General features: G+C 60.0%; 47 protein-coding genes (1 of these 47 only partly in view). 30 read left to right on the top strand and 17 right to left on the bottom strand.

The genetic code is table 11. The features are described from left to right. Positions 1-78 precede the first annotated feature (78 nt). The 11 genes from ndk (at position 79) to NK667_RS01195 (ending at position 11,401) form a co-directional block, all read left to right on the top strand. Positions 79-504, top strand: a complete 426-nt coding sequence (gene ndk / locus NK667_RS01145) for a nucleoside-diphosphate kinase (RefSeq protein ID WP_007916882.1) — start codon at positions 79-81, stop codon at positions 502-504. 28 nt (positions 505-532) lie between these two features. Beyond that, positions 533-1,675, top strand: coding sequence for a dual-specificity RNA methyltransferase RlmN (gene rlmN, locus NK667_RS01150; protein ID WP_054045377.1), 1,143 nt, complete (start codon positions 533-535; stop codon positions 1,673-1,675). A gap of 17 nt (positions 1,676-1,692) precedes the next feature. After that, positions 1,693-2,451: a type IV pilus biogenesis/stability protein PilW gene (pilW, locus tag NK667_RS01155; protein WP_054045376.1), complete on the top strand. Its 759-nt coding sequence runs from the start codon at positions 1,693-1,695 to the stop codon at positions 2,449-2,451. Continuing rightward, complete coding sequence (locus NK667_RS01160; protein ID WP_054613618.1) at positions 2,451-3,473, top strand: RodZ domain-containing protein; 1,023 nt, start codon at positions 2,451-2,453, stop codon at positions 3,471-3,473. The genes pilW and NK667_RS01160 overlap by 1 nt, the downstream gene beginning before the upstream one ends. A gap of 3 nt (positions 3,474-3,476) precedes the next feature. Beyond that, complete coding sequence (gene ispG, locus NK667_RS01165; protein ID WP_054045372.1) at positions 3,477-4,586, top strand: flavodoxin-dependent (E)-4-hydroxy-3-methylbut-2-enyl-diphosphate synthase; 1,110 nt, start codon at positions 3,477-3,479, stop codon at positions 4,584-4,586. Positions 4,587-4,609: 23 nt separating this feature from the next. Next, entirely contained in the window at positions 4,610-5,899 is a 1,290-nt protein-coding gene (gene hisS / locus NK667_RS01170; RefSeq protein ID WP_054045370.1) for a histidine--tRNA ligase, read from the top strand. A 40-nt stretch (positions 5,900-5,939) separates the two neighbouring features. Beyond that, positions 5,940-6,581: a tetratricopeptide repeat protein gene (locus tag NK667_RS01175; protein WP_054613619.1), complete on the top strand. Its 642-nt coding sequence runs from the start codon at positions 5,940-5,942 to the stop codon at positions 6,579-6,581. After that, positions 6,574-7,725, top strand: coding sequence for an outer membrane protein assembly factor BamB (gene bamB, locus NK667_RS01180; protein ID WP_054045367.1), 1,152 nt, complete (start codon positions 6,574-6,576; stop codon positions 7,723-7,725). The genes NK667_RS01175 and bamB overlap by 8 nt, the downstream gene beginning before the upstream one ends. 140 nt (positions 7,726-7,865) lie before the next feature. Continuing rightward, positions 7,866-9,335: a ribosome biogenesis GTPase Der gene (gene der, locus NK667_RS01185; protein WP_054045364.1), complete on the top strand. Its 1,470-nt coding sequence runs from the start codon at positions 7,866-7,868 to the stop codon at positions 9,333-9,335. Positions 9,336-9,473: 138 nt separating this feature from the next. Continuing rightward, entirely contained in the window at positions 9,474-10,622 is a 1,149-nt protein-coding gene (locus tag NK667_RS01190; RefSeq protein ID WP_054613620.1) for a pyridoxal phosphate-dependent aminotransferase, read from the top strand. Beyond that, positions 10,610-11,401 (top strand): amidohydrolase, encoded by a 792-nt coding sequence (locus NK667_RS01195; RefSeq protein WP_054613621.1) that lies wholly within the window; start codon positions 10,610-10,612, stop codon positions 11,399-11,401. Before NK667_RS01190 ends, NK667_RS01195 begins: the two co-directional genes overlap by 13 nt. 180 nt (positions 11,402-11,581) lie before the next feature. Here the strand turns inward: NK667_RS01195 and leuA are convergent, their stop codons facing one another. Further along, positions 11,582-13,264, bottom strand: coding sequence for a 2-isopropylmalate synthase (gene leuA, locus NK667_RS01200; protein ID WP_054045357.1), 1,683 nt, complete (start codon positions 13,262-13,264; stop codon positions 11,582-11,584). Positions 13,265-13,430: 166 nt separating this feature from the next. Between leuA and NK667_RS01205 the strand changes: the two genes are divergently transcribed. Further along, the gene (locus NK667_RS01205) at positions 13,431-13,610 is read left to right on the top strand and encodes a hypothetical protein (RefSeq protein ID WP_054045355.1); all 180 of its coding nucleotides are present in this window, start codon (positions 13,431-13,433) and stop codon (positions 13,608-13,610) included. A gap of 131 nt (positions 13,611-13,741) precedes the next feature. Here the strand turns inward: NK667_RS01205 and NK667_RS01210 are convergent, their stop codons facing one another. The 3 genes from NK667_RS01210 to NK667_RS01220 all read right to left on the bottom strand — a co-directional run bounded on the left by NK667_RS01210 (position 13,742) and on the right by NK667_RS01220 (position 16,986). Beyond that, positions 13,742-14,563: a peptidoglycan DD-metalloendopeptidase family protein gene (locus NK667_RS01210; RefSeq protein WP_054613622.1), complete on the bottom strand. Its 822-nt coding sequence runs from the start codon at positions 14,561-14,563 to the stop codon at positions 13,742-13,744. A 3-nt stretch (positions 14,564-14,566) separates the two neighbouring features. Further along, complete coding sequence (xseA, locus tag NK667_RS01215) at positions 14,567-15,946, bottom strand: exodeoxyribonuclease VII large subunit (protein WP_054613623.1); 1,380 nt, start codon at positions 15,944-15,946, stop codon at positions 14,567-14,569. An 89-nt stretch (positions 15,947-16,035) separates the two neighbouring features. Next, on the bottom strand, positions 16,036-16,986 hold the full coding sequence (locus tag NK667_RS01220) for a LysR family transcriptional regulator (RefSeq protein ID WP_054613624.1): 951 nt from the start codon (positions 16,984-16,986) through the stop codon (positions 16,036-16,038). A gap of 101 nt (positions 16,987-17,087) precedes the next feature. On the opposite strand from NK667_RS01220, the gene NK667_RS01225 reads away from it, so the two are divergent. The 4 genes from NK667_RS01225 to guaA all read left to right on the top strand — a co-directional run bounded on the left by NK667_RS01225 (position 17,088) and on the right by guaA (position 21,931). Further along, a complete protein-coding gene (locus tag NK667_RS01225; RefSeq protein WP_054613625.1) occupies positions 17,088-17,855 on the top strand; it encodes a sulfite exporter TauE/SafE family protein in 768 nt (255 codons plus the stop codon). Between the two features lie 186 nt (positions 17,856-18,041). Beyond that, the gene (locus tag NK667_RS01230) at positions 18,042-18,590 is read left to right on the top strand and encodes a hypothetical protein (RefSeq protein ID WP_054613626.1); all 549 of its coding nucleotides are present in this window, start codon (positions 18,042-18,044) and stop codon (positions 18,588-18,590) included. 210 nt (positions 18,591-18,800) lie between these two features. Then, the gene (gene guaB / locus NK667_RS01235) at positions 18,801-20,270 is read left to right on the top strand and encodes an IMP dehydrogenase (RefSeq protein ID WP_054045343.1); all 1,470 of its coding nucleotides are present in this window, start codon (positions 18,801-18,803) and stop codon (positions 20,268-20,270) included. 83 nt (positions 20,271-20,353) lie between these two features. After that, complete coding sequence (gene guaA, locus NK667_RS01240; protein WP_054045341.1) at positions 20,354-21,931, top strand: glutamine-hydrolyzing GMP synthase; 1,578 nt, start codon at positions 20,354-20,356, stop codon at positions 21,929-21,931. 72 nt (positions 21,932-22,003) lie between these two features. Here guaA and treR read toward each other — a convergent pair whose 3' ends face one another. After that, the gene (treR, locus tag NK667_RS01245; protein ID WP_054045339.1) at positions 22,004-22,708 is read right to left on the bottom strand and encodes a trehalose operon repressor; all 705 of its coding nucleotides are present in this window, start codon (positions 22,706-22,708) and stop codon (positions 22,004-22,006) included. Between the two features lie 237 nt (positions 22,709-22,945). On the opposite strand from treR, the gene treP reads away from it, so the two are divergent. The 7 genes from treP to tadA all read left to right on the top strand — a co-directional run bounded on the left by treP (position 22,946) and on the right by tadA (position 32,482). Continuing rightward, complete coding sequence (gene treP / locus NK667_RS01250; protein WP_054045338.1) at positions 22,946-24,388, top strand: PTS system trehalose-specific EIIBC component; 1,443 nt, start codon at positions 22,946-22,948, stop codon at positions 24,386-24,388. A gap of 118 nt (positions 24,389-24,506) precedes the next feature. Continuing rightward, positions 24,507-26,156 (top strand): alpha,alpha-phosphotrehalase, encoded by a 1,650-nt coding sequence (treC, locus tag NK667_RS01255; RefSeq protein WP_054613627.1) that lies wholly within the window; start codon positions 24,507-24,509, stop codon positions 26,154-26,156. 94 nt (positions 26,157-26,250) lie between these two features. Further along, positions 26,251-27,474 carry a maltoporin gene (locus NK667_RS01260; RefSeq protein WP_054613628.1) on the top strand — a complete coding sequence of 408 codons (1,224 nt, stop codon included), beginning with the start codon at positions 26,251-26,253 and terminating at the stop codon, positions 27,472-27,474. A 62-nt stretch (positions 27,475-27,536) separates the two neighbouring features. Then, positions 27,537-30,065 (top strand): phosphoenolpyruvate--protein phosphotransferase, encoded by a 2,529-nt coding sequence (ptsP, locus tag NK667_RS01265; protein WP_054613629.1) that lies wholly within the window; start codon positions 27,537-27,539, stop codon positions 30,063-30,065. A 2-nt stretch (positions 30,066-30,067) separates the two neighbouring features. Continuing rightward, positions 30,068-30,358 (top strand): PTS sugar transporter subunit IIB, encoded by a 291-nt coding sequence (locus NK667_RS01270; RefSeq protein ID WP_054613630.1) that lies wholly within the window; start codon positions 30,068-30,070, stop codon positions 30,356-30,358. 250 nt (positions 30,359-30,608) lie between these two features. Then, positions 30,609-31,985, top strand: coding sequence for a multicopper oxidase family protein (locus NK667_RS01275; protein ID WP_054613631.1), 1,377 nt, complete (start codon positions 30,609-30,611; stop codon positions 31,983-31,985). After that, complete coding sequence (gene tadA / locus NK667_RS01280) at positions 31,985-32,482, top strand: tRNA adenosine(34) deaminase TadA (RefSeq protein ID WP_054613632.1); 498 nt, start codon at positions 31,985-31,987, stop codon at positions 32,480-32,482. The genes NK667_RS01275 and tadA overlap by 1 nt, the downstream gene beginning before the upstream one ends. Before the next feature lie 270 nt (positions 32,483-32,752). On the opposite strand, the gene cmoB is transcribed toward tadA, so the two are convergent. From cmoB to NK667_RS01315, 7 genes are all read right to left on the bottom strand, one after another. Then, positions 32,753-33,709, bottom strand: a complete 957-nt coding sequence (cmoB, locus tag NK667_RS01285; RefSeq protein ID WP_054613633.1) for a tRNA 5-methoxyuridine(34)/uridine 5-oxyacetic acid(34) synthase CmoB — start codon at positions 33,707-33,709, stop codon at positions 32,753-32,755. After that, positions 33,706-34,485, bottom strand: a complete 780-nt coding sequence (cmoA, locus tag NK667_RS01290; RefSeq protein WP_177331407.1) for a carboxy-S-adenosyl-L-methionine synthase CmoA — start codon at positions 34,483-34,485, stop codon at positions 33,706-33,708. The genes cmoB and cmoA overlap by 4 nt, the downstream gene beginning before the upstream one ends. 177 nt (positions 34,486-34,662) lie before the next feature. Then, entirely contained in the window at positions 34,663-35,298 is a 636-nt protein-coding gene (locus NK667_RS01295) for a lysoplasmalogenase (RefSeq protein WP_054613635.1), read from the bottom strand. 2 nt (positions 35,299-35,300) lie between these two features. After that, on the bottom strand, positions 35,301-35,693 hold the full coding sequence (locus NK667_RS01300; RefSeq protein WP_054613636.1) for a protease inhibitor I42 family protein: 393 nt from the start codon (positions 35,691-35,693) through the stop codon (positions 35,301-35,303). A 221-nt stretch (positions 35,694-35,914) separates the two neighbouring features. Then, positions 35,915-38,332, bottom strand: coding sequence for an endopeptidase La (gene lon / locus NK667_RS01305; RefSeq protein ID WP_054045317.1), 2,418 nt, complete (start codon positions 38,330-38,332; stop codon positions 35,915-35,917). Positions 38,333-38,624: 292 nt separating this feature from the next. Next, positions 38,625-41,036, bottom strand: coding sequence for a glucose/quinate/shikimate family membrane-bound PQQ-dependent dehydrogenase (locus tag NK667_RS01310; RefSeq protein ID WP_054613637.1), 2,412 nt, complete (start codon positions 41,034-41,036; stop codon positions 38,625-38,627). A 232-nt stretch (positions 41,037-41,268) separates the two neighbouring features. Beyond that, positions 41,269-42,651: a carbohydrate porin gene (locus NK667_RS01315; RefSeq protein WP_054613638.1), complete on the bottom strand. Its 1,383-nt coding sequence runs from the start codon at positions 42,649-42,651 to the stop codon at positions 41,269-41,271. Between the two features lie 388 nt (positions 42,652-43,039). Between NK667_RS01315 and NK667_RS01320 the strand changes: the two genes are divergently transcribed. Both NK667_RS01320 and NK667_RS01325 read left to right on the top strand, forming a co-directional pair. Next, complete coding sequence (locus NK667_RS01320; RefSeq protein WP_007944895.1) at positions 43,040-43,270, top strand: VF530 family protein; 231 nt, start codon at positions 43,040-43,042, stop codon at positions 43,268-43,270. A gap of 2 nt (positions 43,271-43,272) precedes the next feature. Continuing rightward, entirely contained in the window at positions 43,273-43,917 is a 645-nt protein-coding gene (locus NK667_RS01325; protein WP_054613639.1) for a Pr6Pr family membrane protein, read from the top strand. A gap of 121 nt (positions 43,918-44,038) precedes the next feature. On the opposite strand, the gene NK667_RS01330 is transcribed toward NK667_RS01325, so the two are convergent. The 3 genes from NK667_RS01330 to NK667_RS01340 all read right to left on the bottom strand — a co-directional run bounded on the left by NK667_RS01330 (position 44,039) and on the right by NK667_RS01340 (position 45,921). Further along, positions 44,039-44,824: a siderophore-interacting protein gene (locus tag NK667_RS01330; RefSeq protein WP_054613640.1), complete on the bottom strand. Its 786-nt coding sequence runs from the start codon at positions 44,822-44,824 to the stop codon at positions 44,039-44,041. After that, a complete protein-coding gene (locus NK667_RS01335; RefSeq protein WP_054045307.1) occupies positions 44,821-45,393 on the bottom strand; it encodes a PadR family transcriptional regulator in 573 nt (190 codons plus the stop codon). Before NK667_RS01335 ends, NK667_RS01330 begins: the two co-directional genes overlap by 4 nt. A 288-nt stretch (positions 45,394-45,681) precedes the next feature. Continuing rightward, positions 45,682-45,921 carry a hypothetical protein gene (locus NK667_RS01340; protein WP_152980833.1) on the bottom strand — a complete coding sequence of 80 codons (240 nt, stop codon included), beginning with the start codon at positions 45,919-45,921 and terminating at the stop codon, positions 45,682-45,684. Between NK667_RS01340 and NK667_RS01345 the strand changes: the two genes are divergently transcribed. The 5 genes from NK667_RS01345 (at position 45,905) to NK667_RS01365 (ending at position 51,537) form a co-directional block, all read left to right on the top strand. Further along, positions 45,905-46,390: a CS1 type fimbrial major subunit gene (locus NK667_RS01345; protein ID WP_054045305.1), complete on the top strand. Its 486-nt coding sequence runs from the start codon at positions 45,905-45,907 to the stop codon at positions 46,388-46,390. The genes NK667_RS01340 and NK667_RS01345 overlap by 17 nt on opposite strands. Positions 46,391-46,474: 84 nt before the next feature. After that, positions 46,475-48,997 carry a CS1-pili formation C-terminal domain-containing protein gene (locus NK667_RS01350; RefSeq protein WP_054613641.1) on the top strand — a complete coding sequence of 841 codons (2,523 nt, stop codon included), beginning with the start codon at positions 46,475-46,477 and terminating at the stop codon, positions 48,995-48,997. A 5-nt stretch (positions 48,998-49,002) separates the two neighbouring features. Beyond that, entirely contained in the window at positions 49,003-50,220 is a 1,218-nt protein-coding gene (locus NK667_RS01355; RefSeq protein WP_054613642.1) for a hypothetical protein, read from the top strand. Positions 50,221-50,258: 38 nt separating this feature from the next. Next, the gene (locus NK667_RS01360) at positions 50,259-51,002 is read left to right on the top strand and encodes a pilus assembly protein (RefSeq protein WP_054045301.1); all 744 of its coding nucleotides are present in this window, start codon (positions 50,259-50,261) and stop codon (positions 51,000-51,002) included. A 34-nt stretch (positions 51,003-51,036) separates the two neighbouring features. Then, positions 51,037-51,537 (top strand): CS1 type fimbrial major subunit, encoded by a 501-nt coding sequence (locus NK667_RS01365; protein ID WP_054045298.1) that lies wholly within the window; start codon positions 51,037-51,039, stop codon positions 51,535-51,537. 120 nt (positions 51,538-51,657) lie between these two features. On the opposite strand, the gene NK667_RS01370 is transcribed toward NK667_RS01365, so the two are convergent. Then, complete coding sequence (locus NK667_RS01370) at positions 51,658-56,325, bottom strand: NEL-type E3 ubiquitin ligase domain-containing protein (RefSeq protein ID WP_054613643.1); 4,668 nt, start codon at positions 56,323-56,325, stop codon at positions 51,658-51,660. Positions 56,326-56,521: 196 nt separating this feature from the next. Further along, positions 56,522-57,671: the 3' portion of a transglycosylase domain-containing protein gene (locus tag NK667_RS01375; protein WP_054613644.1), read on the bottom strand. It continues 1,961 nt past the right edge of the window; the window shows 1,150 of its 3,111 coding nt (coding positions 1,962-3,111); its start codon lies off the right edge, out of view — the gene reads right to left on this strand; the stop codon is at positions 56,522-56,524.

A 57,671-nucleotide genomic window follows, 5' to 3' on the forward strand; every position in this document is an offset into this window, starting at 1 on the left:
CAGTTAGGCAATACCAAAGAACCCGCGTATAATTCGCGGGTTTAATTTTTCACAAATTACCGTTTCTGGAGTTACACCATGGCTGTTCAACGTACTTTCTCCATCATCAAGCCTGACGCTGTTGCAAAAAACGTTATCGGCGAGATCACCACTCGTTTCGAAAAAGCTGGCCTGCGCGTTGTAGCTTCGAAACTGAAGCAACTGTCCAAAGCCGAAGCTGAAGGCTTCTACGCTGAGCACAGCGCTCGCGGTTTCTTCGGTGACCTGGTTGCTTTCATGATCTCCGGCCCGGTTGTTGTTCAGGTTCTGGAAGGCGAAAACGCTATCGCTCTGAACCGTGAGCTGATGGGCGCTACCAACCCTAAAGAAGCTGCTGCCGGCACCATCCGCGCTGACTTCGCTGATTCCATCGACGCCAACGCTGTACACGGCTCGGACTCCGAAGCCGCTGCTGCTCGCGAAATCTCGTACTTCTTCGCAGCTACTGAAGTAACCACTCGCTAAGCATTGGCTTATGAGTGAAGGTGAATCCATGACTACATCGACTGTAAAAACTAACCTGCTGGGTCTGACTCAGCTGGAAATGGAAAAATTCTTCGACTCAATCGGGGAGAAGCGTTTCCGTGCCGGTCAGGTAATGAAATGGATTCACCACCTTGGCGTCGATGATTTCGACGCCATGACGAACGTCAGCAAAGCCTTGCGCGACAAGCTCAAGGTGATTGCTGAAGTTCGCGGTCCAGAAGTGGTCAGCGAGGACATTTCCACCGACGGCACCCGTAAGTGGGTGGTGCGCGTGGCGTCCGGCAGCTGCGTCGAGACCGTCTACATTCCCCAGGGCAAACGCGGCACTCTGTGCGTTTCGTCCCAGGCAGGCTGTGCCCTGGATTGCAGTTTCTGCTCCACCGGCAAGCAAGGTTTCAACAGCAACCTCACCGCCGCCGAAGTCATCGGCCAGGTGTGGATTGCCAATAAATCGTTCGGCAGCATCCCGGCAACCGCCGACCGTGCCATCACCAACGTGGTGATGATGGGCATGGGTGAGCCGCTGCTGAACTTCGACAACGTCGTGGCCGCCATGCATCTGATGATGGATGATCTGGGCTACGGGATCTCCAAGCGCCGCGTGACCCTGTCCACTTCGGGCGTGGTGCCGATGATCGATGAGCTGTCCAAGCACATCGACGTGTCCCTGGCGTTGTCGCTGCACGCACCAAATGACGCATTGCGTAACCAATTGGTGCCGATCAACAAAAAATATCCGCTTAAGATGCTGCTCGAGTCGTGCCAGCGCTACATGTCGTCCTTGGGCGAAAAGCGCGTGCTGACCATCGAGTACACCTTGCTCAAGGACATCAACGACAAGGTTGAACACGCGGTCGAGATGATCGAGTTGCTCAAGAACATCCCGTGCAAGATCAACCTGATCCCGTTCAACCCGTTCCCGCATTCCGGGTACGAGCGTCCGAGCAACAACGCAATTCGTCGTTTCCAGGATCAGCTTCACCATGCCGGCTTCAATGTCACTGTACGCACCACCCGTGGTGAAGACATCGATGCCGCGTGTGGCCAATTGGTAGGGCAGGTGCTGGATCGCACCCGTCGCAGCGAACGTTATATCGCCGTGCGCGAGTTGAGCGCCGAGAACGATATGGCGCAGAACGCCGCGAAATAAATTAAGAGAGGATCTCTATGTCCCTGCGCTTTGCGCTGCTTGTGCTGTTGGCCAGCCTTTGTGCTGGTTGTGTCCTGTCGGGCGATTTCAACCCGATGAAGACCAGCAAGGGCCGCGATGAAGCGCGTGTTGCCTACGTGCAATTGGGGCTGGGGTACTTGCAGCAAGGGATGACCGAGCGGGCAAAAGTGCCGTTGAAAAAGGCGCTGGACCTGGATGATTCCGACCCTGATGCCAACGCGGCGCTGGGGCTGGTATTCCAGGCCGAGATGGAGCCGGAGCTGGCCGACCAGCATTTTCGCAAGGCGCTGTCCTCCCGTCCCGGCGATGCTCGCATCCTGAACAACTACGGCAGTTTTCTGTACGAAGAGAAACGTTACAAGGAAGCCTACGAGCGCTTTGAGCAGGCCGCCGCCGATACCCTGTATCCTGAGCGTTCGCGGGTGTTCGAGAACCTCGGCATGACCGCCTCGAAGCTTGGCCAGCGTGATCTGGCCCAGCAGCAACTGGAAAAATCCCTGCGTTTGAACCGCCAACAACCGCGTGCATTGCTGGAAATGGCTGAGTTGTCTTACGAAGACAGGCATTATGTGCCCGCGCGTGACTATTACGACCGTTTTAGCCTGCTCACCGAACAAAATGCACGTAGTCTATTGCTCGGCGTTCGGCTGGCGAAAGTGTTTGAAGATCGCGACAAGGCCGCCAGTTTTGGCCTGCAATTAAAACGACTCTATCCCGGTACGCCGGAATATCAGCAATACCTGTCGGAGCAATGATGAAAGCGGCGCATCCCGAAGTTGTAGCAGCGAATCGCGTTAACCCCGGTGACACTTTGCGCCAGGCCCGCGAAAGCAATGGCTGGTCGCTGGCCGAAGTGGCCCTCAAGCTCAACCTCACCGTCAATTCTTTGGGCAATCTGGAAGCCGGCGCGTTCGACAAGCTGCCAGGGCACACCTTCGCTCGCGGTTATATTCGCGCGTACGCCAAATTGCTCGGCATGGACCAGACCGTTCTGGTCCAGCAATTCGACCAGTCCACCGGCACCGACTCCCAAGGCAGCAACGTGCATAGCCTGGGTCGTATCGAAGAGCCGGTTCGGGTTTCCCACACTATTTTGCGCATTGTCAGCCTGTTGTTGCTGATCGCGGTGATTGGCGGCGGTTTTGTCTGGTGGCAGGATCAAACCTCACAGCGCACCAAGGACCTGACGACGCTGGCCCCTGAACACGTTGAAGTCGAAGGCGCCGACGGCACCACCCAGATCCATCCGCTGGACGAGCCGGAAGACCAGGCTGTCGCGGAAGGTCAGACTGAAGGTGGTACTGCTCTCGCACTGCCGCAATCCGAGACATCGACTGAAGCACCGGCCGAAGCCCAGGCGACCGCACCCGCTCCGGCGGCCCCGGTAGCTCCGGTAGCAACGCCAGCAGTACCTGTTCATAACGCTGCGCCTGTGGTCGCAGCGCCAGCCGCACCTGCACCGGCCGTTCCGGCGCCGACTACGACGGCTCCGGTTGCCCCGGCCGTTACTGCTCCAGCCGCCGCTCCAGTGGCCGGCCAAGGCTCGGTGCAACTGTTGTTTACTGCTGATTGCTGGACGCAAGTGACCGATGCCAGCGGCAAAGTGCTGTTGAGCGGTCTCAAGCGCAAAGGCGAAAACGTTTCCGTGAGCGGCAAGCCACCGTTTGCCGTGCGTCTGGGCTTCGCCCGTGGCGCACAGGTCAGCTACAACGGTCAGGTGGTTGATGTCGCTCCGTTCACCAGTGGCGAGACTGCTCGCCTGAAGTTGGGTCAATAAGTCATGCACGGCGAATCTCCAATCAAACGTCGCGAATCCCGCAAGATCTGGGTCGGTAACGTGCCTGTTGGCGGCGATGCGCCTATCGCTGTGCAGAGCATGACCAACAGCGACACCAATGACGTGGCCGCCACCGTGGCCCAGATCAACCGCCTGGAAGCCGCTGGCGTCGATATCGTGCGCATTTCGGTGCCGGACATGGACGCCGCCGAGGCTTTCGGCAAGATCAAACAATTGGTCAAGGTGCCATTGGTTGCCGACATCCACTTCGACTACAAGATCGCGTTGCGTGTAGCCGAGCTGGGCGTTGACTGCCTGCGCATCAACCCGGGCAACATCGGTCGTGAAGATCGCGTGCGTGCAGTAGTGGATGCCGCCCGTGACCGCGGGATCCCGATCCGTATCGGCGTGAACGCCGGCTCCCTGGAAAAAGACCTGCAAAAGAAATACGGCGAGCCAACCCCGGCCGCGCTGGTCGAGTCGGCTTTGCGTCACGTCGAGCACCTTGAACGCCTGAATTTCAAGGACTTCAAGGTCAGCGTGAAAGCTTCAGACGTGTTCATGGCCGTCGCCGCCTACCGCTTGCTGGCCAAGGAAATCGTCCAGCCGCTGCACCTGGGCATCACCGAAGCCGGTGGTTTGCGTTCAGGCACGGTGAAATCCGCCGTGGGCCTCGGTATGCTGCTCGCCGAAGGGATTGGCGATACTATTCGCATCTCGTTGGCGGCTGACCCGGTCGAGGAAGTGAAAGTCGGCTACGACATTCTCAAATCCCTGCACTTGCGTTCCCGTGGCATCAACTTCATCGCCTGCCCGAGCTGCTCGCGGCAGAACTTCGATGTGGTCAAGACCATGAACGAGCTGGAAGGGCGCCTCGAAGATCTGCTGGTGCCGCTGGATGTCGCGGTCATCGGTTGCGTGGTCAACGGGCCGGGCGAAGCCAAGGAAGCCCATATCGGCTTGACCGGCGGCACGCCAAACCTGATTTACATCGACGGCAAGCCGTCGCAGAAACTGACGAATGAAAATCTGGTGGATGAGCTTGAACGCTTGATCCGCCAGAAAGCGGCCGAAAAGGTCGAAGCTGACGCAGCGGTTATCGCGCGCGGCTGATCGAACGAATTTAAGGATTGATAGTGAGCAAGTCTCTGCAAGCCATACGTGGCATGAACGACATCCTGCCCGAGCAGACGCCCCTGTGGCGTCATTTCGAGGGAACCGTCTCGCGTTTGCTGGATAACTACGGTTACAAGCAGATCCGCATGCCGATCGTCGAGTTCACCGAGCTGTTCAAGCGCTCCATCGGTGAAGTGACCGACATCGTCGAAAAAGAGATGTACACCTTCGACGACCGCAACGGCGACTCCCTGACCCTGCGCCCTGAAGGCACGGCGGCCTGCGTGCGTGCGGTGCTCGAGCACGGCATCACCGGCGGCGGCCAGGTGCAGAAACTCTGGTACATCGGCCCGATGTTCCGTCACGAGCGTCCACAGAAAGGTCGTTATCGCCAGTTCCACCAGATCGGCGTGGAAGTGTTCAACCTCGACGGTCCGGACATCGACGCCGAGCTGATCGTGCTGACCTGGCGCCTGTGGGGCGAGCTGGGCATCCGTGATGCGGTCAAGCTTGAGCTCAACAGCCTGGGCACCAGCGAATCTCGCGGTCGTTATCGCGAAGCCCTGGTCGAGTTCCTCTCGGCACACCTGGACAAGCTCGACGAAGACAGCCAGCGCCGTCTGAAGACTAACCCTCTGCGGGTTCTGGATACCAAGAACGCCGAGACTCAAGCGGTCTTGGTCGACGCGCCGAAAATGGCCGATTACCTCGACGAAGAATCCCGCGTGCACTTCGAGGGCCTCAAGGCTCGCCTCGACGCTGCCGGCATTCCTTATGTGATCAACCCGAAGCTGGTTCGCGGGCTGGATTACTACAGCAAAACCGTTTTCGAATGGGTCACCGACAAGTTGGGCGCCCAAGGCACCGTGTGTGCCGGTGGTCGTTACGACGGTCTGGTTGAGCAGATGGGCGGCAAGCCGACCTCGGGCGTTGGTTTCGCCATGGGTATCGAGCGTCTGGTGCTGCTGCTGGAAACCCTGGAGCAGATCCCGCAAGAGATCTCCCGTCAGGTCGACGTCTACCTCTGCGCCTTCGGTGAAGCTGCCGAGCTGGCCGGTCTGACCCTGAGTGAACGTGTGCGTGACCAGTTGCCCAACCTGCGCCTGCAAGTCAATGCCGGCGCCGGCAGTTTCAAAAGTCAGTTCAAGAAAGCCGACAAGAGCGGTGCGTTGTATGCGCTGATCCTCGGTGACGACGAGATGGCCCAGCAAGTGGTAGGTTTCAAACCCCTGCGTGGCCAGGGCGAACAACAAAGCATTGCCTGGGATGCGCTCGCTGCACACCTGGCCACCTGCGTCGTGCAGGGTTGAAGCTGTCAAACAGCCGATTTAGCGATTAAGGAGTATTGGGGTGTCGAGTACCGAAGACGAACAACTGGCGGATTTGAAGGACTGGTGGACACGTAACGGCAAGCCCCTGGTCACTGGCGGCCTGTTGGCGCTGGTCATCGTGTTCGGCTGGCAGGCCTTTCACAAGTATCAGAGCAATCAGTCGCAAGGCGCCTCGATTCTCTATCAGCAACTGCTGGAAACCACGCTGACGCCTGACGGCAAGCCTGACGCAGCCCGGGTTTCGGACCTGGCCGGCAAGCTCAACAGCGAGTTCGGCGGTTCTGCTTACGCGCAATACGGCAGCCTGTTCGTGGCGAAAGTCGCGGTCGACAGCGGCAAGCTGGACGACGCAGCCAGCGAGCTGAAAGCTATCGCCGACAAACCGGCCAACCCGGCGCTGGGCGAAATCGCCCGTCAGCGTCTGGCGCAGGTCCTGGCGGCGCAGAACAAGGTCGAAGAAGCCCTGAAACTGCTTGAAGGCGATGCCGACAAGTCGTTCCTGGCCACTCGCGAAGAACTCAAGGGCGACCTGCTGGTGCAGTTGGGTCGTACTGACGAAGCGAACACGGCGTATCAAAAAGCCAAGGCAGCACTGTCGGATGAAGCGGCAGTCGGCGGCCTCCAAATCAAGCTGGACGACCTGGCCAAAGGGGATGCGTGACGTGATCCGTTGGAAACATGCAGCATTGCTGGCTCTGGCCATTTTGGCCGCGGGTTGCAGCAGCAACAGCAAAAAAGAATTGCCGCCGGCCGAGCTGGTCGACTTCAAAGAAGAAGTGGTCCTGCAGAAGCAATGGAGTCGTTCGATCGGTGACGGTCAGGGCGAAACCTACAACATGCTGGTACCGGCGATCGATGGCAGCACCATCTTTGCGGCCGACGTCACTGGCGTGATCGTGGCGATGGACCGCAACAATGGCGACGTCAAATGGAAGAAAGATCTTGAACTGCCTGTCTCCGGCGCCGTTGGCGTAGGTTACGGTCTGGTCACGATCGGTACGCTGAAGGGCGAAATCGTTGCCCTGGACGCCACCAACGGTGAAGAGAAATGGCGCGCTCGCGTGTCCAGCGAAGTCCTCGCACCGCCAGCCAACAACGGCGACGTTGTGGTGGTTCAGACTCAGGACGATCGTCTGATCGGCCTGGACGCTGCGACCGGTACCCAGCGCTGGTTGTATGACAGCACTCCGGCCGTCCTGACCCTGCGTGGCACCAGTGCGCCAGTCGTCACCAACCGCCTCGCGGTGGCTGGCCTGTCGACCGGTAAAGTGGTCGCTCTCGATATTTCCAACGGCGTGCCGGTGTGGGAACAACGGGTTGCGATTCCACAGGGTCGTTCGGAACTGGAGCGCGTGGTCGACATCGACGGCGGTCTGCTGCTGTCCGGCGAAACCCTGTACGTCGCCAGCTACCAGGGTCGCGTTGCGGCACTGGACCTGCAAAGCGGTCGTCAGCTCTGGCAGCGTGATGCTTCCAGCTATGCCGGTGTCGCCCAGGGTTTTGGCAGCGTCTACGTGAGCCTGTCTTCGGGCACCGTTGAAGGCGTCGACGAGCGTTCCACCACAGCCTTGTGGAGCAACGACTCGCTGGCTCGCCGTCAACTATCGGCTCCGGAAGTGTTCTCCAGCTACGTTGCAGTCGGCGACATGGAAGGCTACCTGCACCTGCTGAGCCAGGTGGACGGTCGCTTCGTCGGCCGCGAACGCATCGACAGCGATGGCCTGCGTGCCCGTCCGCTGGTGGTAGGTGACACGATTTATGTTTATGGCAACAGCGGCAAACTGGAAGCCCTGACCATTAAGTAAAGGTTTGACTATGCTTGGGGTTAACCCCCAGGCAGCCCCGTAACCACGGGGTTCGCAGCGCCCTCAAGCGCTGCCCCGAGCACCAGCCGCTGCCTCGCAGCGGCTTTTGTATTTTCTGAAATAACGAAGTGGAGAGCCGCATGGTTCCCGTAATCGCCCTGGTGGGCCGACCGAACGTCGGCAAGTCCACCTTGTTCAACCGCCTGACCAGGACTCGCGACGCCATCGTCGGCGACTTGTCCGGTCTGACCCGTGATCGCCAATACGGTGAGGCCAAGTGGCAAGGGCGTTCCTACATTCTGGTCGACACCGGCGGTATCTCCGGTGACGAGCACGGTATGGACGAAAAAATGGCCGAGCAGTCGCTGCTGGCCATTGAAGAAGCAGATGTCGTTCTGTTCCTGGTAGATGCCAAGGCCGGTTTCACCGCCGCCGACCAGATGATCGCCGAGCATTTGCGCAAACGTAACAAGCGTTCTTACGTGGTTGCCAACAAGGTCGACAACATCGACCCTGAAATGGCCCGCGCCGAGTTCGCCCCGTTGGGCATGGGCCACGCGATTCCGATCGCCGGTGCCCACGGTCGTGGCATCACCCAGATGCTCGAAATCGCGCTGAGCACCTTCCCGAAAGACGAAGAAGAGCCAGAAGAAGGCGATGAAGAGATCGTTGCCGAAGGCGAGGAAGCCAAGCGCATTCCTGGCCCAAGCGAAAAAGACGGGATCAAGATCGCGATCATCGGTCGCCCGAACGTCGGCAAGTCGACTCTGGTCAACCGCATGCTCGGTGAAGACCGGGTCATCGTGTACGACGAGCCTGGCACCACTCGCGACAGTATCTACATCCCGTTCGAGCGTAACGACGAGAAGTACACGCTGATCGACACCGCCGGTGTGCGCAAGCGCGGCAAGATCCACGAAGAAGTTGAAAAATTCTCCGTGGTCAAAACCCTGCAAGCGATCAAAGACGCCAACGTGGTGATCTTCGTGATGGACGCCCGCGAAGGCGTGGTGGACCACGACCTCAACCTGCTGGGCTTTGCCCTGGAAGCGGGTCGTGCACTGGTTATCGCGATCAACAAGTGGGACGGCATGACGCCGAGCGAGCGCGACTTCGTAAAAGTCGAGCTGCAGCGCCGCCTGTTCTTCGTTGACTTCGCCGACATCCACTTCATCTCGGCCCTGCACGGCACTGGCGTGGGTAACCTCTACGCTTCCGTACAGAACTCGTTCAAGTCCGCGGTCACCCGCTGGCCGACCAACCGCCTCACCCAGATCCTGGAAGATGCGGTCGGCGAGCACGCGCCACCGATGGTCAACAACCGCCGGATCAAGCTGCGTTATGCCCACTTGGGTGGCGCGAACCCGCCGATCATCGTCATTCACGGTAACCAGATCGAGAAGGTGCCGAAGTCTTACGTGCGGTATCTGGAAAACACTTACCGTCGTGTCTTGAAGCTGGTCGGTACGCCGATCCGCATCGAGTTTAAGGGTGGTGAGAACCCGTACGAAGGCAAAAAGACCACGCTCACCGACCGTCAGGTCAACAAGAAGCGCCGCATGATGTCGCACCACAAAAAAGCCGACAAAAAGCGCCGCGACAAGAAATAGAGTAGCTTTAAGCTGCAAGCTTCAAGTTAAGGCAAGAAAGGGTCCTGTTCGGGGCCCTTTTTTGTGCCTGAAGGTTTGAGGCTTGACCGCTTGTAGCTTGTCGCTTGAAACTTGCAGCTCACCTGCAAGGGGCTACCGATGATCACCAGTAAGCTGCCGAATGTCGGCATCACTATCTTCACTCAGATGTCTCAGCTCGCGGCGCAAACCGGGGCGATCAACCTGTCCCAAGGGTTTCCCGATTTCGATGCCCCGAAGGCGTTGTGCGATGCCGTCGGCCGGCACATTGCCAGTGGCCACAACCAGTATTCGCCGATGACCGGTCTGCCGGCGTTGCGGCAGCAGATTGTGGCGAAGATCGCGCGCAGCTACGGCGTCAATGTGGATGCCGATCAAGAAGTGACCGTCACCCCCGGCGCCACTCAGGCGATCTTCTGTGCGATTCAGGCGGTTATCCACAGCGGCGACGAAGTGATCGTCTTCGACCCGTGCTATGACAGTTACGAGCCGTCGGTGGAACTTGCCGGTGGCCGCTGCGTGCATGTGCAGCTCGGGCTGGATGACTTCTCCATCGACTTCCAGAAGCTGTCCGAGGCAATCACACCGCGCACGCGGATGATCGTGCTGAATTCGCCGCACAACCCAAGCGGCGCACTGATCAGCCGGGTCGAACTGGATCAGTTGGCGGATTTGATTCGTGAGCGCGACATCTACATTGTCAGCGACGAAGTCTACGAACACCTGGTGTTCGATGGCGTCCCTCACGTTAGCGTGCTGAATCACGAAGAGCTGTATCAGGGCGCCTTCGTGGTCAGCTCCTTCGGCAAGACCTACCACGTCACTGGCTGGAAAACCGGCTACGTCGTCGCTCCGCCGGCCCTCACGGCGGAATTGCGCAAGGTTCACCAGTACGTCAGTTTCTGCGGCGTGACCCCGCTGCAATTTGCCCTGGCCGACTACATGGCCGAGCACCCGGAACATGTCGAAGAGCTGCCGGGTTTCTACCAGGCCAAGCGCGATCTGTTCTGCGATCTGCTGGCGCCATCGCGCTTCAGCTTGACCCGTGTCACGGGCACCTATTTCCAATTGGTCGATTATTCGCAGATCCGCCCGGACCTCAACGACGTCGAGATGGCGCTGTGGATGACCCGCGAACACGGCGTGGCGAGCATCCCGATCTCCGTGTTCTACCAGAACCCACCCGAAGGCCAGCGCCTGGTGCGCTTGTGCTTCGCCAAACGCGAGGAGACCCTGCGTGAAGCAGCGGCAAAACTATGCGTGATCTGAGTGCGCTGCCCAACCTGAACATTGCGCTGATCCAGACCACCCTGGCCTGGCATGACCGCCAGGCCAACCTGGAGCATTTCGAGCAATTGCTGGAACAGGCGCGCGGGGCGGATCTGATCATCCTGCCGGAGATGTTCACCACGGGCTTCTCCATGCAGTCCGAAACCCTGGCCGAGGCGGAAAACGGCCCCACCAGTAAGTGGCTGCGGGTCCAAGCGGCGAAGCTGGATGCGGTGATCACCGGCAGTGTGATCGTCCAGGCCGCCGACGGCAGCCACCGCAATCGCCTGCTCTGGGCACGTCCGGACGGCGAGGTGCTGCATTATGACAAGCGCCACCTGTTCCGCATGGCCGGCGAACACAATCACTACACCCCCGGCGAGCGTCAGGTGCAGTTCGAGCTCAAGGGCTGGCGGATTCGGCCATTGATTTGCTACGACCTGCGCTTCCCGGTCTGGAGTCGTGATGCCCAGGACACTGATCTGCTGCTGTACACCGCCAACTGGCCGGGTGCACGGCGTCAGCACTGGAACCGCTTGCTGCCGGCCCGGGCGATTGAAAACCTGTGCTATGTGGCGGCGGTGAACAGGATCGGTACTGACGGCAAAGGCTTTGCGTATACCGGTGACAGCCAGGTGCTGGATTTCCAGGGTGAGACCTTGCTCAGCGCGGGCGAGGCTGATGGGGTGTTTCAGGTGGTGCTGGACGCGGCGGAACTGGCGGCTTATCGGACGCGGTTTCCAGCGAATCTGGATGCCGATACTTTCGAGTTCACCTGAGATTTTTGCTGCCTGAACCGGCGCCTTCGCGAGCAAGCCCGCTCCCACAGGGGGAATGCATTCCAAATGTGGGAGCGGGCTTGCTCGCGAAGGGGCCCGGACAGACAACACAAAAATAGGCAGGCAAACAAAAAGGCCCCAAGGTTCTCACCTTGGGGCCTTTTGCATTTCAGCGAACGCTTACGCCGCTTCTTTCGCTTCCGGCTGGCTCAGCGAGCGGTTCAGCGCGCTGAACAAGGCCTTGAAGCTCGCCGTGGTGATGTTTTCATCGATGCCCACGCCGTGCACTGCACGCTGGCCTTCAACCCGCAGCTCGATGTAGGCCGCAGCCTTGGCGTTGGTGCCTGCGCCGATGGCGTGTTCGTTGTAGTCCATGATTTCCACCGGAATCGGCAGGCCGGCCACCAGTGCTTCGAGGGCGCCGTTGCCCTTGCCGCGCCAGTGCAGGTTGGTTTCGCCCTGGCCTTTGCCGGAGACTTCCACTTCCACCGAACTGTTGCCGTTTTCTTCCTGCAAGCGATGGCTGACCAGCGCGTACGGCGTGTTGGCCTGCAAGTACTCGCTGTGCAGCAACGCGTGGATTTGCTGGGCAGTCATCTCCAGGCCGAGGCGATCGGTTTCACGCTGCACGACCTGGCTGAACTCGATCTGCATGCGACGCGGCAAGCTGATGCCGTATTCCTGTTCCAGCAGGTAAGCGATACCGCCCTTGCCCGACTGGCTGTTGACGCGGATCACCGCCTCGTAGCTGCGGCCAATGTCGGCCGGGTCGATCGGCAAGTACGGCACTTCCCACAGGGTGTCCGGTTTCTGCTGAGCGAAGCCCTTGCGGATCGCGTCCTGGTGGGAGCCGGAGAACGCGGTGTGAACCAGGTCGCCGACGTACGGGTGACGTGGGTGCACCTGGATCTGGTTGCACTCTTCGACGACTTTGCGTACGCCGTCGATGTCGGAGAAGTCCAGCTCAGGATGAATGCCCTGGGTGTAGAGGTTCAACGCTACGGTGACCAGATCGACGTTACCAGTGCGCTCGCCGTTGCCGAACAGGCAGCCTTCGACACGGTCAGCGCCGGCCATCAGGCCCAATTCGGTGGCAGCTACGCCAGTGCCACGGTCGTTGTGGGTGTGCAGGCTGATGATCACGCTGTCACGACGGTTGATGTGACGGCCGAACCATTCGATCTGGTCGGCGTAGATGTTCGGGGTCGCGCATTCGACGGTGGCTGGCAGGTTGAGGATCACCTTGTGCTCAGGCGTCGGGTTCCAGACTTCGATCACCGCGTCGCACACTTCTTTGGCGAACTCGAGTTCGGTGGCGCTGAAGGTTTCCGGCGAGTATTCGAAGGTCCACTCGGTGTCTGGCTGCTGGGCTGCATATTTGACGAACAGCTTGGCGGCGTTCACGGCGATGGCCTTGATCCCGTCCTTGTCCTGGTTGAAGACAATGCGGCGGAAAGAAGGGGAGGTCGCGTTGTACAAGTGAACGATGGCTTTTTTCGCGCCGCGCAGGGATTCGAAAGTACGCTCGATCAAGTCCTCACGGCCCTGGGTCAGCACCTGAATGGTGGTGTCGTCCGGGATGTGGCCGTCTTCGATCAGGGTGCGCACGAAGTCGAAGTCAGTTTGCGAAGCCGCCGGGAACGACGCTTCGATTTCTTTCACACCGACTTGCACCAGGGTTTTCCAGAAACGCAGCTTTTTCACCGCGTCCATCGGCTCGATCAGCGACTGGTTGCCGTCACGCAAGTCCGAGCTGCACCAGATCGGCGCGGCGGTGATGGTCTTCGACGGCCAGGTACGGTCCGGGATGTCGATAGTCGGGAACGCGCGGTATTTCGAAGACGGGTCTTTGAGCATGCTCATCGGGAAATCCTTATTGTGTGGGCCGAAAAGAGGCGGCCTGCCGGTGGATCAAAAGTTGTGGGGAAAACGTGTCAGGCGAGGCACCGCGATTCAGCCCGGCAGTCGTGCGCTGACGAGGCACAGGCTGCGGTGCTGGCGAAGCTGGATGAGGGTGTGAGAGGTTTTCATGGCTTTAACCCTAACCGCCGGGGTTGAGGATGGCAAGCAGTCGAAAAAAATTGAGAGGAATACTCGAAAAGGCGGGATTGGCGAGATTTTATTGCTGCGATGTGGGGTGATCGTTTGGATGTTTGCGTGGGGTTTGATCGATGCGCAATTGAGGATTTTGAGTCAGTGGGATTTTTAGGTGTATTTGACGCCGCCTTCGCGAGCAAGCCCGCTCCCACAGTTGATCGGGGTGAATACAGAATGTGCGTACACCAAAATCCCATGTGGGAGCGGGCTTGCTCGCGAAGAGGCCAGTCGCCTCACCAACGATTAAGGCTGAAACGCCCCAATAAATATCGCCGGATCCACCCGCGCATCATTCAGGCTGATATTCCAGTGCATATGCGGCCCGGTCGCACGCCCCGTGGAACCCACTTTGCCCACCACACCACCCCGCGCCAATTGCTGCCCAACCTTCACATCAATCTTCGACATGTGGCAGAACATGCTGATAAAGCCCTGGCCATGGTCGACAAACACCGTGTTGCCGTTGAAGAAGTAGTTACCGATCAAAATCACCTTGCCCGCCGCCGGTGTCTTGATCGGCGTGCCCGCCGGCACCGCGAAGTCCAGGCCGGCGTGAGGATTGCGTTCTTCACCGTTAAAGAACCGACGTACACCGAACTTGCTCGACAGTGGCCCGTTGACCGGTTTATCCAGCAGCAGGTTGCTCGGGGTGCCGGGGCTGAAGCTGCGGTAAGCCTGGATCTGTTCGGCCAGTTCGCCTTCGATGCGCTTGAGGTTCTCCGGGTTCGGATTGACCTGCTGAGTGTTCTTCAACGTGATGTGCTGTTCCGGATATTTCTTGTTGCCCACCGTGAAGTTCAGATTGCGGCCGCCGCTGCTCACTTGCTGGGTGCCCGGTTTGACGGTGAGCGGCACGCCGACAATCGCCAGCCAGTTGCTCTGCTCCTTGACCACCAGCACCGGTTTGCCCTGATACGTGGCTTTCGGCGCCTGGGCTGCGGCGCCCAGATCAACCACGGCCACGCCGCCCGGCACCGGTTTGTTCAGCAGGCGGGTGATGTAACTGTCGGCGTGGGCATTGAAGGTCAGGCACAGCAACAGCAGTGGAGCGAGGAAACGCGGCATGGGTCAATCCAGTAGAGAAAGGGTGACAGGCGTCAGGTGATTGTCTTCGACGCGCACTTGCAGCTCGCCCTCGCCGAGCCGGGCATTCAGGCGTTGGCCGGGATGAGTCTGGGCGGCATTGCGAATCGCATTGCCGCGCTCGTCCAGCAGAATGCTGTAGCCACGGGCAAGGGTCGCCAACGGACTGACCACTTGCAGCGTCTGCACTTGGCTTTGCAGCTGCAAGCGACGGCTTTTAAGGCTTTCGCGCATTGCTCGGGGCAGGCGTTCGGCGAAACTGTCGAGGCGCTGGCGCAACATCGCCAGTTGCCGACCCGGATGTTGCCCGGCGAGGCGGGTTTCCAGGCGGATCAGGCGTTCGCGGCGAGTATTGAGGCTGCGTTCGAAGGCGCGGCGCATACGCATGTCCAGATCGTCCAGGCGTTGCGCTTGTTGACGCAGGCGTTCGCCGGGATGCCGCAGGCGCCGGGACATGCCTTCGAGGCGCAGGCGATCACGCATCAAACGGTCGCGGATACGCATCACCAGACGACGGTGCAGGCTTTCGACCCGGCGCACCAGGTCGCTGGAGTCCGGTGCCAGCAATTCAGCGGCGGCAGAAGGCGTCGGCGCGCGAACGTCGGCCACGAAGTCGCTGATCGAGACGTCGGTTTCATGCCCGACGGCGCTCACAATCGGCGTCACGCAAGCATCCACGGCGCGGGCCACGGCTTCTTCGTTGAAACACCAGAGGTCTTCCAGCGAGCCGCCGCCACGGGCCAGGATCAACGCATCGAAGCCACGGGCGTCCGCCAGTTTCAATGCACGGACAATCTGCGCGGTGGCTTCGCGGCCCTGCACAGCGGTGGGGATCAGCGTCAGTTGCACCTGCGGCGCCCGACGACGGAACACGCTGATAATGTCGCGGATCACGGCGCCGGTCGGCGAACTGATAATGCCGATGCGTTGTGGATGCGCCGGCAGCGGCACTTTGCGCTCGGCGCTGAACAGGCCTTCGGCGCTGAGTTTTTCTTTCAGCGCATCGAAGGCCAGTCGCAGGGCGCCGTCGCCGGCCGGTTCCACGGTGTCGAGGATCAGTTGATAGTCGCCACGGCCCTCGAACAGCGAGACCTTGCCGCGCACCTTGACCGCCAGGCCATCCTTCAGCGCCTGGCGCACCCGCGCGGCGTTCTGCCGGAACAGCGCGCAACGCACCTGGGCGCCGCTGTCCTTGAGGGTGAAATACACATGGCCGGACGCCGGGCGGGCGAGGTTGGAGATTTCGCCTTCGACCCAGATATTGCTGAACACATCTTCCAGCAACACCCGCGCGCGGCCGTTGAGCTGGCTGACAGTCAGGACTTCACGGTCCAGGCCGAGTCTTGCAAAGGGATCTTTAATCATGGGACGCAGTTTAAAGGCATTCGTCCATCAATCTCCATGACTCAACACAAATCCCCTGTGGGAGCGGGCTTGCTCGCGAAGGCGGTGTGTCAGTCGCCATCATTGTTTAATGACCCACCGCTTTCGCGAGCAAGCCCGCTCCCACAGGGAGGGTGAGTGCAGGTGTTGATGAATTGTTGGACCAATGGCGTGGGATTCTGCCGATAGGCGAGGGCGACGGTGCTGTGGCAGTCCGGATCAGCCAGCGGCAGGAAATGGATATCCGGCGGGGCGATGTCCTGCATCGACTCCGGCAGCAGTGCAATGCCAAACCCGGCCTGGATCAACTGCAATTGCGTGGTTTTGCGCGACACCACTCGCGCGGCTTTCGGAAAGAACCCCTGGCGCATGCACAGCTCGGCTGACAAATAACTCAGCCCGCCGCGTTGTGGATGAGGAATGGAGATAAACGCCTCATCCTTCAACTGCGCCAGATCGATGCCTTGCCCGGAGTTATCCACAGCCAGTCGATGATTCGGCGGAACAGCCAGCAGCAAGCGTTCGCTATATAAAGGAATAATCTGCACGCCTTCACGCTGACGCAGCACCGGCAAGCGCAACAGACCGACATCGAGGCGACCTTCCGCCAACTCTTCCAACTGCGCTTCTGAGGGCAGTTTGACGATGTCCATGGACACACCTACATGCTGATCCAGATAAGCACTGATGCCCCGTAACAACCGGCCGCTCATCGGCACCGTGCTGGAATGGCTCAGCCGCAAGGTTCCGAGTTTGCCAGTGCCGACCTGAGTGGCCATCTCGCTGGCCTTTGTCAGTTCGTGCAGCAGGTTTCTGGCGCGGGGCAAAAAGGCTTCGCCAGCGGCGGTCAGTCGCGGCTGACGCGCGGTGCGTTCGAACAATGGCGTTTGCAGACGGGTTTCCATGTCCTTGATCTGCCGGCTCAGGGCCGACTGTGCGATAAACAGGCGTTCGGCCGCAGCGCTGAAACTGCCGCACTCGGCGATTTCCACGAAGTAACGCAATTGACGGGTTGAAAGCACGAGGCATGCCTTTTCGAGATGGGTGAGCGACCTGGAAGATATTAGTCGCAACCCTCGGCGCTGGCTAAAGTCATCTCAGGTATTCAAGGAAAGCCCCGCAAATGAATGTGCTTGAGTTGTTGAGCCAATGGCCGTTCGGTGCAACGGATTGGCTGGTGATCGGGTTGGGCATTGCCCTGGCCTACATCGTGTTTGGCATCGCGGGGTTTGGCACCGCGCTGGTGGCGGGGCCGATCCTGATCCTGTTTATGCCGCTGTCGAAGATCGTGCCGTTGCTGGTGCTGCTGGATTTCGTTGCGGCCTTCGGCAATCTGCTGCCGTCGCGGCGAGATGTAGCCAAGCCGGAACTGCTGCGACTGCTGCCGTGCATGGCGGTGGGTTGCACGTTGGGAGTGATCTTCCTGCTGAACCTCAAATCCGACTTGTTGCTGCTGTTGATGGGGCTGTTTATCAGCGCCTATGCGGTTTACAGCCTGTGGGTCAAAACCCGTCCGACGCAACTGTCCGCCGCTTGGGCGCTGCCGATGGGCACGGTGGGCGGGATGTTCGGCGCGTTGTTTGGCAGTGGCGGCTTTTTATATGCGATCTATTTGAACAGTCGTCTGCCCAAGGAGGCGGCACGGGCGACGCAAAGTGCGCTGATCAGTTGCAGCACCGTGGTGCGTTTGAGCCTGTTTGCCGTCGCGGGTGTGTATGCCGAGCTACCCTTGTTGGTATTGGCCGTGTGTTTGTTGCCGGCCATGGCGCTCGGGTTATGGATTGGCCGGCGGTTGAGCATGAGATTGTCCCGGGAGGCGTTCGTACGGCTGGTGACCTGGTTGGTACTGGCCAGCGGGATTGCCTTGATCGGGCGGTATTTGAGTACTTGACCTGCGTGTGTCAGGGATTAAGCTGCCGGCCGTCCTGACGCCTTCGCGGGCAAGCCTCGCTCCTACAAGTTGGGTGTCGTTCGAGAAATTTGCGACGACACAAACCCTGTAGGAGCGAGGCTTGCCCGCGAAGGCGTTACCCGGCACGCCGCAGAATTCCCCATTTGACGCAGTAGGCTTGGCACCATGAATTCCCAAAGCATCATCGTCCCGAAAATCTCCACGCTGCCGGTACACGAACCCCGGGCCCGGGCGGTCGTGCGTTGGCTGGTGCGCAAGAACATCATCAAGGAAGAGTTGACCACCTGTGGCCGCACCGGCAACCGCATGGCTCACGCCCTTGCCGACGGCGCTCGCGCCGTGGTCCTGCACCCGCAAGCGCTGCCGTTCGGCGAAGCGGTGAATGGTCTGGAAATCATCACCAAGCGCTGCATCTACACCCCGGCCAAGGGCTTTCTGGGGGAGGCGGGCTGCGCCGAATGTCGCAAGGAAGTCGGCGAAGCGCTGTTCGAAAGCCTGGAAGAGTGGATGCCGGGGCGCACCGACAACTTCACCTGCCCTGAATGCGGGCATGAAGATGACATCAACGGGTTTCTGTTTTTGCAGGAATGCGGCTTTTCCAACCTGGGCTTCATTTTCAACAACTGGGGCGAGGCCGGGTTCAAGCAGAGCTTTATCGATGAGTTTGCCGATTGGCTCGACCAGCCTGTGAGTTGGGTCAAGGTCGAACTGTAACCGCAACCGAAACCGTAGGAGCGAGGCTTGCCCGCGAAGCTTTTAGCGCCAGTGATGACGCCTTCGCGGGCAAGCCTTGCTCCTACAGGGTTTGTGTGCCAAAACCCCCGTCGATCACTGCATCGATAATAGACAGAGTTTTACATTGAACCCGAGGGGGTGTCTGACTATAATGGCGCGCTTCCATTTTCCCGCTCGGGAGCCCCCGCGATGCTGCGTATCAGCCAAGAAGCTCTGACATTCGACGACATTCTCCTAGTGCCCGGTTATTCCGAGGTGCTTCCTAACGAAGTCAGTCTCAAGACCCGCCTAACCCGTGGCATCGAGCTGAATATTCCTCTGGTTTCTGCCGCTATGGACACCGTCACTGAAGCCCGTTTGGCAATCGCCATGGCTCAGGAAGGTGGCATCGGCATCATCCACAAGAACATGACCATCGAGCAGCAAGCTGCCGAAGTGCGCAAGGTCAAGCGTTACGAAGCCGGCGTGGTCAAGGACCCGATCACCATCGAGGCTGACGCCACGGTTCGTGAACTGTTCGAACTGACCCGCATGCACAACATCTCCGGCGTTCCGGTACTGCACGATGGCGACCTGGTCGGCATCGTCACTTCCCGCGACGTACGTTTCGAAAATCGTCTGGACGCCACCGTCCGTGAAGTGATGACGCCTAAAGAGCGTCTGGTCACGGTCAAGGAAGGCGCTGACAAGAACGACGTTCGCGAGTTGTTGCACAAAAACCGCATCGAACGTGTACTGATCGTCGACGACAAATTTGCCCTCAAAGGCATGATGACCGTCAACGACATCGAAAAAGCCAAGGCTTACCCGCTGGCCAGCAAGGACGATCAAGGTCGTCTGCGTGTTGGCGCTGCAGTCGGCACCGGTAAAGACACCGGCGATCGCGTTGCAGCCCTGGTCAACGCTGGCGTGGACGTGGTGGTGGTCGACACCGCACACGGTCACTCCAAAGGCGTGATCGACCGCGTTCGCTGGGTCAAACAGAATTTCCCTGACGTGCAGGTCATCGGCGGCAACATCGCCACCGGCGCTGCCGCCAAGGCCCTGGTTGAAGCTGGTGCCGATGCAGTCAAGGTCGGTATCGGCCCAGGCTCGATCTGCACCACTCGTATCGTCGCCGGTGTCGGCGTTCCGCAAATCAGTGCCATCGCCAACGTCGCCGCTGCCCTTGAAGGCTCGGGCGTGCCGTTGATCGCCGACGGCGGCATCCGTTTCTCCGGTGACCTGTCCAAGGCCATCGTAGCCGGTGCGTCCTGCGTGATGATGGGCTCGATGTTCGCCGGTACTGAAGAAGCGCCAGGCGAGATCGAACTGTTCCAGGGTCGTTCGTACAAGGCTTACCGCGGCATGGGTTCGCTGGGCGCCATGTCCCAGGCTCAAGGCTCCTCCGATCGTTACTTCCAGGATTCCTCGGCAGGCGCCGAGAAGCTCGTACCGGAAGGCATCGAAGGACGTGTTCCTTACAAAGGCACCCTGAGCGCCATCATCCATCAACTGATGGGCGGCCTGCGTTCCTCGATGGGCTACACCGGCAGTGCCGACATCGAAGAAATGCGCACCAAGCCTGAGTTCGTGCGGATCACCGGCGCTGGCATGGCCGAGTCCCACGTGCACGACGTACAAATCACCAAAGAAGCGCCAAACTACCGCGTAGGTTGAGGCTTCCAGCAAAAAGTTAAGTAACCGGGGCTGTTTTATTCAGCCCCGAGTTGTTTCTGAATTCCATAGACGAGACTGACTCCATGGCCCTCGACATTCACGCCCACCGTATCCTGATCCTCGATTTCGGTTCCCAGTACACCCAGCTGATTGCCCGCCGCGTGCGTGAAATCGGCGTGTACTGCGAACTGCATCCGTTCGACATGGATGACGAAGCGATTCGCGAATTCGCTCCGAAAGGCGTCATTCTTGCCGGCGGCCCCGAGTCCGTGCACGTAGCCGACAGCCCACGCTGCCCGCAAGCAGTATTCGATCTGGGCGTACCGGTTTTCGGTATCTGCTACGGCATGCAAACCATGGCTGAACAGCTGGGTGGCAAGGTCGAAGGTTCCGAACTGCGCGAATTCGGTTATGCCCGTGTAGACGTGGTCGGCAAAAGCCGCCTGCTCGACGGCATCGAAGATCACATCGACGCCGATGGCCTGTTCGGCCTCGACGTGTGGATGAGCCACGGTGACAAAGTCACCAAGATGCCGCAGGAATTCCACATCCTGGCCAGCACCCCGAGCTGCCCGATTGCCGGCATGTTTGACGACGCTCGTGGCTACTACGGCGTGCAGTTCCACCCGGAAGTGACCCACACCAAGCAGGGCGGTCGCATCCTCTCGCGTTTCATCCTCGACATCTGCGGCTGCGAAGCCTTGTGGACGCCTTCGAAAATTGCCGAAGACGCCATCGCCAACATTCGCGCCCAGGTCGGCACCGACAACGTACTGCTCGGCCTGTCGGGCGGTGTGGACTCCTCGGTAGTTGCCGCGCTGTTGCACAAAGCCATTGGCGACCAATTGACCTGCGTCTTCGTCGACAACGGCCTGCTGCGTCTGCACGAAGGCGAGCAAGTGATGGCCATGTTCGCCGAGAACATGGGCGTCAAAGTAATTCGCGCCAACGCTGAAGATCAGTTCCTGAACAACCTGGCCGGCGAGTCCGACCCAGAGAAGAAACGCAAGATCATCGGTCGCACCTTCATCGACGTCTTCGATGCCCAGTCCAACAAACTGGACAACATCAAGTACCTCGCCCAGGGCACCATCTACCCGGACGTGATCGAGTCGGCTGGCGCCAAAAGCGGCAAGGCCCACGTGATCAAGTCGCACCACAACGTGGGTGGCTTGCCGGAAGAGATGAACCTGAAGCTGGTCGAGCCGCTGCGTGAGCTGTTCAAGGACGAAGTCCGTCGTCTGGGCCTGGAACTCGGCCTGCCGTACGACATGGTCTACCGTCACCCATTCCCAGGCCCGGGCCTGGGCGTGCGGATCCTCGGTGAAGTGAAGAAGGAATACGCCGACCTGCTGCGTCGCGCCGACCACATCTTCATCGAAGAACTGCGCAAGGCCGACTGGTACCACAAAGTCAGCCAGGCATTCGTGGTATTCCAACCGGTGAAATCGGTTGGCGTGGTCGGCGATGGCCGTCGTTACGCTTGGGTCGTGGCCCTGCGTGCCGTAGAAACCATCGACTTCATGACCGCGCGTTGGGCTCACCTGCCTTACGAGCTGCTGGAAACCGTTTCCGGCCGCATCATCAATGAAATCGAAGGCATCTCCCGCGTCACTTACGACGTGTCGAGCAAGCCGCCAGCGACGATTGAGTGGGAGTGATCCCGGCGTTAGCTGATCGTCCGTAGCACCCGAAAGGCCCCGTGAACGCGAGTTCACGGGGCCTTTTGCGTTTCAGCGCCGCGCCACGTCGGAGAAGTAAAACTTATCCAGCGTATGCCGCGACTCGGTGTACTCGAACTGGCGCCCATCCTGCAGGAACGTCTGGTTACTCACCACGATCACGTGGCTTTGGCCGTCGAGGTCCAGCAGCAGTTGATCATCCTTGCTGCGCGGCACCGCTTCGATGGTGCGCTGGGCGTAGGCGATTTGCAGTTGCAGGGTTTGTTCGATGAAGGCGTAGATCGATTGCTCAGCGATGTCGCGGGACAGGCCGGGAATCACATCGCTGACGAAATGGTTGATGTCGAGGATCACCCGTTTGCCATCGATGCGCCGCACCCGTTTGATCCGCGTGATCAGGCTGCCGGCTTCGGCCTGGATGTGTTCCAGCAGCGCGCCTTCAAGCGGTATCTGATCGAACTCGACCACTTCGGTGCTGACGTCGTTGCCCAGCCGTGGATAGGTTTCCTGGAAGCTGACGATGCCGCCGAGCTGGAATTCGATCGGGTTGGTCGACAGCACGAAGGTGCCTTTTCCGTGGACTTTCTGGGCGAAACCGCGCTCCTGTAACAGCTCGATGGCCTTGCGCACGGTGCCGCGACTGGCCTGGTAGCTGTCCATCAACTCGGTTTCAGAAGGCAAGCGGGCGCCGCGTTCCAGACGTTCGGTGGTGATGCTGGCAAGCAGATCGGTGTAGATCTGGTTGTATTTACTCATGGGGATGGCTCTATGCCGCGCTGTACTCAAGGTTTCGAACCTTAAGGGCAGGGTAGGGCTTTGTCCATGCGGCAATGGGTTTCTTCGATTTTGCAGGTAGGAAATGTCGCCGCCGGTCGGCGCCGAGACAAACAAAATCAAACTCGTCTGTACGAGTTGTTGCTTTAACTCGTACAGACGAGTACTTTTCGTTTCGGCGTGCTGCCAATAACAAAAAACTACAGCGGAAGAACAAGCATGAGCCACGACTACCCGAATATCGCCAGCGAGCTGCTTGTCAGCCTCGGTGGCAGCGACAACCTTGAGCAGGCCGCGCACTGCGTCACACGCTTGCGCCTGGCCCTCAAGGACCCGAGCCTGGTCAACAGCGCCACGCTGAACCAGATCGATCTGGTCAAGGGCTCGTTCTTCACCGGCGGCCTGTTCCAGGTGGTCATCGGCCCCGGCGAAGTGGAAAAGGTCTACGCCGAACTGCGTCGGCAAACCGGTCTCGCTGCGGCGACCATCGCCGACGTTAAACAAAAGAGCGCCGACAAGATCAACGCCATGCAACGGCTGGTGCGGGTGTTCTCCGATGTGTTCATGCCGATCCTGCCGGCGTTGGTGGTTGCGGGCCTGCTGATGGGCGTCAACAACCTGATCGGCGCCAAAGGCATGTTCATCGAGGGCAAGACCCTGCTGGATGCGTACCCGGGCCTGGATGGCATCTGGAGCCTGATCAACCTGATGGCCAACACCGCGTTCGTATTCTTGCCGGCTCTGGTGGGCTGGTCAGCGGCCAAGCGGTTTGGTGGCAGCGAAATCCTCGGTATCGTGCTCGGCCTGATGCTGGTGCACCCGGACCTGCTCAACGCCTGGAACTACGGCAAAGCGGTGGCCGGGCTCGATGGTCAGAGCCTGCCGTACTTCGATATTTTCGGCTGGTTCAAGATTGAGAAGGTGGGTTATCAGGGGCAGATCCTGCCGATCCTGCTGGCGGCCTACGTGATGAGCGTCATCGAAAAATGGCTGCGTGCGCGAGTGCCGAACGCCGTGCAATTGCTGGTGGTGCCGATCACCACCATCGTCGTCACCGGTGTGCTGGCGCTGGCGGTGATTGGTCCGGTGACCCGGCATCTGGGGATTCTGATCACCGAAGGCGTGGTCACCTTGTTCGATCTGGCGCCGATGGTCGGCGGGGCGATTTTCGGCATGCTCTACGCGCCGCTGGTGATCACTGGCATGCACCACATGTTCCTCGCCGTGGACCTGCAACTGATCTCCACTCAGGGCGGCACCTTTATCTGGCCGATGATCGTCATGTCCAACCTCGCCCAGGGCAGCGCGGCGCTGGCGGTGTTCTACATGACCCGCAATGCGCGGGACAAAAGCATGGCCTCGACCTCGGCGATTTCCGCGTACTTCGGCATCACCGAGCCGGCGATGTTCGGCGTCAACCTGCGCTACAAATTCCCGTTTTATTCGGCGCTGATCGGCTCGGCCCTGGGCTGCATCTTCCTGTCGCTGAACAAGGTCCAGGCCTCGGCGATTGGTGTCGGTGGCTTGCCCGGTTTCATCTCGGTCATTCCGCAATTCATCCCGATGTTTGTGATCGGAATGATCATCGCCATGGTCGTGCCGTTTGTTTTGACCTGTGGGTTGAGCATGAAGATTGTTCGGCCTGGGTATCGGGTCGCCTGATAGATCGCCTTCGCGAGCAGGCTCGCTCCCACATTGGATCGCGTACCCCTGTAGGAGCGAGGCTTGCCCGCGAAGAGGCCCTAAAGGCCAATACAAAATCAATTAAAGGAACCCCGCCATGCAAGACTGGCAACGCTCGGTGATCTACCAGATCTACCCGAAAAGCTTCCACAGCCACGCCGGCAACCCCACGGGTGATTTGCTCGGTGTCGTGGCCAAGCTCGACTACCTGCACTGGCTGGGCGTCGATTGCCTGTGGATCACGCCGTTCCTGCGTTCCCCCCAGCGCGACAACGGGTATGACATCAGCGATTACTACGCCATCGACCCGAGCTACGGGACCATGGCCGACTGCGAATTGCTGATCGCCGAGGCCGGCAAGCGCGGGATCAAGTTGATGCTCGATATCGTGGTCAACCACACCTCCATCGAGCACACCTGGTTTCAGCAGGCCCGCAGCAGTCTCGACAACCCGTACCGCGATTTCTACATCTGGCGCGACCAGCCGAACAACTGGGAATCCAAGTTCGGCGGTTCGGCCTGGGAGTACGAAGCCCAGACCGGCCAATACTTCTTGCACCTGTTCGACCACACCCAGGCCGACCTGAATTGGGACAACCCGCAGGTGCGCGCTGAAGTCTTCAAGATGATGCGCTTCTGGCGCGACAAAGGCGTCGGCGGTTTCCGTCTGGACGTGATCAACCTGATCTCCAAACCGGCGGATTTCCCCGAGGACAACAGTGACGGTCGGCGCTTCTACACCGACGGCCCGAACGTCCACGACTACTTGCAGCAAATGCACCGCGAAGTGTTTGAAGGCCACGACCTGATCAACGTCGGCGAGATGTCTTCCACCAGTCTTGAACATTGCATTCGCTACTCGAGGCCGGAGTCGAAAGAACTGTCGATGACCTTCAACTTTCATCACCTGAAAGTGGATTACCCGAACCTGCAAAAGTGGATTCGCGCCGACTTCGACTTCCTGCAACTCAAGCGCATCCTCTCGGATTGGCAGACCGGAATGCAGGCCGGTGGCGGTTGGAACGCGTTGTTCTGGTGTAACCACGATCAGCCGCGAGTGGTGTCGCGTTTTGGTCACGACGGTGAGCATCGCGTGGTGTCGGCGAAGATGCTCGGCACGGCGCTGCACTTCCTCCAAGGCACGCCGTTTGTGTACCAAGGCGAAGAACTGGGCATGACCAATCCGGGCTTCGATCACATCGACCAATACCGCGATGTCGAGACGCTGAATATCCATCGCCTCAAGCGCGATGCCGGTGTCAGCGACGCCGACAATATGGCAGCGATCATGCAGAAGTCCCGTGACAACGGCCGCACGCCGATGCACTGGAATGCCGAGCCGAACGCCGGTTTCAGCGTGGCCGAACCGTGGATCAGCGTGCCGGCCAACGCCGCGCAGATCAACGTCGCCAACCAGCTCGACGACCCGGATTCGGTGCTGCATCACTATCGCCGGCTGATCGCGTTGCGCCGCGACGAAGCCCTTGTGTCCGACGGCGTGTACCGGCAAATTCTGCCGGAGCATGCGCAAATTTTGGCGTACACGAGGGAAGGTCAGGGTGAACGATTGCTGGTGCTGAACAACTTCTACGGCACAGCCTGCGAAGTTGAATTGCCGGATGACGTGATCAGCGAAGCGATGTCGCAACGCTTGGTGATCAGCAACTACCCGGACTGTCCGCCGCGCACTCGGCATGTGTTTCTACGACCCTTTGAGTCGTTCGCACTGCACCTGACTAACTACTAAAAAACAACGTTTTCAAAAACACGCAGAACGCTGCGCGGGGGAGTTTTGCGCGCCGTTTTTGCTGCAACACACAATAAAAATAATGGGGTAGCTCTTGAAAACAACAATAAATCGCAGCCTTGTAGCAGCGGGCGTGTGCCTGGCGTTGCCGCTTTCGGCCCAGGCGCTGGAGTTCGGTGGTTACTTGCGCAGCGGCGTCGGGACTTCGGTCAACAGTGGCAAACAACAGTGTTTTCAATTACCGGGGGCGCAGACCAAATACCGTTTGGGCAACGAATGCGAACAGTACGCCGAACTGGAATTGCGCCAAGATTTGTACACCCTGGACGATGGGTCGGTATTGAGCGTCGACGGCATGGCTTCGTTGTACAACCAGTACGACAAGGACCTGACCTTCAACGGTGACAACGGCTCGGTTCGGATGCCGCAGATGTATGCGCAGTGGTCGAATATGCCGAGCCTGAATGGCGGTTCGTTGTGGGCCGGTCGGCGTTACTACAAGCGCAACGACATCCACATTTCCGACTTCTACTATTGGAACCAGAGCGCCACCGGTGGCGGGATCGAAGACGTGTTGATCGGTGATCTGAAATACAGCTACGCCTACTCGCGCAAGGACAACCTGTACCAGAAGGACTACATCAACCGGCATGACTTCAACGTCGCCGGGTTCGACACCAACCCCGGCGGTGAGCTGGAACTGGGCCTGAGCTACATCGACAAGCCCGACAGCCGCGATGCGCACCGTGGCTGGGCCGTTACTGCCCAGCATGTGCAGAAGGGTTTTCTCGGCGGCAAGAACAAACTGGCCTTCCAGTACGGCGAAGGCCCCGGCACCGGGTTGGGGTATACCGGAAACGTGAAGCTCGACGACAGCAACAAAAGCTATCGCGTGGTGGAGTTCTTCGACTGGCAGGTGACGCCGCGTTTTGGTGGGCAGATCGAGGCGGTCTATCAGAAAGATATTCGCCCGGACGGTGCCGACCAGAACTGGATGTCCATCGGCGTGCGTCCGGCTTATGCGATCACCGAGCAGTTCAAACTGGTGACCGAACTGGGTCACGATCAAGTGGATGCGCCGGGCGGGACGCGCAAGTTGAGCAAATTCACCTTCGCCCCAACCTGGTCGCCCAAGGGCCCGGAATTCTGGGCGCGCCCCGAGGTGCGCCTGTATTACACCTATGCGAGCTGGAACGAGGCAGCCAAACGGGCGGCCAATGAACTGGCGGCGGGCTCGGCGTTGTCCGACACAGGCGCTTTCGGCACGGCGCGCCACGGTGCGAATGTCGGATTGCAGGTCGAGTACTGGTGGAAATAAGCGATGCTGTCGGGGCCTCGCGCTCCATCGGCACTTCAAAGAACAAAACAGCAGGTGACGTCATGGCCACATCCCAACAATTGCAGCTGCATGCGCCACTGTCCGGCGTATTGATGCCTTTGGACCTTGTCCCCGACCCGGTGTTTTCCACTCGGGTGATCGGTGATGGCCTGTGCATCGATCCGACTTCGAGTACCTTGTGCGCGCCGCTGGCCGGGGTGGTCAGCAATGTGCAGGCCAGTGGGCATGCGATCAGCATCATCGGGGAAAATGGCGTGCAGGTGTTGATGCACATCGGTCTCGACACGGTGAACCTGGCGGGCAAGGGTTTCACCCGGTTGGTGGAGGAGGGCGAGCAGGTTGACGTCGGGCAGTCGCTGATCGAGTTCGATGCCGATTTTGTCGCGCTGAATGCCCGCAGCCTGCTGACGTTGATGCTGGTGGTCAGCGGTGAGCGGTTTACGTGGCTGGTGCCCGAATCTGGCCTGGTGGACTGCGGCCAGCCGTTGCTGGGTTTGGACACCGCCGGGCAAGCATTGGATGAAGTGAACGCGGAGGAAGGCGAGGCACTGTTCTCCAAACCGGTGACCCTGGCCAACCCGAACGGCTTGCATGCGCGTCCGGCGGCGGTGTTTGCCCAGGCCGCCAAAATATTTTCAGCGAGTATTTTCCTGCATAAAAAGCAGGACAGCGTGAACGCGAAATCCCTGGTGGCGATCATGACGTTGCAGACCGCTCACGGTGACGTGGTGCAAGTCAGCGCGGCGGGGCCCGATGCTGAAGAAGCGATCAAGACCCTGGCCGAGCTGTTGGCGTCGGGCTGCGGTGAAGCGGTGACGCCGCCGGTTGAGGTGAACGAGGTCGAGGCTTCATCGCTGAAGGTTCTGCGTGGTGTTTGCGCATCGGCTGGGTCGGCGTTTGGCCAAGTGGTGCAGATCACCGAACAGAAACTGGACGTCGTTGAACTCGGCACCACACCGCACGCTGAGCGCGATCATCTGGCTCGGGGCTTGGCCGAGGCAATCGCCGCCCTGCAGCAGTTGAGGGACAACGCGACTGGCGACGCGCAGGCGGACATCTTCAAGGCGCATCAGGAACTGCTCGAAGATCCGAGTCTGCTGGAAGTCGCTCAGGTGCTGATCAACGAGGGCAAAAGCGCGGCGTTCGCCTGGCGCGCGGCCACCGAGTCGACGGCCACCCTGTTCAAAAGCATGGGCAATGCCTTGCTGGCCGAGCGTGCGGCAGACTTGACGGATGTCGGTCAGCGGGTGCTTAAGCAGATTCTGGGTGTGCCGGATCATGCAATCGATCTGCCGGAAGGTGCGATCCTGATCGCCGAACAACTGACACCGTCACAGACCGCCGGACTCGATACCCGCAAGGTGCTGGGGTTTGCCACGGTCGGCGGTGGCGCCACCAGCCATGTCGCGATCCTGGCCCGGGCCGCTGGCCTGCCGGCGATCTGCGGTTTGCCGATCCAAGTGTTGGCGCTGGCCGACGGCACGCAAGTGTTGCTCGATGCCGACAAGGGCGAATTGCAGCTTGATCCGGATCTGGCCGCCATCGAACAACTGCAAGCCAATCGTCAGCAACAACAGAAACGCCATCAACATGAACTGGCCCACGCCACACTCGCCGCGTGCACCCGCGACGGTCATCACATCGAAGTGACGGCCAACGTTGCCTCGCTGAGCGAAACCGAACAGGCGATGAGTCTGGGCGGCGAGGGCGTCGGACTGTTGCGTTCGGAGTTTCTGTATCTGGATCGCAACCACGCGCCGAGCCACGACGAGCAGGCTTCCACCTACAGCGCCATCGCCCGCGCCCTGGGACCGACGCGCAATCTGGTGGTGCGAACCCTGGATGTTGGCGGCGACAAACCGCTGGCCTACGTGCCGATGGACAGCGAAACCAACCCGTTCCTCGGCATGCGCGGGATCCGCCTGTGCCTGGAGCGCCCGCAACTGTTGCGCGATCAGTTCAAGGCGATCCTCAGCAGCGCCGGTCTCGCTCGTTTGCACATCATGTTGCCGATGGTCGCGCAGCTCTCGGAATTGCGTCTGGCGCGGCAACTGCTGGAAGAAGAGGCGCTGGCGCTGGGCCTAACGGAACTGCCGAAACTGGGGATCATGATCGAAGTGCCGGCTGCCGCGTTGATGGCGGACCTGTTTGCGCCCGAGGTGGATTTCTTCTCAATCGGCACCAACGATTTGACCCAATACACCCTGGCCATGGACCGCGATCATCCGCGCTTGGCCAGTCAGGCCGACAGCTTTCACCCGTCGGTGTTGCGCTTGATCGCCAGCACCGTCAAAGCGGCGCATGCCCACGGCAAGTGGGTCGGGGTGTGCGGCGCGTTGGCCTCGGAAACCCTGGCGACGCCGTTGTTACTGGGGTTGGGGGTGGATGAGTTGTCGGTGAGTGTGCCGTTGATTCCGGCGGTTAAAGCGGCGGTTCGGGAGGTGGATCTGGCCGACTGCCAGGCCATTGCCCTGCAAGTGCTGGGGCTGGAAAGCGCCGAGCAGGTGCGCGAGGCGCTGCGGCTGTACCACGAGGCGACGGTCGATACTTCACTGGTTCTGGAGAACTGAGCATGTTCGAGAAAATGCAGCGGGCGTTCTGGAAAGCGTTGACGCCGGATCTGGTGGTGGATGAGCCCAAGCAGGCTGTTCAACCGGTTGTCGGTTTGGCCGGGGATATCGTGGAGGCGTTGGGCGGGGTGGATAACCTCAAGTCGCAGAAGCCTGTGGCATTGACGCGGGTGCGGGTGGAGTTGCGCGATGTCGGGCAGATGGATCGGCAGGCATTGAATCGGGCGGGTGTGCCGGGGGTCATGCTGCTGGATGACGGGGTGGTGCATTTGATCACTGGCCTCCCGCATTGATCGTTCCCCTGTGGCGAGGGGGCTTGCCCCCGTTGGGTCGCGAAGCGGCCCCAAATCCTGCAATCGCGTTGTATCAGGCACACCGCGTTGAATAGATTTACGACTGCTTCGCAGCCGAACGGGGGCAAGCCCCCTCGCCACAGGATATGTGCGGCTCTCGGTCGCCCTTACTGTTTCTCAACCGCAGGTGTATCGTATTCGCCTTTTGCGGGCCTCAGGCCTGTCGCTGATACGTGAGGTAGTTGAGTTCATGTCCTTTACCCGTCGACAAATACTCGGTGGTCTGGCCGGTCTTGTGGTGGTTGGCGTGGGGGCCGGTGGCGCGTCGCGTTACTGGCTGGGCAAGATGGCCGACGCGGATGCGGGCCACGACTACGAACTGATCGCCGCGCCGCTGGACGTTGAACTGGTCGCCGGGCACAAGACCGAAGCCTGGGCGTTCGGCCCATCGGCGCCGGGCACCGAGTTGCGCGTGCGGCAGGGTGAATGGCTGCGGGTGCGCTTCATCAACCACCTGCCGGTCGCGACCACCATCCACTGGCACGGCATCCGCCTGCCGCTGGAAATGGACGGCGTACCCTACGTCTCGCAGCTTCCAGTGCTGCCAGGAGAATACTTCGACTACAAATTCCGCGTGCCGGACGCCGGCAGCTACTGGTATCACCCGCACGTGAACAGCAGCGAAGAACTCGGCCGAGGCCTGGTCGGCCCGCTGATCATCGAAGAACGCGAGCCCACCGGTTTCAAGTACGAAAAAACCCTCAGTCTGAAGAGCTGGCACGTCGATGAAGAAGGCGCGTTCGTCGCCTTCAGCATTCCGCGTGAAGCGGCGCGCGGTGGTACGGCGGGGCGCCTGTCGACCATCAACGGCGTGCCGCAAGCGGTGATCGAATTACCTGCCGGGCAGATCACCCGTGTGCGTTTGCTCAACCTCGACAACACCCTGACCTATCGTCTCAACATCCCTGGCGTCGAAGCGCAAATTTACGCGCTGGATGGCAATCCCATCGAACCGCGCCCGCTGGGCAAGGAATACTGGCTCGGCCCAGGCATGCGCATCTGCCTGGCGATCAAGGCACCACCGGCCGGTGAAGAGCTATCCTTGCGCAACGGCCCGGTGCGCGTCGGCACGTTGCGCTCGGTGGCCAACAGCGACGCGCCGACCGAGTGGCCACCCGCGCTACCCGCCAACCCGGTGGCGGAGCCGGACCTGGCCAATGCCGAGAAACTCAACTTCAATTTCGAATGGGTGGGTTCAGTGTCGGTCAACGTCGACAACGGCAAGCCGCCGAGCCTGTGGCAGATCAACGGCAAGGCCTGGGACATCACCGACAAGACCTGCGCCGACCGCCCGATTGCCAAGCTTGAGAAGGGCAAGAGCTACATTTTCGAATTGAAGAACATGACTCAGTACCAGCACCCGATTCACCTGCACGGCATGAGCTTCAAGGTGATTGCCTCGAATCGGCACAAGGTCATCCCGTACTTCACCGACACCTACCTGTTGGGCAAAAACGAGCGCGCGCAAGTGGCGCTGGTGGCGGATAACCCGGGAATCTGGATGTTCCACTGCCATGTGATCGACCACATGGAAACCGGCCTGATGGCCGCCATCGAGGTGGCGTGATGCGCCAGATTCGTCCCGCCGCGATCATCGACCGCAGCCGCGACCGCGACTTCATGCGCGAAGCGCTGGCCCTTGCCGCCCAAGGCGCGGCCCTCGGCGAAGTGCCGGTAGGCGCGGTGCTGGTGCAGGACGGGGAAATCATCGGTCGCGGCTTCAACTGCCCGATCAGTGGCAACGACCCCAGCGCCCACGCCGAAATGGTCGCAATCCGCGCCGCCGCCCTGGCCGCCAGCAACTATCGCCTGCCCGGCAGCACCCTCTACGTGACCCTGGAGCCGTGCAGCATGTGCGCCGGCCTGATCGTGCATTCGCGCATCGCACGGGTGGTGTACGGCGCGCTGGAGCCCAAGGCCGGGATTGTGCAGAGTCAGGGAGAGTTTTTTACCCAGGGCTTCTTGAATCACCGGGTGTTATTTGAAGGCGGGGTGTTGGCCGAAGAGTGTGGCGCGGTGCTGAGCGAATTCTTCAAGGCCCGAAGAGCCAAACCCGCCGAGTAGACATCGATCAAAAATGTGGGAGCGGGCTTGCTCGCGAAGGCGGATTAACATTCAACAGAGATGTTGACTGATCCACCGCTTTCGCGAGCAAGCCCGCTCCCACAGGGGATTGGCGTCGAGCACAAAATCGGCAGCCACTCTAATCAAATGTGGAAGCGGGCTTGCTCGCGAAAGCGGTATGTCAGTCACATCAATGCTGGATGTACCGGCGTCTTCGCGAGCAGGCTCGCTCCCACATTTGGATCTCCATCAGGTAGAGAGATCGTGTATTTATTTGCGAGCGACGATCACCGCCCGCATCGGCGCAGGCAGCCCTTCAATTGTCTTGCTGTGATCCTCTGGATCGAGGAAGTCGCTCAACGACTGATACTTCATCCACTCCGTCCCGCGCTGTTCTTCGACGGTGGTCACGCTGACATCCACACAGCGAACATCGGTGAAACCGGCGCGCCGCAGCCACAATTCCAGCGCCGGCACCGACGGCAGGAACCACACGTTGCGCATCTGCGCATAACGGTCTTCCGGCACCAATACCTGTTGCTGATCACCTTCGATCACCAGCGTCTCCAGCACCAGTTCGCCGCCCTTGACCAGGCAATCCTTCAGCGCCAGCAAATGCTCGATCGGCGAGCGGCGGTGATAAAACACGCCCATGGAAAACACGGTGTCGAAGCCTTCCATGTTCGGCGGCAGGTCTTCAAACGGGAACGGCAGGTGCCAGGCATTCGGTTCGGACAGGTAACGCTGCACCGCCTGGAACTGGCAAAAGAACAGCCAGTTCGGATCGACGCCAATCACGCTGTCGGCCCCGGCGCCGAGCATGCGCCACATGTAGTAGCCATTGCCGCAGCCGACATCGAGGATGCGTTTACCCTTCAAGTCCAGATGTGGCGCCACCCGCGACCATTTCCAGTCCGAGCGCCATTCGGTGTCGACGTGCACGCCGAACAAATCGAACGGCCCTTTGCGCCACGGCGACAGGCCCATCAGCGCGGTACGCATCTGCGCGCGGGTTGCATCGTCGCAATCGTTGTCCAGCGTCAGGCCATTGAGCAAATCCACTTCACTCGGCTGGATCTTCGGCAAGGCGTCCAGCGCGCTTTGCCAGCGCTCCAGGTCCCCGTGACCCTTTTCCATTTTCTTGTCGAGTTGCGCTTGCAGGGTGTTGGCCCATTCGGCCAGTGGAGTGCCAGCCAGACGGCGGGCGAGGGGGGACAGATCAATCATGGCAAGGCAATCAACGAGGCAAAGTTAAGACACTGGAACCACGGCACGACTTTCGAGAACCCGGCGGCCAACAGGCGTTCGCGGTGTTCTTCGAGGCTGTCGGGCTTCATGACATTTTCGATGGCGCTGCGCTTCTGGGCGATTTCCAATTCGCTGTAGCCGTTGGCGCGTTTGAACGCGACGTGCAGGTCGGTGAGCAACGCGTGTTCTTCCAGATCGTTGAAGCGCAGCTTCTCAGACAGGATCAACGCACCGCCCGGTAACAACGATTGGCGAATGCGCGAGAGCAATGCGGTGCGCTGCTCCGGAGCGATGAATTGCAGGGTGAAGTTAAGCGCCACCACCGAGGCAGGCTGGAAGTCGAGGGCGAGGATGTCGCCTTCGATCACTTCAACCGGCAGCAATTCCTGGAACATCGAGTCCTGACCGTTGAGGTATTCGCGGCAGCGCTCGACCATCGCCGCCGAGTTATCCACAGCAATAACGCGGCAACCGTCGGTGCGCACATGACGACGCAGGGCCTGGGTCACGGCGCCGAGGGACGAGCCGAGGTCGTAGAGCACGCTGTTGGGCTGGGCGAATTGCGCAGCGAGCACACCGAGGTTTTCGACGATGGTCGGATAACCCGGCACCGAGCGCTTGATCATGTCCGGGAACACCCGCACCACATCCTCGTTAAAGGCGAAGTCAGGCACCTGGGCCAAAGGCTGGGCGAAAAGGCGATCGGGTTCTTTGCTCACGGCGGTTCCAGCGACATAGGTGGAAAAGGCCGGCATTTTAGCCAAATTGACGGGGGGATGCGCGGGTTGTCTGATAAACCGCCAGCATCGCCCTCGTTACTGCGCCGAAGTGCTGTTGTGGCGAGGGAGCTTGCTCCCGCTGGGTTGCGCAGCAGCCCTCAATCTGGCGAGCGCTGCGCACTCGAGCGGGAGCAAGCTCCCTCGCCACAGGGTTCAGCGCGGTTCAGGGCCGAACGCCGACGCCGTAATCCCCCATTGCCCCACCCAGTAACTCAGGATGATCACATAAGGCGCGGCCTCGAACGGCATCACAAACCGACTGATCCCGATCACGCTATCGGAAAATACAAACGCCACCGCACCCGCCGCCGCCAGCAACGCCGAGCGCTGGGGCACATCGCTGCCGAGCCTGGCCAATGCGCGCCAGAGCATCGCGCTGATCGCCACGCCGTACACAATCACCGGCGCCAGCAACGGCCCGAGTCCATGGGAAATCAAAATCCCCAACAGCACCGCACCAACCCCGAGTGCCAAGACCAACGGCAACAACGCCAAGCGCCGGCAATCGCTCAAGTACGCTTTCAGATACGCCAGATGCGCGACCAAAAACGCCCCCAGCCCAAACACAAACAAATCCCCCGGCCATGCCAGGAGAACGTCGCCGACCAAGGAGAAAATCAGACCAAGGCTGATCCAGCGCCGATATTCGGTGGGCGGCGCGTCGTGCAACCAGCCGAGCAGGGCCAATACGGGCAGCGGTTTGACCAACAGGCAGAGCAGCGCAGCGTGAACGCTTAGCCCGTAAAGAAAGGTCACCGCGCCCATCAGCGCCAGGATCAGCCAGCCCACGATCAGTTAACCGAGATTGCGCAATCGAAGGTTTTCACCGCCGGGACTTCCGGCGCCCACGGTTGCGAGTAGGTCAGGCGCAAACGGCCAGTACCGGTAGCAAACGACTGGAAACGCCAGGTCGAAATCCCGGCGCTGCCCACCAGCCCGGCATCTTCCGGGTTGCTGTAGACCTCCGGGCTGAGCGCGCGCAACACACCACCGGCGGAATCCTGGATCGCCCAGCGATAACCCGTGGTCGGGTTGCTCGGCAGGATCAGGATCAGGTTTTGCCCGTTGTTCAGCCTGGCCGGGCATTCGCTTTGTTTTTCCACGGTCACGTTCTGTTTCGTCTGTGTGGCGCAGGCGGCCAGCAGGGAGAGGGCGAGGGGGACTAACAGGCGGGTAGGGGACATAAGGTCAGTGGCTCCGGCATTCACGACGAACGGCGAGCATAACTGAAGATGAGACAAAGTGTGACAGCACTGGGAATTGGCGTGGTCAGTGCTGACGCCTTCGCGGGCAAGCCTCGCTCCTACAGGGGGTTGTGTGTCGGTCGCGAAAAATATGAACGACACACAACTCTGTAGGAGCGAGGCTTGCCCGCGAAGGCGATAGTCCAGGCACTACATGACTATCAGAACAAGATCTTCGCCACATCCGCAAAACGCTTGGCGAAGTGCACGGTAATCCCTTCTTTCAGGTAATCCGGCAATTCCTCAAAGCTGCCGCGATTCGGTTCCGGCAGGATCAATTCAAAGATCTTCTGCCGCCGCGCCGCGATCACTTTCTCGCGCACCCCGCCAATCGGCAGGACATGCCCGGTCAGCGTCAGTTCGCCGGTCATGGCGATGCCTTTTTTCGGCGCCTGGTTGCGGGCCAGGGACAGCAGGGCGCTGGCCATGGTTACACCGGCGCTCGGGCCGTCTTTCGGGGTCGCGCCTTCCGGCACGTGGAGGTGGACGAAGGCTTCGTCGAAGAACTTCGGATCACCGCCAAACGACTTCAGGTTGGAGCTGACGTAGCTGTAGGCGATTTCCGCCGACTCTTTCATCACGTCGCCCAATTGCCCGGTGAGTTTGAAACCTCGGTTGAGCGTGTGAATCCGCGTCGCTTCGATCGGCAGCGTCGCGCCGCCCATGCTGGTCCATGCCAACCCGGTGATCACGCCGGTGCCGGACAACACTTGCTCGTTGCGGAACACTGGATGTCCGAGTGAGGCTTCGAGGTCTTTCGGGCCGATCTTGATCACCGCTTTCGGCTCGTCGATCAGCTTGACCACAGCTTTGCGCACCAGTTTGCCCAGTTCTTTTTCCAAGTGGCGCACCCCGGCTTCACGGGCATATCCGTCGATCAATGCTTTCAACGCGCTGTCGCTGATGCTCAGGCTGCCTTTGGACACGCCGGCCTTTTCCAGTTGTTTCGGCCACAGGTGACGCTTGGCGATGGCGATTTTTTCTTCGGTGATGTAACCCGACAGGCGAATCACTTCCATCCGGTCGAGCAACGGGCCGGGGATCGAGTCCAGGGTGTTGGCGGTGCAGACGAACAGCACTTTCGACAGGTCCAGACGCAGGTCCAGATAGTGGTCGAGGAATTCGACGTTCTGTTCCGGATCGAGGGTTTCCAGCAGCGCCGAGGCCGGGTCGCCCTGATAGCTCTGGCCCATCTTGTCGATCTCGTCGAGCATGATCACCGGGTTCATCACTTCGACGTCTTTCAACGCCTGGACGAGTTTGCCCGGTTGCGCGCCGATGTACGTGCGGCGATGGCCCTTGATCTCGGCCTCGTCGCGCATGCCACCGAGGCTGAAGCGATAGAACGGTCGACCCAAGGATTCGGCTATGGATTTGCCGACACTGGTCTTGCCCACGCCCGGCGGGCCGACCAACAGCACGATGGAGCCGCTGATCTCGCCTTTATAGGCACCGACCGCGAGGAATTCGAGGATGCGGTCCTTGATGTCATCGAGGCCGGCGTGGTGTTTGTCCAGCACCTTGCGTGCGTGCTTGAGGTCGAGTTTGTCCTCGCCATACACGCCCCACGGCACCGAAGTCGCCCAGTCGAGGTAGTTGCGGGTGACCGCGTACTCCGGCGAACCGGTCTCGAGGATCGACAGCTTGTTCATTTCCTCTTCGACGCGTTTCTGCGCCTGGGGCGGCAACACTTTGCCTTCCAGGCGTTGCTCGAACTGCTCGATGTCGGCGCTGCGATCATCCTTGGTCAGCCCCAGTTCCTGCTGGATGACCTTGAGCTGTTCCTTGAGGAAGAACTCGCGCTGATGCTCGCCGATCTTGCGGTTCACTTCGGCGGAGATTTCTTTTTGCAGGCGCGCAACTTCGACTTCCTTGCGCAGCATCGGCAGGACTTTTTCCATGCGCTTGAGCATCGGCACACAGTCGAGCACTTCTTGCAACTCGCCACCGGTGGCGGACGTCAGGGCGGCGGCGAAGTCGGTCAGCGGCGATGGATCGTTGGGGCTGAAGCGGTTGAGGTAATTCTTCAGCTCTTCGCTGTACAGCGGGTTGAGCGGCAGCAGTTCCTTGATCGCGTTGATCAACGCCATGCCGTAGGCCTTGACCTCATCGGTCGGCTCGGTGGGCTGGTGCGGGTACTCGACTTCCACCAGGTATGGCGGGCGATGGTGCTTGAGCCAGGTTTTGATTCGTACTCGGGTCAGGCCTTGGGCGACGAACTGCAATTTGCCGTTTTCACGACTGGCGTGGTGCACCTTGACCAGCGTGCCGTACTCCGGCAATGCGCCCGTATCGAAATGACGCGGATCTTCCTGGGGCGTGTCCATGTAGAACAGGGCCAAGGAGTGATGATCGGATTTGCTTACCAGGTCCAGTGTTTCCGCCCACGGTTCTTCATTGACGATCACCGGCAGCACTTGGGCCGGGAAGAACGGGCGATTGTGGATCGGGATGATGTAAACCTTGTCCGGCAGGTTCTGGCCAGGCAGGGCGAGGCCTTTGCCGGTGGAATGGTGTTCGATGTGGTCTGTTTCGGCGTAATCGCTCGGGTCTTCAGGAAATTCTTGCTGGTCGCTCATGGGGCACCTGCGCAATGGGGTATGGGTCTTAGATGGGGCAGGTGGGGGGTGGTTTCAATGGGCAGCGATATTTCAGGGTGTGTGTTCAGGGTTTTGACAGGTGATTGGCGCAATGAACACTGATTAACCACTGTGGGAGCGGGCTTGCTCGCGAAAGCGGTGTGTCATTCAGCAATGATGTTGACTGATACACCGCCTTCGCGAGCAAGCCCGCTCCCACATGGGTTCCGAACAGCCACAAAAAAGGCGACCCCCTCACAGGAGTCGCCTTTCGTTTAACCGCCGCTAAAACTTACTCGGACAGTTTGTACGCCATCACATAGTCACCTTGCTTGGTGCCCAGCGAACCGTGGCCGCCGGCAACGACGAGCACGTATTGCTTGCCGTCCTTGCCGGTGTAGGTCATCGGCGTGGTTTGGGCGCCTGCTGGCAGGCGGCCTTCCCACAGTTGCTTACCGTTTTTCACGTCATAGGCACGCAGGTACTGGTCGAGGGTGCCGCTCAGGAAGGCAACGCCACCAGCCGTGGTGAACGTGCCGCCCAGGCTAGGTACGCCCATGCTCAGCGGGATTGGAACCGGCGAGCTGTCGCGCACGGTGCCGTTTTTGTGTTTCCAGATGACTTTGCTGGTGGTCAGGTCGACCGCAGTCACGTAACCCCAGGCCGGTGCCTGGCACGGCAGGCCCATTGGCGACAGCAGCGGTTCCAGGACCACGCCGTATGGCGCGCCTTTGTTCGGCTGCACGCCTTCGGTTTCGCTTTTACGCGGGCCTTGGGCAGCGATTTCGGCGGCCGGGATCAGTTTCGATTTGAACGCCATGTAGTCAGGGTTCATGAAAGCGATCTGGCGCACCGGGTCAACCGAGATACCGCCCCAGTCGAACACACCGAAGTTGCCTGGATAAACGATCGAACCTTGCAACGATGGCGGGGTGAACGGGCCTTCGTAGCGCATGGATTTGAAGTCGATCCGGCAGATCAGTTGGTCGAACGGGGTGACGCCCCACATGTCGCGTTCTTTCAACGGCGGCGGCATGAGGTTGAGGTCGGATTTCGGTTGGGTTGGCGACGTGTGATCACCGGCGACAGCACCTTGCGGGACTGGCACTTCGTTGATCGGCACAATCGCTTTGCCGGTGCTGCGATCCAGTACGTAGATGCTGCCTTGCTTGGTGGACGCGAGGACCGCCGGCTTAACACCGTCAGCAGTTTTCAGGTCCATCAGGGTTGGCTGGCCGCCGACGTCCATGTCCCACAGGTCATGGTGAGTGAACTGGAAGTGCCACTTCACATGCCCGGTGTTGATGTCCAGGGCGGTCAGGCCGGCTGCATGCAGTTCCGACTCAGGGGTACGCGCGCCACCGAACTGGTCCGGGGTCTGGTTGCCCATCGGCAGGTAGAGCATGCCGAGTTTTTCGTCGACCGCGAACATGGACCACATGTTCGGCGAGTTGCGGGTGTAGGTCTTGCCTTCAGCAATCGGCGTGGTGTCGTCCGGGTTGCCGCTGTCCCAGTTCCACACCAGTTTGCCGGTGTGCACGTCGAACGCGCGGATAACGCCGCTTGGTTCGTCGGTGGAAACGTTGTCGGTCACGTGGCCGCCAATCACCACCAGGTCTTTAGTGACCGCTGGAGGTGAGGTGGAGTAGTAACCGCCGGCCGCGAAGCCGCCGATGTTGGCGCTGAGGTCGATCTGGCCTTTGTTGCCGAAGTCTTCGCACATCTTGCCGGTGTCGGCGTTCAGGGCGATCAGACGGGTGTCCGCGGTCGGCAGGAAGATCCGGCGCGGGCAGGCATTGCTGGCGGCAGCCGGGCTGGCGCTGCCGGTCGGGCTCTGCTCGGAGGCATACACGGCGTCATCGTGATACGACACGCCACGGCAGGTCATGTGCGCCCAACCCTTGAAGTTCGCCGCGTTTTGCGTGGAGAGCTTCGGATCGAAACGCCAGATTTCCTTGCCGGTGTCCGGGTCCAGCGCGATCACTTGGCTGTGCGGCGTGCACACGTAGAGCATGCCGTTGACTTTCAGCGGAGTGTTTTCGGCAGTGGTTTCGCCCGGATCGTTAGGGCCAGGAATGTCACCAGTGCGGAAAGTCCAGGCTGGAACCAGCTTGTGCGCGTTTTCCGGGGTGATCTGCGCCAGTGGCGAGTAACGATCACCGTGGGCGCTGCGGCCGTAGGAATTCCAGTCACCGTCCGGCATGGCCGGGGCAGTGTTGGTCATGCCCGGCACGCTGTCGCGGTCCAGTTGACCTTTGGTTTCACCCGGGCTGGTGAACTGGCTGGCCAGTGCAGCGGCGCCAGCGAGTACAACCGCGACGCTCAGTGCGCCAGTGCCCATCGGTGCAGGACCGGTGCGCAACAGCGGACGGCGGAACCACGGCAGCAACATGACGATGCCCAGCGCAAACAGCATCGCCAGACGCGGCACCAGTTGCCACCAGTCGAGGCCGACTTCCCACAGCGCCCAAACGGTACTGGCGAACAGCACCAGTGCGTACAGGCCCAGTGCGGCGCGGCGAGCGGCAATCAGCAGCACGCCGGTCAGCGCCAGGCCGATACCGGCCAGCAGGTAATACAGCGAGCCGCCGAGCATGCTCAGCTTGATACCGCCGGCCAGCATGGCCAGGCCCATTAGCAGAAGCAGGATACCGAGCAGGCTCGGTAGCAGACGGCTTCGACTCAAAGCACCATCAGTGCTCATAGTGTGGTTCTCCGTGACGTTTTAAGTAGTCCCGCGCAAGTTCACTGTAGATGACGATCTGGCGTGGGCATGGTTCAGTTATAAAAGTGAAACTTGGTAGCGCTGGTTCAATTGATGCATTCCCTTGTGGGAGCGAGCTTGCTCGCGAAAGCGGTGAGTCAGTCAACGATGATGTTGAAGCTGATGGCCTCTTCGCGAGCAAGCCCGCTCCCACAAGGGGTTGTGGTGTTGGTTAGAAGGACGAGGTGATCTTGATCCCGCCGATCAGTGCGTCATCGACCTTGTCCACGCCACCGGGGTGGCGGATGTATTGCAGGTTCGGGCGCACGGTCAGCCAATTGGTCACGTGCACGCCGTAATAGAGCTCTGCGCTGTATTCGGTGTCTTGCGGCGGCAGGAACGACGGGTCGTCGTAGTCGTAGATCGCGCGGGCCTGATTGGTCGCCTCGGCGTTCTTGCGATAGGCCGGGTTGACGTGGACACGGGCGAGGGCAAAACCAATGTCGTCCTTGGCGCGGGCATCGAACAGACCTTTGTAGACGACGCCCGCCTGGACGTAGTTGTCGATGGCGTTGGTCTTCTTGTCGTGCATCGTGCCGTTGGCGAACACGCTCAAGCCACGCGAGTTATCGCTGGCGCGGCTGGTGATCTGCTGCTGCACGCCCAGCCACACGCCGTGCTTGCTCGACGCGCTGCGATAGGCCTCGCCACTCAGGGCGGCGGGCTGGCCATTGCTGTCCTTGTAGGCGTCAGTGGCCTTGGCGTTGCTGTAGTAATAACCGGCGCGGTATTCGCCCGGCAGGCCATTCAGTTTCGGCGTCCACACCAGCTCGATCGGCAAAATCGCGCCCTGAGTGCCGCTGCCGCTGAGCTTGAAGCCATTGCCGCGATCGAGGTTCGACGGGTTCTGCTCATAAGCGCCAACCTGCGCGTACAACTCCGGCGTCAGGTGATATTTGACCCGCATCGCCCACTGGCTGACCGGCCAGTTGTACCAGATGCCACCGACCCAGTTGCCGACTTGCGAGCCGCAAAACGCCAGGTTCTGGAAGTCGCAGGGGAAGCTGTTGAAGTCTTCACCTTCGCCAAAGCGGCCGACCTTGACATCGAGCTTCTGGTCGAAGAATTTCTGCTGATACCACATCTGCGTCAGGCGCCAAGTCTGGCCACGGCCCCAGACTTCCTGGGCCGACGTGAAGCCGCCAACCCGTGGATCATTGATCCGGTCGTTGCTGATGTTGTTGCCGTTGCGTTCGGTAATAGTCAGCTGAAACTCGGCATCGTCCCAGCCAAGGATCTTCTGCAAATCCAGATGCGTGCCGAGGGCGAACTGATCGCTGTAGCGCGCAGTGCGGTCGTGGTCATAGCCGCCGTGCAGGTTGCTGCCCATTTCGCCGGTGTAATCGACTTTGAAATCGTAGCCCTTTTCCGAAAGTTCAGTGCGCGTGCCGTTCCAGTCGCCGAGCATCCACTTCGAATCGCTATCGAAAGCCGGGGCCGCGTGAACGCAGGTGGCGAGGCCGAAGGCGCTCAGGCCGCCGATCAGGTTCAAGGCTTTTCGGTGGGACACGGGGGTGGAGACAGCGCTGTCTCGCGGAGTAGGAAAGTCAGGCATAAAGTAGAAATTCTTGATCTTTTTCCGGGGGTGAACTGAACGCAACGAGGTGGAACGGGCAGTGAAGCGTTTCAGCTGAAGGGCGGCAGGATAATGATCTGTTACAAAGAGAGAAAGCGCTTTTACTGACATGCAGCTTTTCGGATTTGGTAACAGTCGTCTGCGACAGGGCGCCGCAGGCAGAAAATACCCCTTGTAGGAGCGAAGCTTGCTCGCGAAGGCGGCATGTCAGGCCACTTCAATGTCGACTGACATACCGCCTTCGCCAGCAAGCCTGGCTCCTACACAACGCGCTTGTTGACCTACAGTTAACTGAGCGCTTCCACCCGGCGAAACCCTCGGCTAAGGTGCGCGGCTTCTAAATACTTTCTTCGCGCGAAGGCCCGGCATGACCGAACAGAACAACAACCCGCTGCACGGCGTGACTCTGGAACAGATCCTCAACGCCCTGGTTGAACACTACGAGTGGTCGGGGCTGGCCGAGCGTATCGACATCCGCTGCTTCAAGAGTGACCCGAGCATCAAGTCGAGCCTGACGTTCCTGCGCAAAACCCCGTGGGCGCGGGAGAAGGTCGAACGCCTGTACGTGAAGTTGATGCGCACCAAGCGTCCGGTCTGAACATGCTGATCTCCACTGTCGCGAGGCGCCGCTGTATCGCCGTGGCGGCGGTGCTTGGCTGGGCAGGTTTGACTGTTCAGATGTACTTGATTCTCGGCACGCGCTGGGAAATCGGCGCCAGCCTGCTGGGCGGGCTGATGAGTTTCTTCAGCTTCTTCACCGTACTGACCAACACCTTGGTGGCCGTGGTGCTGACCTGCGAGCTGACCGCGCGGGAGTCGGCGGCGAAACGCTGGTTTCTGCAGCCGTCAGTCAGCAGTGGCATTGCCGTGAGCATCGCCGTGGTCGCGCTCGCCTACAGCCTGTTGTTGCGCCATCTGTGGCACCCCGAAGGCTGGCAGTTGCTCGCCGATGAGTTACTGCACGACATCCTGCCGCTGCTGTTTCTGGTTTATTGGTGGTGCTGCGTGCCCAAGGGGACGTTGCGCGTGCGGCACATCACCTTGTGGGTGATTTATCCACTGGTGTATTTCGCCTATGCGCTGCTGCGCGGGCATCTGCTGGGGGCTTATCCGTATCCGTTCATTGATGTGAGCACGCTGGGTTATCCACAGGTGTTTCTCAATGCGGGGGGGATATTGGCGGGGTTTGTCGCGATTGCGTTGGTGATCGTGGGATTGGATCGGTGGCGAAAGCCGATTTTGTAAACGTCCAAAATCAATGTGGGAGCGGGCTTGCTCGCGAAGGCGGTGTGTCAGTCACATCAATGCTGGATGACACTCCGCTTTCGCGAGCAAGCCCGCTCCCACAGGGGGTTTTCGCTGAAGCTTATTCCTCGTCAGAGTCACCTAGCCGCCAGTACCCCACCGCCTTAACGAACTGATCATCCAGCCCATGCTCATCGAGCAGCACCCGGCGGATCTGCCGTGACACTTTGCTCTCGGTCGCGATCCACGCATACAGATTGCCGCTCGGCACTTGCAGTTGCTTCACGGCGTTCAGCAGGTTGTTCTTGCCGCCGTCGCGCAGCACCCAGATCACATTCACCTGCGCGGCGCTTTCCAGGCGTTGCTGTTCGGCGCCGTTCTCGACTTCGATGATTACCAGCGCGCGGCGATTGGCCGCCAGGCCTTCCAGGCGTCGGGCGATGGCGGGCAGGGCGGTTTCGTCGCCGATCAGCAGGTAGCTGTCGAAGATGTCCGGCACGATCATCGAGCCCCGTGGCCCGCCGATGTGCAGGAACTGCCCCGGCTTGGCCTGCTCGGCCCAGGTCGAGGCAGGGCCGTCGCCGTGCAGGACGAAATCGATGTCCAGCTCCAGGGTGCCCAGGTCATAACGGCGCGGCGTGTAGTCGCGCATTTCCGGCATCGGCTGATCGGTTTTGCCGGCACCGAGCACCAGGGTTTCCAGCGCCGCCGTTTGCGCCGCGTTCTGCGGGAACAGCAGTTTGACGTGATCGTCGGTGCCGAGGCTGACAAAGCCTGCCAACTCCGGCCCACCGAGGGTAATCCGGCGCATGCGCGGGGTCAGGTCGACCACCCGCAATACTTCCAGCCGACGGCGTTTGATTTCATGCATGACGCGATGAATGGTCTGGGTTTCGACTGCAGTCATTCGGCTGTCTCCTGGGCGGCTTGAACGGCGGGGCCGTCGACGATGGCTTTGGCGGTGTTGTTGAGCAGGGCGGCGACGCGCAGGATTTCTTCCGCGCTCCAGCGCCCGTGATGCAATTGCAGCGCATGACGCAGGTTGTGCACCGCTTCGTGGATTTCAGCCGGGCGGTCATGCCCGCGCAGCGAGCGTTTGCTGACGTCGATGCGCATCCGCACCCCTTCCAGGGCAATCGCCTGTTCACTCAGGGACTGACGTCCGGCATCGGTCACGCTGTAGCGTTTTTTCCCGCCCTCGGCATCGCCGGTGATCATTTCGCTTTCTTCCAGGAACGTCAGGGTCGGGTAGATCACACCGGGGCTGGGGCTGTAGGCGCCGTCGAACATGCCTTCGATCTGGCGGATCAAGTCGTAGCCGTGGCACGGCTGTTCGGCGATCAACGCCAGCAGCAGCAGTTTCAAATCTCCGGGTGCGAACACCCGAGGGCCACGGCCGCCGCGCTCGCGGCCTGGGCGTTTTTCGAAGCCGTCGCGGCCGTCACCGTGTTCGCGGTGGGAATGATGGTCTCTCATTTTTTGCCTTCTCTCGTCGTGTTTAGATACAACTTAAGATATATCTTTAGGCGAATGCAAGGCGTTTTTCCTAGGACGTTTTTCTCGACCGACGAGCGGTGGGGTCCACGTAGGGGCGCGGTTCATCACATTGGGACCGATATTGAGTGTGGGAACGGAAATAACTTTGAAGTTAAAGTTATAGCTCTATTAGTTGTCGAGCCTATAGGCTGTATACCTCTTCACCCTGCAAATTAAAGTTGAAAGGGCTGTATGGTTTTTTCGATAAAACTGTATGTAGTCCAGTGCTTACAGTTGCCCGTCAATAATTCGCAATTTTGTTCTTTTTTCTGTCTTGTCATAGAGGCGTTTAACTACGCGATCATCGGAAGTTACTTGCTTACTTTCCAGAGGCATTGGCCGATCATTTGCCGACATTGAAAGTTCAGCCGACAGCGCCGCGACGTGTTTCGCCACGGCGTCGTTTGAACTTTCAATGAGCCCTTTATATTGAAAAAACAGGTACTGACCGATGTTCAAGAAAATCACTATTGCTGCTCCTCTGGCAGTTCTGGCGCTGACCTCCTCCGTTGTGTTCGCCGCCGGTGAAGCCAAGCACACCATCAACCTCGTAGCCCACGTACCGACTAATGGCTTCTACGTGGTGCCGGTCGACCCGGACCTGATCAACAAGGATCAGCGCATGGACTTCCAGCCGTCCACCGGGCAAATGGCCGAGGTCAACGGGTTCTTTGATATGCGCAACAACAATGGTTCGGTACACGCCAGTGTCGTGTCGGCGCCACGCCTGCTCTCTGGTGCCTCCGCCATTAACTTGAAAGTCGAAATCAATGGCCGGGAACTCACCACGACACCGCAAATGGTTGTGGGTGAAACCGAGTCCAACGTGAACTACCGCGCGCCGCTGCGTATTAGCGCTACCGGCACCACGTTCGCACCGGGCGACTACACCGGTGAAGTGGCGATGATCTTTGATGCCGTACCACCGGTTATCTAACGTTCGCTGTTAGCGTCAACCGGCGGGCTAGCAACTTTGTTGGCCCGTCGGACTTCCATTTGTCTGCAATCAGAGTACGTGTTCATGTTCCCGATGACTCCCATCGCGGCTGCGCTTGCGCTGTTGTTTTGTGCCAGCGCGGTGGCGGCTCCGGTTTCCGCCGGTTCTACACCGCGAAGTCTGTTGGCCCAGGCCAAAGGTCTGCCGGCGGAATTCGAGGAGCACTTTTTTGATGTGCCGCTGGCGGTTCGCGTGGAGCTCGATCAACAAATGCTGGGGGAGGCGATGATCGTGCTATCTCGCGACGACCGCATTACCTTGCTCGATTTTACCGACACCAGCGACAGCCGCTTCAGCGCCGCCGAGCGCGAAACCTGGGCCAGTTACCTCAAGCCCGGTGTGGCCTTGGGCGACTGCCGCGGCAAATGCCCGGAACAGATGCTGGCGGTGCACTACAACCTGGAAAATTCGCTGGTATCGATCGTCACCGAAAATGCCGAGCGTGACACCGAGGTCAAGCGCTACTACGACCAGCCCGAGGGCGGCAGCAGCGGCCTGATGGTGCGCAATCAGCTCAACCTCAATGGCGGTCAGGACCAGGATCTGGGCGGGCGCTATGGCCTGGAAGCCAGTGGCAGCCTTGGCAACTGGAGCCAGACCTTCAACATGCAACTGGCCCGGCTCGGCGGCCCGGATGACCAGCTCTACCACGCCGTACACGAGCTCTACACCCAGCGCGAATTGCAGGGCCGTTTTTTTCGCCTGGGTTATTTCACCCCCAATTCCGAAGGGCTGACCCGCCAACCGCGCACGTTTGGCACCAGCCCCGACACGGCCGTCGGCGTCATGCTCGGCAGCTCCGACAGCCTGGCGATCAACACGCCGACGCCCAGCGTCTACCCGATCTACGTTACGGCCAACCGCCAGGCTTCGGTGGAAATCCTGCGCGACGGTTTGCTGATCAATACCCAATCGGTGCCGGCCGGGTTGCAGACCCTCGATACCCGGCCATTGCCCGGTGGAATCTACGAAGTCGAAGTGCGGCTGATCGAAGACGGCCAGATCACCAGTACCACTCAAGAGCTGGTCTACAAGCCCAACAACTGGCGCAACCTCGATGAGCGCTGGCGCTACAACCTGTTTGCCGGGCAAGAGCAGAAATTGCTCAGCAACTGGGACCAGCAGGCCAGCGGCAGCGCGACGGCCGGGGCTTCGCTCAACTACCTGATGCATCCCCGGGTGATCCTCGGGCTGTCGGCGCGGCAGATTCGTGAAAAGCTGCAGTACGGCACGTCCATCGACTGGACCCTGGCCAATCACCTCAGCCTGTATGCCAACGTCTACCAGACTCAGGACCACGGCACCGGCCTCGATCTGCAAAGCCTTTACAACTACGGTTCCGGCAGTGTCGTCATCAGCCACAACCGCAGTTGGCTGGACACCACCAACACCTACGACACCTTGCCGGATGGCACGCGGGTGCGGCAGCGCAATGTGTTTGTCGGTGAGACCAGCAACTCGTCCCTGGCGCTCAATCACCGCTTGAGCAGCAAAAATTCGCTGAATGCCCGGGTGTCCCACAGCGAGGGCAACACCGAAGGTTTGGGCGTGGACCTGGGCTGGACCCAGCGCACCGTATTGTTCGGCAGCGATGCCAACTGGCGGCTGGCATTGTTCGATCGCCCCGGCAGTTTCAGCAGCGGAGATGCGCGCAATCGCGGAGTCGATTTGAGCCTGAACCTGGCGTTGGGCGCACCGGGCCAGCAGTTCACCGGCAGCATCGGTTCGCGGACCGCGCGCGACGGCGGGCGCGACAACAACGCGTCCCTCGGCTGGCGCAAAGACTTGCAGGGGCATGTGCTGCAAAACGTCTCGGTCACCGCGCTTTCCGACACTTATGGACTCGGTCTGTCGAGCCTGGCCAGTTTCCGCACCGAGTCGCTCAGTGGCGACGGCTTTGTCCAGCGCTCGTCCTACAACAACAACTTCACCGGTGGCCTGAACGTCGACAGCACGCTGGTCATCGGCGGCCAGCAAATGGTCCTGACCAGTGAACATCAGGTGCGGGGCGCGGGGCTGATCGTCGATGTGGAATCGGATATCGACGGCATCGCCCTGCGCGCCGATGACTTCAGCGGCGGCAGTGCCGCGCTGAAACCGGGGCGCAACTTCATCCCGATTACCGCGTACCAGAACAGCTCAGTGAGCTTCGATTTCGAAGGCAATCACGTACCCGCCGCCAGCATCGAGCCCTCGCGCACCCGTTATCACCTGAACAAGGGCGGCGTGGAATATCGCAAGGTGCGGGTGATGAGAACCCTGACCGTGCTCGGTCGGCTGGTGGACCCGCAAGGGCAGCCGCTCAAGGGCCATCACGTGATCAACCATGCCAGTCGCGGGGTGACCGAAGTCGATGGTTTCTTCTCCATGGAAATGAATGCCGGTGCGCCGACGCTGGAAGTGCGCCAGGGCAATCAATTGCTCTGCCAGTTCCGTCTCGATGCCAGTCAGCATCGCAGCGAAAACAACGTGTTGATGATCGGTGATCTGCGGTGCACACCGGACACCCTGGCCGACGTCAGCTCCACTGATCAGAAGGCAGGTTGAACCCTATGAAAATATCCACGGGTTGGTTGGGGCTGGTGATGGCGCTGATGGTGCCGACCGCCGAGGCGTTTAACCAAGAGATCCGCGCGTTGTTCACGCCGGACCCGGCGCAACCGCAACGCAATGTATTTATCAACAAGACGCCAGACAGCGGGTATTGCGCCACTTACCCGGACGAGTGCAAGAACAGCAATATGTTCAGCATTCGGATACCGGTGCGCTTCAACCACAGTCCAGCGATTGCGCCAGGCACTGGCGTTTCGGTCAAGGTACCGGCCAACTGGCGACAACTGACGGTCACCAATAGGGAAACCGGAGAATCGGAAACCGTCGAAGTGCGAATCACGGGGATTGGTTCCAACTACATCTTGAGCGATACGGCCGCCAATCTGGTGGGGGTGATCGATCTTCGGGAAGGGCACCAGAAACTCTGGACCAGCAATAGCTGGGTGTATGCGGCGCCTCCTTGTCTGTACAGCGGTGTCGGTGCTTATACCGGCAATACCTATCGGTTTTTCTGGAAAACCCCGTCGGAAGCGGCCTGTACCAAAGTCACGGCGTATCGGATTCCTTTCATGTACTTCGACACCCTGGATTTCGCCTATGAGTTGCGCACCCCCAACCCGCTGGGGATGTCGAGCGGGCTGTACACCGGCTCGATGAATTATTTCCTCGGCCCTGGGCAGGATTTCGACATCGGCGGCCTGAATCCCGATGACGGCAACCTGACCCTGGACTTCGTCCTCGATGTGCAACACACCCTGAAAGTGACCCTTCCACCTGGTGGCAATAAAGTCGAACTGGTGCCCGAAGGCGGTTGGCAAAGCTGGATAAACGAGGGACGCAAACCCAACCGACTGTTTCGCGATCAGATCTTCCATATCTCGGCGTCATCGCGATTCAAAATGATGTTGAGCTGCCCTCGTTCTGTGATGACCGATTGCGTCATTGACGACTCGAAATCGCCCCGGTACGGCAGGGTGGAACTGAGCGTGACGTTGCCCAACGGACTGACCGATACATTGGGGCGCCCCGTTCAGCGCCGTCCATTGAAGCGCGGAACCGCTGGAACCTTGCACTTCGCGCCGAGCCTCTATGTAGATCGCGGGATCGGAGTCCTGCATTTCGAAATCATGAGGGACTCTACCAACAACATGGTCCAGCCCGGTGTGGCGGGTGACTACTCGGGGAATCTGACAGTGATTTGGGATTCGGAAGTCTGACGGCATAAACACTCGCCATTATTTTGAGGTTCAAGACCATGAAACGTCTGTTGTTGATGTGGGTTAGCAGTTTGTTTTGCCTGACGGCACAGGCCGGTCCGCAGATTAATGTGGGCACGGTGTACGACTACCTGGACGGCGATAAAAGTACGTACCTCAAGCGGGTATTCAACAGCGGCGACAGCACCGCGTTCGTCAAGATCAACGTCCTGGAAATCCTCTATGACGCCGACGGCACGATTCGCGAAGTACCGATCGAGAGCGCGCCGGACGGCGCCTCGCGCCAGGGCATCATGGCCAGCCCGGCGCGCTTGATCGTGCCGGCCAAAGGCATGCAGGGTACGCGGTTGCTGTTCATGGGCGAGCGCGAAAAGGAGCGCTACTTCCGCGTGCGTTTCGTGCCTGTCGTGCCGGAGAAAGAAGATGAATTTGTGGTCTCCAACGAAGAGCGCGAAGACTATAAGAAGAGCCTGTCTGCTGGCGTCAACGTGATGACCGGGTTCGGCACCATCTTCTTTGTCCGTCCGAAGCACGCCCGCTTCGACACGGTGGCCAGTGACAGCGCCGAGCGTTATGAGCTGCATAACAACGGCAACACCGTGGTGGTGGTCGATGAGTTCAAGAGCTGCTCGATCAGCGACGAAAACGATTGTCGGCCGACCACCAAGCATCACGTGATGGCCGGCAAGACGTTCAGCTTCGACAAGGAAAAAGGACGCGAACACCGCTTCATCGTGATCGAGGGTGACCGCAAGAAAGTGCTGACAATAGCCAGTCGATAGTGGCGGCTTCCAATTGACGCTGTGGGTAACAAACATGATCAAGCAATGCACGGTTGCCGCACTGCTGGCGGCAACGGCGCTGACGAGCCTTTCGGCACTGGCCGCCCGCGAGGAGCACACCTTCGAAGTGACCGTGACGGTGCCGACCCGGTCTTTTTACATCGTGCCGGTGGACACGGGCTGGATTCATCGCGAGCAGATCCTGCCGTGGCATGTCGCGACCGCCCGGCTGGGCAGCCTGCGCAAATACTTCGATGTGCGGCACGACACCAGCGCCATTGAAGCGCGCCTGGAAGAGCAGGCGTACATCTCCAACGGCCACCCGGCGGACGATATCGCCTTGCGCGTGCGCTTCAATGGCGTAGAGCTGAGCCACGCCGTCGAGCCCCGGCTGGTCGTAACCGCCGCCGATGCCGCGGTGGGTTCGCGGGTGCTGCTGGAGATCGAACCGCAACAACCGGCCGGGGGTTATCGGGCCGGGGATTATTACGGCAATGTGCTGTTGTTGTTCAATGCGCGAGCGCCGGGGGCGTGATGGTTGGCGAAAGCCCCTGTGGGAGCGGGCTTGCTCGCGAATGCGGTGTGTCATCAACATTGATTTCGACTGACACGGCCTCTTCGCGAGCAAGCCCGCTCCCACAGGGGGGATTGTGTCTTAAGGTAGTGTTTGTTTCAGAGCCTCACGGGTTTTTTGCCGGGCCAGTTCCTGCTGTCGGTAACCCAGGTCACTGTACAGCGCGTTGTAGGCCTGTTCGCTCATGGCTTCCCCGGTGAAGATCTGCTGTTCGGGAATCGACAACTCTCGCGCCAGTTCCCGCAGCCATTCGCGCAGTCGAGTCTTTTGTGCCTCGGGCAACAAAGCCTGGGCCTTTGCCCATTCCGATTGCGCCTCGCGCAGGTTTTCAAGCAGATCCTGCAGGCGTTCATAGCGCTGGGCGTTGGCGTGGAACTCGCCGGGCCAGGTCTCCCGCAGGTACTGGTCCCAGAACGGTTGTTCAAGCATGGCATTGACCAGTCCGTCGCCGTCTTCCATGGACAGCACCGTCTCGAAAGCCTGATCGATGGCGCGGTCACTCACGCCGGCAACCGGTCGGTAAAGCATGCTTTCCGATTGCCAAGGCAGTTCCAGGCGATCGGCCAGCGAGGTTTCGTAAGCCAGGTACACCTCGACTTCATCCGGGTTGCCGCCGCGCGCGACGATATCAGCCCGAGCGATGTCGTCGACGCGCTCCAGGCGCGCGGCACCTTTGGCCAGCATCACCAGTGCCTTCTCCAGTGGCGCGCGGTAGGTCGAGTAAGAATAGGCCCGCGACGCGAGAACCTTGACTCCCATGTTGTTGAACAACTGGGCTCCGGCATCCGCACAATTGGTCGGCGCCGTAGCCATGGTGAACAGCTCCTCGCGCAGGCGGGTGTCCAGGTCCATGGCATCGATCATGTTCCAGACCCGCGTGGACAACTGTTTGCGCCATTCACCGCCAGCCCGGTAGTCGGAAGACCGGGTCAGGTTATCTATCACGCTGAAAAAGCCTGCGGCGTTCGGCTCCGTAATCAACTTGTCCCACGCCTCCGCCCGGTAAGCGCCCAACCCCGGCGCGCTGCCCCATAAATCAGAATCGTCAGCCAAGGGCCATTTTTGCCGCGCGCGTTCGGCGGCGGGGGCAAGGACAATCCGGCGAGGCAGCCCGACCGACTGGCGGTATTGGCTGATTTCGAATTGGGCGGTGTGCGGCAGATCTACCACCGACACCCGTGTACGCGCGATGATCATCGCGCTGTCCGAACCCGGGATCACCAGGGGAACGGTGGTGATCGGGTTGTCTTGCAAATCCAGGAAAAACCCCCGTGGACGATGTTTGCTGAACACCCCTTGCGGCCAAGTATCGAGCCCGGTATTGCTCAGGTTTAATACGGTCAGGCGCGGCATGCGTTCGACATTCGGCGAAAGGCCCAGCGGATTGTTGTCCAGCCGCAGGATTTCCAGTCGGGTCAGGTGGCGCAACTGCTCTACGGACTCGGGCGTCAGTTCGATGCGGTTGTCGGTCAGTCGCAGGGTTTCCAGTAAATGCATCTTGCCCACGCCTTTTGGCAGGCGCCGCAGCTCGCAGCGTCGGGCGCTGAGATGGCGTACGTGGCGGAAGTCTTTCAACAGGCCGTCGGCGCCTTCCACAAAACGGCCGTTATCGAGTGCCAGCGTGGTGACCTGATCGAAGTATTTTTTCAGATCCGGCAGCGTCTTCCACCAGCGCTCAAGGTTGTGGTGGTGGAACTCCGTCGACAGATCCAGCGTAAAACCGCCTTCCAGGCTACTGCTCTCATCGAACACGCGCGAGCGCCGTTCGAAACACTCCAACAGCCGTTCAGCGATATGTTTGAGGGCTCCTCGGTAAATCACCGGCTCGTCGGGCAAGGTCGGGAAATTTTGCTCCAGCCACCACTGAACCGTATTACGTAACAGCGTCAATTCGTCTTCGAGTGATTCGATCACTTTGAAGGCATCGGGCCTGGCGTTCAGCGAGCGAACAAAAGCGTCCACTTCCCGTTCTCCCATGGCCGGGTAAAGATCCGAGACGCGCTCATAGAGCGAGGCCCCCCCGGTGGACAGCTTGGGCCCACGCAGCAGCAACAGTGTTTGCGGCTCGGCCACCGGGCGGATCGACGGCTCCAGCAGCAAGGTCCGGCGCTCGGCGGGAGGCTCGGTCTTGGCGATCAACCATTCCCTGAACCAGGCGCCCTGGCCGGGACGGTAGCCCAGTTGTCGTCGCTGTTGCTTGGGCAGGGCGCGCAGGATCGACTCATACCAATCAGCCGTCCCATGGAGCAATTGATTATCGGCATCACGCACTTCGTAGCGTCCCTGTTTGTCACGCAGCAGACGCCGGACGATCGACGCATCTTCGGGGCCAACAGAGCAACGCAACTCCCCATCGAACGCGCCTTCCCGCACCTCGATGCGCAGGTCGTTGTAGGTGTCGGTGTTCAAGCGCAGCACGTTCAGGACCAGCCGTTCGGTATCAACGCTCAGCCTATCAGCCTTGAAGAAGCCTTCGACAGCGTGCGTCGTGCGTACTTCAAACGCACATTCGCGCGCCTGGGCTTTCAGGTGCTGGGGGACGCGTTGCTGGTGCGACAGCATGTCCAGTTGGTTTTTATTGGCCCCGGCCACCAGCGCTTCGGCAATGTCGGCGGACAGGATCGGGTGTTCGCGCTGGAGCTGCCGGGCGTTGGGGTCGTAGCTGCCGGGTACCGGGGCGCCCTCGAAGGTTTTGAAGTGCTTCAGGGCGTCGTCCAGCAACAACGGTGGCGGTGCGCTCTCGACATGCATGCGGCGCAATGAGCCTTCGTCGACGCCACTGATGAGCAGGATGTTTTCCAGTTGTTCGGGGGTGAAACCGTCGGTGCTGTGGCCGAGGCGTTTCATCAAGGTGACTTTGTCCCAGGTGCGAGGGTTCTCGCCTTCATGCAGCCAGGCACCGCGACCGTTGTGGGCCAGTTTCGGCGCGTAGGCATTCGGTCGCTCAGGATGCTGGACGCGGTGTTCTCCGGTGTCGGGATCCTTTTGCACGGCGTAGAGCTGGTCATCTATCGGCAGAACGTGCTGGTTTTCGACGCGATGCAGGCCCAGTTCATCCGGCTTCGAGTCCTCGCCCAACGAGATTTTTTTTTGCGCGTAGGGCGCGAGGTCGGGGTGCCACAGGCGGGTTTCACCGTTGGCCAGTCGAACCTGTTGCGTACCCTCGATAAATGGCGAGAGCTTGAGTCGGAATTCGTTGCCGATGGCGCCACCCGCAGCGAACACCGCCAGTTGCACGACGTCCGTCGCCACCGAGATCACATGCTCGGCGGCTTCGGCCCAAAGACCTTCAGCCAGGTCCACCACGCCCTCAATCACATCGTTGGTCAGTTGATAAGCGGTGTAAGCGAGCATGAGTTCGCCCAGCCCCGGCACGAACGGCGCCACCACCATCAGCGCAACGTTGAAGATGTCCGAGACGATTTTCTTGAAGTTGTCCCACCAGGCCCAGCGGGTGCGGCTGTCGGTATCGGCAGTGGAAACCGCGATTTCCCGGCCGTCATTGAGGATCTTGTTCAGCGTTTGTTGATACAGGTGCTCCCACAGCGGACGGTCGATGGGCGACACGGAAAATTGCAGGTTGGGGTTTTTTACCGGTGTGTCGCGCCAGCTCGGGCGCGGGTCCAGCGCCTGTTTTTCATGCCATTTGACGCTGCTGAGGCGTTGTCCCAGTCCGGCGAAAAAATGCCCGCGCTGTTGCTGGTCGACGAACTGGCTGAAGAACTGCTGGTAGGTGATCGCGTTGGCGGGCAGGACTTTGTTCTCGCGTAGTTGGCGCGTCAGTTCCTGCATGAAATCGCTGATCGAGCGGTATTCCTTCAACGGGTGCTCGGGGTCATGGGGGACATAGACAATGACCTTGTCGGTGCCGCGACTTTGCTGTTCTACCGGGGCAAACACCACGATGCCGGTCAGGGTGGTGTCCATCATTGCCAGGTCCAGCACCTGCATGACTTTGCCATCCAGCGTCAGGTTTTGCCGCCCCTCGATCAGGCCCAGTACCACGCTGCGGGCATTGCGGCTGATGTGTTTTTTCGCCACGGCCAGATGCACGGCAGCCTTGAGCGCGGCCTTCTGGCTGCGAGTGACCTTGAGCTGCAAGAACGTGGATGCCAGAGGATCTGCCGGCAACAAAACGCTTTCGAGATGACGTTGGTAGCGGGCACCGATATCCAGTTCGCGGCACAGGGCCTGGAACTGTTCGATGCTGATTTGTTGCTTGATCGGCAGGACGTCGAAATGACCTCGCTGATCGGGCCGGGAAATGAAATCGGATCCGGCTGCGAAGGTTTCGGAACGGGCGAAGTTATGCACCGCCGCGTCCAGCAACGACACCGTGCGCGTGGTCACGGCTGCCGAGGTATCAATCACATACCAGGGCGTTCCCTTGGGGATGTAGAGCCTCAGGTAGGTGTTCGCCACATCGAGGTCGAGACGGTATTTTTCTTTCAGAGCGGCTTTGAGACGAGGCGCGGCAAATGTGCGGATATCCTGGAGATTGTCGAGCATCTGGTCGACGTCGTTTTGCGCACTCCAGGCATCGGTATTGGCGGTTTCAAGCTTTCTGTCGGCTCTCGTATGCCACTCTTCCCGGTGCAGGCTGGTGCTGCCGAGCGTTTGTACCCGGGTTAAAGAGGCGTTGGTGAAAGGGGTGCCGATCCTGTCCCGGATCAGGTCGTAATGCTGGCCCTTGTTGTCCGGCAGGTCATCGGGATGGAGCAGGGTTATGACTGACTGTATCTGAGACATCGTGACTGTTCTTAGTGTGAACTCGGAACGCCTCAGGCTATCCACTGCCAACAATAAAAAAAGTCGAAACGATCACGCCCGAACTGCCGTTCGGGCGGGTTATCCATTGAAAATTGGAATGCCGAAAATACTTATTTACCACCACCGTCACTAACGTCGTTTTCTTCGTAGGAAATCGCGACAGCGATGGTCAGCATCATCGCTGCACGACCACCGGTGCCTGGCATTCCGTGTTGCGACCGGGCTGCAAATAAGGCGTCAGGATCGGCGCCATGCCCTTGAGCACCTGTACCGGCAACGCCGAAGTGAATTTGAATGTTTCGGCAGTACGGCCTGGTACGAATGCAGTCAAGGTGCCGAAGTGGTGATCGCCGATGTAGAACACGAAAGTCGCAGTACGGTTGATCGATTTCGAACTGAGGATCCGCCCACCGGCGCCGATGGCTTCGATGCGGTTATCCCCGGTGCCGGTCTTGCCGCCCATCGCCAGTGGTGTGCCGTCCGGTGTCTTGAAACTGCCGGACACGCGTTTGGCCGTACCGGCGTCCACCACATGCGACAAGGCTTCGCGCATGGCTGCGGCGACTTCGGAAGGCATCACCCGTTTGCCGACATTCGGGTCGTTGATCACTTGAGTTTCATACGGCGTGTTGGCGGCGAAGTGCAGGCTGTCGATGCGCAGCGTTGGCATGCGCACGCCATCGTTGAGGATGGTGCCGATCAGTTCGGCCAAGGCCGCCGGCCGGTCACCGGAGCTGCCGATGGCAGTGGCCAGCGATGGCACCAGGTGATCGAACGGGTAGCCGACCTTCTGCCAGCGTTGATGAATGTCGAGAAAGGCTTCGATCTCGAGCATGGTGCGAATGCGACTGTCGCGGGCGCCCTTGTGTTTACTCTTGAACAGCCAGCTGTAGACCTCCTGGCGTTCGAACTGACTGGCTTTGACGATCTCGCTCCACTTGGCGTCCGGGTGGTGCAGCAGGTAGCCGATCAACCACAGATCCAGCGGGTGGACCTTGGCGATAAAACCCTGGTCCGGCAAGTCATAGGAGCCAGGGCCGTAGCTCAGGTACAGGCGCTCCAGGCGTTCGTCGGTGAGTTTTTCGTTGAGCTTGGCGCCTTTGAGATGGGCGCGCACGAAGGTGTTGAACGCGGCCTGCTCGGCGTCCGGGTAGAGATAACGGTGCACGGCGGCCATGCGAATCGGGGTCGGGCGCATGCTGTCGAGGAAGGTTTCGAGGCGCGCGTCGGTGTCCTTGTTTCTGTATTTTTTCCAGAACTTGAGCAGGAACGACGTGCCTTCCTTGTCGGCAAAAGAAGCCAGATATTCCTGACGCCGAGGGTCG

The organism is Pseudomonas nunensis, from assembly GCF_024296925.1.
Classification (GTDB): Bacteria; Pseudomonadota; Gammaproteobacteria; order Pseudomonadales; family Pseudomonadaceae; genus Aquipseudomonas; species Aquipseudomonas nunensis.

Bases quoted from the DNA above. Each gene is read 5' to 3' on its own strand.
- NK667_RS01320 (WP_007944895.1), top strand. From the start codon at position 43,040: ATGACCGAACAGAACAACAACCCGCTGCACGGCGTGACTCTGGAACAG.
- guaA (WP_054045341.1), top strand. From the start codon at position 20,354: ATGGCCCTCGACATTCACGCCCACCGTATCCTGATCCTCGATTTCGGT.
- bamB (WP_054045367.1), top strand. From the start codon at position 6,574: ATGCGTGACGTGATCCGTTGGAAACATGCAGCATTGCTGGCTCTGGCC.
- cmoA (WP_177331407.1), bottom strand. From the start codon at position 34,485: ATGCCGGCCTTTTCCACCTATGTCGCTGGAACCGCCGTGAGCAAAGAA.
- guaB (WP_054045343.1), top strand. From the start codon at position 18,801: ATGCTGCGTATCAGCCAAGAAGCTCTGACATTCGACGACATTCTCCTA.
- pilW (WP_054045376.1), top strand. From the start codon at position 1,693: ATGTCCCTGCGCTTTGCGCTGCTTGTGCTGTTGGCCAGCCTTTGTGCT.
- treR (WP_054045339.1), bottom strand. From the start codon at position 22,708: ATGAGTAAATACAACCAGATCTACACCGATCTGCTTGCCAGCATCACC.
- treC (WP_054613627.1), top strand. From the start codon at position 24,507: ATGCAAGACTGGCAACGCTCGGTGATCTACCAGATCTACCCGAAAAGC.
- NK667_RS01195 (WP_054613621.1), top strand. From the start codon at position 10,610: ATGCGTGATCTGAGTGCGCTGCCCAACCTGAACATTGCGCTGATCCAG.
- ndk (WP_007916882.1), top strand. From the start codon at position 79: ATGGCTGTTCAACGTACTTTCTCCATCATCAAGCCTGACGCTGTTGCA.
- ispG (WP_054045372.1), top strand. From the start codon at position 3,477: ATGCACGGCGAATCTCCAATCAAACGTCGCGAATCCCGCAAGATCTGG.
- NK667_RS01275 (WP_054613631.1), top strand. From the start codon at position 30,609: ATGTCCTTTACCCGTCGACAAATACTCGGTGGTCTGGCCGGTCTTGTG.
- NK667_RS01310 (WP_054613637.1), bottom strand. From the start codon at position 41,036: ATGAGCACTGATGGTGCTTTGAGTCGAAGCCGTCTGCTACCGAGCCTG.
- NK667_RS01160 (WP_054613618.1), top strand. From the start codon at position 2,451: ATGAAAGCGGCGCATCCCGAAGTTGTAGCAGCGAATCGCGTTAACCCC.
- NK667_RS01355 (WP_054613642.1), top strand. From the start codon at position 49,003: ATGAAAATATCCACGGGTTGGTTGGGGCTGGTGATGGCGCTGATGGTG.
- xseA (WP_054613623.1), bottom strand. From the start codon at position 15,946: ATGATTAAAGATCCCTTTGCAAGACTCGGCCTGGACCGTGAAGTCCTG.
- tadA (WP_054613632.1), top strand. From the start codon at position 31,985: ATGCGCCAGATTCGTCCCGCCGCGATCATCGACCGCAGCCGCGACCGC.
- der (WP_054045364.1), top strand. From the start codon at position 7,866: ATGGTTCCCGTAATCGCCCTGGTGGGCCGACCGAACGTCGGCAAGTCC.
- NK667_RS01315 (WP_054613638.1), bottom strand. From the start codon at position 42,651: ATGCCTGACTTTCCTACTCCGCGAGACAGCGCTGTCTCCACCCCCGTG.
- rlmN (WP_054045377.1), top strand. From the start codon at position 533: ATGACTACATCGACTGTAAAAACTAACCTGCTGGGTCTGACTCAGCTG.
- NK667_RS01345 (WP_054045305.1), top strand. From the start codon at position 45,905: ATGTTCAAGAAAATCACTATTGCTGCTCCTCTGGCAGTTCTGGCGCTG.
- NK667_RS01360 (WP_054045301.1), top strand. From the start codon at position 50,259: ATGAAACGTCTGTTGTTGATGTGGGTTAGCAGTTTGTTTTGCCTGACG.
- ptsP (WP_054613629.1), top strand. From the start codon at position 27,537: ATGGCCACATCCCAACAATTGCAGCTGCATGCGCCACTGTCCGGCGTA.
- cmoB (WP_054613633.1), bottom strand. From the start codon at position 33,709: ATGATTGATCTGTCCCCCCTCGCCCGCCGTCTGGCTGGCACTCCACTG.
- NK667_RS01210 (WP_054613622.1), bottom strand. From the start codon at position 14,563: ATGCCGCGTTTCCTCGCTCCACTGCTGTTGCTGTGCCTGACCTTCAAT.
- treP (WP_054045338.1), top strand. From the start codon at position 22,946: ATGAGCCACGACTACCCGAATATCGCCAGCGAGCTGCTTGTCAGCCTC.
- NK667_RS01230 (WP_054613626.1), top strand. From the start codon at position 18,042: ATGAATTCCCAAAGCATCATCGTCCCGAAAATCTCCACGCTGCCGGTA.
- NK667_RS01225 (WP_054613625.1), top strand. From the start codon at position 17,088: ATGAATGTGCTTGAGTTGTTGAGCCAATGGCCGTTCGGTGCAACGGAT.
- lon (WP_054045317.1), bottom strand. From the start codon at position 38,332: ATGAGCGACCAGCAAGAATTTCCTGAAGACCCGAGCGATTACGCCGAA.
- NK667_RS01270 (WP_054613630.1), top strand. From the start codon at position 30,068: ATGTTCGAGAAAATGCAGCGGGCGTTCTGGAAAGCGTTGACGCCGGAT.
- NK667_RS01300 (WP_054613636.1), bottom strand. From the start codon at position 35,693: ATGTCCCCTACCCGCCTGTTAGTCCCCCTCGCCCTCTCCCTGCTGGCC.
- NK667_RS01335 (WP_054045307.1), bottom strand. From the start codon at position 45,393: ATGAGAGACCATCATTCCCACCGCGAACACGGTGACGGCCGCGACGGC.
- NK667_RS01325 (WP_054613639.1), top strand. From the start codon at position 43,273: ATGCTGATCTCCACTGTCGCGAGGCGCCGCTGTATCGCCGTGGCGGCG.
- NK667_RS01205 (WP_054045355.1), top strand. From the start codon at position 13,431: ATGGCTTTAACCCTAACCGCCGGGGTTGAGGATGGCAAGCAGTCGAAA.
- NK667_RS01370 (WP_054613643.1), bottom strand. From the start codon at position 56,325: ATGTCTCAGATACAGTCAGTCATAACCCTGCTCCATCCCGATGACCTG.
- NK667_RS01365 (WP_054045298.1), top strand. From the start codon at position 51,037: ATGATCAAGCAATGCACGGTTGCCGCACTGCTGGCGGCAACGGCGCTG.
- NK667_RS01190 (WP_054613620.1), top strand. From the start codon at position 9,474: ATGATCACCAGTAAGCTGCCGAATGTCGGCATCACTATCTTCACTCAG.
- NK667_RS01350 (WP_054613641.1), top strand. From the start codon at position 46,475: ATGTTCCCGATGACTCCCATCGCGGCTGCGCTTGCGCTGTTGTTTTGT.
- NK667_RS01330 (WP_054613640.1), bottom strand. From the start codon at position 44,824: ATGACTGCAGTCGAAACCCAGACCATTCATCGCGTCATGCATGAAATC.
- leuA (WP_054045357.1), bottom strand. From the start codon at position 13,264: ATGAGCATGCTCAAAGACCCGTCTTCGAAATACCGCGCGTTCCCGACT.